This is a genomic window from Micromonospora sp. NPDC004540 (assembly GCF_040610095.1).
In the GTDB taxonomy this organism is placed as follows: Bacteria; Actinomycetota; Actinomycetes; order Mycobacteriales; family Micromonosporaceae; genus Micromonospora.
In genome coordinates this window covers 1-55649 of record NZ_JBEXLR010000004.1, presented here as the reverse complement: position 1 = coordinate 55649, position 55649 = coordinate 1, and the positions used below count along the sequence as shown (strand labels likewise).

Annotated in this window: 53 protein-coding genes, 3 pseudogenes and 1 riboswitch (1 of these 57 running past the window's edge); of the genes and pseudogenes, 35 read left to right on the top strand and 21 right to left on the bottom strand. The window is 71.1% G+C overall.

What is annotated here, in order from left to right:
• Nucleotides 1-95, top strand: partial view of an FAD-binding oxidoreductase gene (locus tag ABZV78_RS02525; RefSeq protein ID WP_355635006.1) — the end only. The gene continues 1066 nt to the left of window position 1, outside the view; only the last 95 of its 1161 coding nucleotides appear in the window; the start codon falls outside the window, past its left edge; its stop codon occupies nucleotides 93-95.
• Entirely contained in the window at nucleotides 92-346 is a 255-nt protein-coding gene (locus ABZV78_RS02520; protein ID WP_355635005.1) for a hypothetical protein, read from the top strand. The genes ABZV78_RS02525 and ABZV78_RS02520 overlap by 4 nt, the downstream gene beginning before the upstream one ends.
• A gap of 125 nt (nucleotides 347-471) precedes the next feature.
• Here ABZV78_RS02520 and ABZV78_RS02515 read toward each other — a convergent pair whose 3' ends face one another.
• Nucleotides 472-1410 (bottom strand): replication-relaxation family protein, encoded by a 939-nt coding sequence (locus ABZV78_RS02515; RefSeq protein WP_355635004.1) that lies wholly within the window; start codon nucleotides 1408-1410, stop codon nucleotides 472-474.
• Between the two features lie 440 nt (nucleotides 1411-1850).
• Nucleotides 1851-2720 (bottom strand): DUF2637 domain-containing protein, encoded by an 870-nt coding sequence (locus ABZV78_RS02510; protein WP_355635003.1) that lies wholly within the window; start codon nucleotides 2718-2720, stop codon nucleotides 1851-1853.
• Nucleotides 2721-3583: 863 nt separating this feature from the next.
• Between ABZV78_RS02510 and ABZV78_RS02505 the strand changes: the two genes are divergently transcribed.
• The 8 genes and pseudogenes from ABZV78_RS02505 to ABZV78_RS02470 form a co-directional block, all read left to right on the top strand.
• Nucleotides 3584-4828: a Clp protease N-terminal domain-containing protein gene (locus ABZV78_RS02505; RefSeq protein ID WP_355635002.1), complete on the top strand. Its 1245-nt coding sequence runs from the start codon at nucleotides 3584-3586 to the stop codon at nucleotides 4826-4828.
• Nucleotides 4829-4882: 54 nt separating this feature from the next.
• A complete protein-coding gene (locus tag ABZV78_RS02500) occupies nucleotides 4883-5266 on the top strand; it encodes a GIY-YIG nuclease family protein (protein WP_355635001.1) in 384 nt (127 codons plus the stop codon).
• Nucleotides 5267-5619: 353 nt separating this feature from the next.
• On the top strand, nucleotides 5620-7269 hold the full coding sequence (locus ABZV78_RS02495) for an AAA family ATPase (RefSeq protein WP_355635000.1): 1650 nt from the start codon (nucleotides 5620-5622) through the stop codon (nucleotides 7267-7269).
• A gap of 31 nt (nucleotides 7270-7300) precedes the next feature.
• Nucleotides 7301-7756 carry a hypothetical protein gene (locus ABZV78_RS02490; protein ID WP_355634999.1) on the top strand — a complete coding sequence of 152 codons (456 nt, stop codon included), beginning with the start codon at nucleotides 7301-7303 and terminating at the stop codon, nucleotides 7754-7756.
• Nucleotides 7753-7965 (top strand): DUF2997 domain-containing protein, encoded by a 213-nt coding sequence (locus ABZV78_RS02485; RefSeq protein WP_355634998.1) that lies wholly within the window; start codon nucleotides 7753-7755, stop codon nucleotides 7963-7965. The genes ABZV78_RS02490 and ABZV78_RS02485 overlap by 4 nt, the downstream gene beginning before the upstream one ends.
• Entirely contained in the window at nucleotides 7949-8776 is an 828-nt protein-coding gene (locus ABZV78_RS02480; protein ID WP_355634997.1) for a helix-hairpin-helix domain-containing protein, read from the top strand. Before ABZV78_RS02485 ends, ABZV78_RS02480 begins: the two co-directional genes overlap by 17 nt.
• On the top strand, nucleotides 8769-9431 hold the full coding sequence (locus ABZV78_RS02475; protein ID WP_355634996.1) for a 4Fe-4S single cluster domain-containing protein: 663 nt from the start codon (nucleotides 8769-8771) through the stop codon (nucleotides 9429-9431). The genes ABZV78_RS02480 and ABZV78_RS02475 overlap by 8 nt, the downstream gene beginning before the upstream one ends.
• A gap of 132 nt (nucleotides 9432-9563) precedes the next feature.
• Nucleotides 9564-9827, top strand: a pseudogene (locus ABZV78_RS02470) (phosphodiester glycosidase family protein); the annotation flags it as partial.
• 38 nt (nucleotides 9828-9865) lie between these two features.
• Here ABZV78_RS02470 and ABZV78_RS02465 read toward each other — a convergent pair.
• Entirely contained in the window at nucleotides 9866-10570 is a 705-nt protein-coding gene (locus tag ABZV78_RS02465) for a VOC family protein (RefSeq protein ID WP_355634995.1), read from the bottom strand.
• 187 nt (nucleotides 10571-10757) lie between these two features.
• Here ABZV78_RS02465 and ABZV78_RS02460 point away from each other — a divergent pair, with 187 nt between their 5' ends.
• The 4 genes and pseudogenes from ABZV78_RS02460 to ABZV78_RS02445 form a co-directional block, all read left to right on the top strand.
• The gene (locus ABZV78_RS02460) at nucleotides 10758-11186 is read left to right on the top strand and encodes a hypothetical protein (RefSeq protein WP_355634994.1); all 429 of its coding nucleotides are present in this window, start codon (nucleotides 10758-10760) and stop codon (nucleotides 11184-11186) included.
• A gap of 23 nt (nucleotides 11187-11209) precedes the next feature.
• Complete coding sequence (locus ABZV78_RS02455; protein ID WP_255352245.1) at nucleotides 11210-11407, top strand: helix-turn-helix transcriptional regulator; 198 nt, start codon at nucleotides 11210-11212, stop codon at nucleotides 11405-11407.
• Nucleotides 11404-12381: an NAD(P)-dependent alcohol dehydrogenase gene (locus ABZV78_RS02450; protein WP_355634993.1), complete on the top strand. Its 978-nt coding sequence runs from the start codon at nucleotides 11404-11406 to the stop codon at nucleotides 12379-12381. Before ABZV78_RS02455 ends, ABZV78_RS02450 begins: the two co-directional genes overlap by 4 nt.
• A gap of 50 nt (nucleotides 12382-12431) precedes the next feature.
• A pseudogene (locus tag ABZV78_RS02445) lies at nucleotides 12432-12593 on the top strand (Clp protease N-terminal domain-containing protein); the annotation flags it as partial.
• A 104-nt stretch (nucleotides 12594-12697) separates the two neighbouring features.
• Here ABZV78_RS02445 and ABZV78_RS02440 read toward each other — a convergent pair.
• Together ABZV78_RS02440 and ABZV78_RS02435 are read right to left on the bottom strand one after the other, a co-directional pair.
• Nucleotides 12698-13159, bottom strand: a complete 462-nt coding sequence (locus ABZV78_RS02440) for a hypothetical protein (RefSeq protein WP_355634992.1) — start codon at nucleotides 13157-13159, stop codon at nucleotides 12698-12700.
• Nucleotides 13160-13221: 62 nt separating this feature from the next.
• Entirely contained in the window at nucleotides 13222-15723 is a 2502-nt protein-coding gene (locus ABZV78_RS02435; RefSeq protein WP_355634991.1) for a PKD domain-containing protein, read from the bottom strand.
• Nucleotides 15724-16066: 343 nt separating this feature from the next.
• Between ABZV78_RS02435 and ABZV78_RS02430 the strand changes: the two genes are divergently transcribed.
• From ABZV78_RS02430 to ABZV78_RS02420, 3 genes are all read left to right on the top strand, one after another.
• Entirely contained in the window at nucleotides 16067-16720 is a 654-nt protein-coding gene (locus tag ABZV78_RS02430) for a hypothetical protein (RefSeq protein ID WP_355634990.1), read from the top strand.
• A gap of 296 nt (nucleotides 16721-17016) precedes the next feature.
• Complete coding sequence (locus ABZV78_RS02425) at nucleotides 17017-19344, top strand: acylase (RefSeq protein WP_355634989.1); 2328 nt, start codon at nucleotides 17017-17019, stop codon at nucleotides 19342-19344.
• Between the two features lie 116 nt (nucleotides 19345-19460).
• Nucleotides 19461-20009, top strand: a complete 549-nt coding sequence (locus ABZV78_RS02420; protein WP_355634988.1) for a hypothetical protein — start codon at nucleotides 19461-19463, stop codon at nucleotides 20007-20009.
• Nucleotides 20010-20322: 313 nt separating this feature from the next.
• On the opposite strand, the gene ABZV78_RS02415 is transcribed toward ABZV78_RS02420, so the two are convergent.
• The gene (locus ABZV78_RS02415) at nucleotides 20323-21096 is read right to left on the bottom strand and encodes a hypothetical protein (RefSeq protein WP_355634987.1); all 774 of its coding nucleotides are present in this window, start codon (nucleotides 21094-21096) and stop codon (nucleotides 20323-20325) included.
• 685 nt (nucleotides 21097-21781) lie between these two features.
• Nucleotides 21782-22114 (bottom strand): YciI family protein, encoded by a 333-nt coding sequence (locus ABZV78_RS02410; RefSeq protein WP_355634986.1) that lies wholly within the window; start codon nucleotides 22112-22114, stop codon nucleotides 21782-21784.
• Between the two features lie 207 nt (nucleotides 22115-22321).
• Here ABZV78_RS02410 and ABZV78_RS02405 point away from each other — a divergent pair, with 207 nt between their 5' ends.
• Together ABZV78_RS02405 and ABZV78_RS02400 are read left to right on the top strand one after the other, a co-directional pair.
• Nucleotides 22322-22882, top strand: coding sequence for a hypothetical protein (locus ABZV78_RS02405; RefSeq protein WP_355634985.1), 561 nt, complete (start codon nucleotides 22322-22324; stop codon nucleotides 22880-22882).
• A 221-nt stretch (nucleotides 22883-23103) separates the two neighbouring features.
• Nucleotides 23104-23967 (top strand): aldo/keto reductase family oxidoreductase, encoded by an 864-nt coding sequence (locus tag ABZV78_RS02400; RefSeq protein ID WP_355634984.1) that lies wholly within the window; start codon nucleotides 23104-23106, stop codon nucleotides 23965-23967.
• A gap of 26 nt (nucleotides 23968-23993) precedes the next feature.
• Here the strand turns inward: ABZV78_RS02400 and ABZV78_RS02395 are convergent, their stop codons facing one another.
• From ABZV78_RS02395 to ABZV78_RS02380, 4 genes are all read right to left on the bottom strand, one after another.
• On the bottom strand, nucleotides 23994-26468 hold the full coding sequence (locus tag ABZV78_RS02395) for an FtsX-like permease family protein (protein WP_355634983.1): 2475 nt from the start codon (nucleotides 26466-26468) through the stop codon (nucleotides 23994-23996).
• Nucleotides 26465-27190 carry an ABC transporter ATP-binding protein gene (locus ABZV78_RS02390; protein ID WP_355634982.1) on the bottom strand — a complete coding sequence of 242 codons (726 nt, stop codon included), beginning with the start codon at nucleotides 27188-27190 and terminating at the stop codon, nucleotides 26465-26467. Before ABZV78_RS02390 ends, ABZV78_RS02395 begins: the two co-directional genes overlap by 4 nt.
• Nucleotides 27187-27801, bottom strand: coding sequence for a PadR family transcriptional regulator (locus ABZV78_RS02385; protein WP_355634981.1), 615 nt, complete (start codon nucleotides 27799-27801; stop codon nucleotides 27187-27189). The genes ABZV78_RS02390 and ABZV78_RS02385 overlap by 4 nt, the downstream gene beginning before the upstream one ends.
• A gap of 135 nt (nucleotides 27802-27936) precedes the next feature.
• Nucleotides 27937-28863, bottom strand: a complete 927-nt coding sequence (locus tag ABZV78_RS02380; protein WP_355634980.1) for an NAD(P)-dependent oxidoreductase — start codon at nucleotides 28861-28863, stop codon at nucleotides 27937-27939.
• A gap of 343 nt (nucleotides 28864-29206) precedes the next feature.
• On the opposite strand from ABZV78_RS02380, the gene ABZV78_RS02375 reads away from it, so the two are divergent.
• Nucleotides 29207-30115 carry a DMT family transporter gene (locus ABZV78_RS02375; protein ID WP_355634979.1) on the top strand — a complete coding sequence of 303 codons (909 nt, stop codon included), beginning with the start codon at nucleotides 29207-29209 and terminating at the stop codon, nucleotides 30113-30115.
• 576 nt (nucleotides 30116-30691) lie between these two features.
• Here the strand turns inward: ABZV78_RS02375 and ABZV78_RS02370 are convergent.
• Nucleotides 30692-31240: pseudogene (locus tag ABZV78_RS02370) on the bottom strand (GNAT family protein); the annotation flags it as partial.
• A gap of 47 nt (nucleotides 31241-31287) precedes the next feature.
• Here ABZV78_RS02370 and ABZV78_RS02365 point away from each other — a divergent pair.
• Both ABZV78_RS02365 and ABZV78_RS02360 read left to right on the top strand, forming a co-directional pair.
• On the top strand, nucleotides 31288-31875 hold the full coding sequence (locus ABZV78_RS02365; protein ID WP_355634978.1) for a TetR/AcrR family transcriptional regulator: 588 nt from the start codon (nucleotides 31288-31290) through the stop codon (nucleotides 31873-31875).
• A 104-nt stretch (nucleotides 31876-31979) separates the two neighbouring features.
• A complete protein-coding gene (locus ABZV78_RS02360; RefSeq protein ID WP_355634977.1) occupies nucleotides 31980-32528 on the top strand; it encodes a hypothetical protein in 549 nt (182 codons plus the stop codon).
• Between the two features lie 95 nt (nucleotides 32529-32623).
• On the opposite strand, the gene ABZV78_RS02355 is transcribed toward ABZV78_RS02360, so the two are convergent.
• Nucleotides 32624-32989 carry a VOC family protein gene (locus ABZV78_RS02355; protein WP_355634976.1) on the bottom strand — a complete coding sequence of 122 codons (366 nt, stop codon included), beginning with the start codon at nucleotides 32987-32989 and terminating at the stop codon, nucleotides 32624-32626.
• Between the two features lie 171 nt (nucleotides 32990-33160).
• On the opposite strand from ABZV78_RS02355, the gene ABZV78_RS02350 reads away from it, so the two are divergent.
• From ABZV78_RS02350 to ABZV78_RS02340, 3 genes are all read left to right on the top strand, one after another.
• Nucleotides 33161-33841, top strand: coding sequence for a hypothetical protein (locus ABZV78_RS02350; RefSeq protein ID WP_355634975.1), 681 nt, complete (start codon nucleotides 33161-33163; stop codon nucleotides 33839-33841).
• Nucleotides 33842-33877: 36 nt separating this feature from the next.
• Nucleotides 33878-35200, top strand: coding sequence for an AAA family ATPase (locus tag ABZV78_RS02345; RefSeq protein WP_355634974.1), 1323 nt, complete (start codon nucleotides 33878-33880; stop codon nucleotides 35198-35200).
• Nucleotides 35201-35321: 121 nt separating this feature from the next.
• Nucleotides 35322-36185 (top strand): aldo/keto reductase family oxidoreductase, encoded by an 864-nt coding sequence (locus ABZV78_RS02340; protein ID WP_355634973.1) that lies wholly within the window; start codon nucleotides 35322-35324, stop codon nucleotides 36183-36185.
• Nucleotides 36186-36208: 23 nt separating this feature from the next.
• Here ABZV78_RS02340 and ABZV78_RS02335 read toward each other — a convergent pair whose 3' ends face one another.
• From ABZV78_RS02335 to ABZV78_RS02325, 3 genes are all read right to left on the bottom strand, one after another.
• Nucleotides 36209-37249: a C40 family peptidase gene (locus ABZV78_RS02335; protein ID WP_355634972.1), complete on the bottom strand. Its 1041-nt coding sequence runs from the start codon at nucleotides 37247-37249 to the stop codon at nucleotides 36209-36211.
• 103 nt (nucleotides 37250-37352) lie between these two features.
• Nucleotides 37353-37502: riboswitch (cyclic di-AMP (ydaO/yuaA leader) on the bottom strand.
• Between the two features lie 276 nt (nucleotides 37503-37778).
• Nucleotides 37779-39119 (bottom strand): radical SAM protein, encoded by a 1341-nt coding sequence (locus ABZV78_RS02330; RefSeq protein WP_355634971.1) that lies wholly within the window; start codon nucleotides 39117-39119, stop codon nucleotides 37779-37781.
• Nucleotides 39120-39392: 273 nt separating this feature from the next.
• Nucleotides 39393-39803: a hypothetical protein gene (locus ABZV78_RS02325; RefSeq protein WP_355634970.1), complete on the bottom strand. Its 411-nt coding sequence runs from the start codon at nucleotides 39801-39803 to the stop codon at nucleotides 39393-39395.
• A gap of 32 nt (nucleotides 39804-39835) precedes the next feature.
• On the opposite strand from ABZV78_RS02325, the gene ABZV78_RS02320 reads away from it, so the two are divergent.
• A complete protein-coding gene (locus ABZV78_RS02320) occupies nucleotides 39836-42613 on the top strand; it encodes an AAA family ATPase (RefSeq protein ID WP_355634969.1) in 2778 nt (925 codons plus the stop codon).
• An 18-nt stretch (nucleotides 42614-42631) separates the two neighbouring features.
• Here ABZV78_RS02320 and ABZV78_RS02315 read toward each other — a convergent pair whose 3' ends face one another.
• Nucleotides 42632-43225 (bottom strand): PadR family transcriptional regulator, encoded by a 594-nt coding sequence (locus tag ABZV78_RS02315; RefSeq protein ID WP_355634968.1) that lies wholly within the window; start codon nucleotides 43223-43225, stop codon nucleotides 42632-42634.
• Nucleotides 43226-43278: 53 nt separating this feature from the next.
• Between ABZV78_RS02315 and ABZV78_RS02310 the strand changes: the two genes are divergently transcribed.
• Entirely contained in the window at nucleotides 43279-43956 is a 678-nt protein-coding gene (locus ABZV78_RS02310) for a DUF998 domain-containing protein (protein ID WP_355634967.1), read from the top strand.
• A 123-nt stretch (nucleotides 43957-44079) separates the two neighbouring features.
• Here ABZV78_RS02310 and ABZV78_RS02305 read toward each other — a convergent pair whose 3' ends face one another.
• Nucleotides 44080-44844: an SDR family NAD(P)-dependent oxidoreductase gene (locus tag ABZV78_RS02305; RefSeq protein ID WP_355634966.1), complete on the bottom strand. Its 765-nt coding sequence runs from the start codon at nucleotides 44842-44844 to the stop codon at nucleotides 44080-44082.
• Nucleotides 44845-44943: 99 nt separating this feature from the next.
• On the opposite strand from ABZV78_RS02305, the gene ABZV78_RS02300 reads away from it, so the two are divergent.
• The gene (locus ABZV78_RS02300; RefSeq protein WP_355634965.1) at nucleotides 44944-45789 is read left to right on the top strand and encodes a helix-turn-helix transcriptional regulator; all 846 of its coding nucleotides are present in this window, start codon (nucleotides 44944-44946) and stop codon (nucleotides 45787-45789) included.
• 26 nt (nucleotides 45790-45815) lie between these two features.
• Here ABZV78_RS02300 and ABZV78_RS02295 read toward each other — a convergent pair whose 3' ends face one another.
• Nucleotides 45816-46322, bottom strand: coding sequence for a tetratricopeptide repeat protein (locus tag ABZV78_RS02295; protein WP_355634964.1), 507 nt, complete (start codon nucleotides 46320-46322; stop codon nucleotides 45816-45818).
• Nucleotides 46323-46435: 113 nt separating this feature from the next.
• On the opposite strand from ABZV78_RS02295, the gene ABZV78_RS02290 reads away from it, so the two are divergent.
• Nucleotides 46436-47404, top strand: coding sequence for a DUF5937 family protein (locus ABZV78_RS02290; protein WP_355634963.1), 969 nt, complete (start codon nucleotides 46436-46438; stop codon nucleotides 47402-47404).
• Between the two features lie 22 nt (nucleotides 47405-47426).
• Here the strand turns inward: ABZV78_RS02290 and ABZV78_RS02285 are convergent, their stop codons facing one another.
• Entirely contained in the window at nucleotides 47427-48437 is a 1011-nt protein-coding gene (locus ABZV78_RS02285) for a mechanosensitive ion channel domain-containing protein (protein ID WP_355634962.1), read from the bottom strand.
• Nucleotides 48438-48710: 273 nt separating this feature from the next.
• Here ABZV78_RS02285 and ABZV78_RS02280 point away from each other — a divergent pair, with 273 nt between their 5' ends.
• The 3 genes from ABZV78_RS02280 (at nucleotide 48711) to ABZV78_RS02270 (ending at nucleotide 50100) form a co-directional block, all read left to right on the top strand.
• On the top strand, nucleotides 48711-49421 hold the full coding sequence (locus ABZV78_RS02280; protein WP_355634961.1) for a hypothetical protein: 711 nt from the start codon (nucleotides 48711-48713) through the stop codon (nucleotides 49419-49421).
• 13 nt (nucleotides 49422-49434) lie between these two features.
• Nucleotides 49435-49695, top strand: a complete 261-nt coding sequence (locus ABZV78_RS02275) for a hypothetical protein (RefSeq protein WP_355634960.1) — start codon at nucleotides 49435-49437, stop codon at nucleotides 49693-49695.
• Between the two features lie 126 nt (nucleotides 49696-49821).
• On the top strand, nucleotides 49822-50100 hold the full coding sequence (locus tag ABZV78_RS02270; protein WP_355634959.1) for a hypothetical protein: 279 nt from the start codon (nucleotides 49822-49824) through the stop codon (nucleotides 50098-50100).
• Nucleotides 50101-50104: 4 nt separating this feature from the next.
• Here the strand turns inward: ABZV78_RS02270 and ABZV78_RS02265 are convergent, their stop codons facing one another.
• Nucleotides 50105-50425 (bottom strand): GYD domain-containing protein, encoded by a 321-nt coding sequence (locus ABZV78_RS02265; protein WP_355634958.1) that lies wholly within the window; start codon nucleotides 50423-50425, stop codon nucleotides 50105-50107.
• 320 nt (nucleotides 50426-50745) lie between these two features.
• Here ABZV78_RS02265 and ABZV78_RS02260 point away from each other — a divergent pair, with 320 nt between their 5' ends.
• The 3 genes from ABZV78_RS02260 (at nucleotide 50746) to ABZV78_RS02250 (ending at nucleotide 55538) form a co-directional block, all read left to right on the top strand.
• A complete protein-coding gene (locus tag ABZV78_RS02260; protein ID WP_355634957.1) occupies nucleotides 50746-50937 on the top strand; it encodes a hypothetical protein in 192 nt (63 codons plus the stop codon).
• A gap of 62 nt (nucleotides 50938-50999) precedes the next feature.
• Nucleotides 51000-54458, top strand: a complete 3459-nt coding sequence (locus tag ABZV78_RS02255) for an AAA family ATPase (RefSeq protein WP_355634956.1) — start codon at nucleotides 51000-51002, stop codon at nucleotides 54456-54458.
• Between the two features lie 81 nt (nucleotides 54459-54539).
• Nucleotides 54540-55538 carry a hypothetical protein gene (locus tag ABZV78_RS02250; RefSeq protein ID WP_355634955.1) on the top strand — a complete coding sequence of 333 codons (999 nt, stop codon included), beginning with the start codon at nucleotides 54540-54542 and terminating at the stop codon, nucleotides 55536-55538.
• Nucleotides 55539-55649 lie beyond the last annotated feature (111 nt).

The following is a 55649-nucleotide window of genomic DNA, read 5'->3' as shown; positions in this document are numbered from 1 at the left end:
CGCCGGCGATGCTGGCGGGCTCGAGGTTGCGGCTGCTCACCGTCGGGGTGCCGGGCGCGCGGATCCACCTGCCGGATCGGATTCCGTGGCGGTGACCGTCTACCGCAGCCGGCACGCCCTGCGGGGCCAGCTCACCCCGGATCGGATCGCCGGTCTGTCGTTGCCGTTGACCCGACGAGGGCGGCGCGGTTACCAGGTCGACGAAGTCGATGCCCTGCTGCACCGCCTTGCCTTCGAGCTGCAGCGGCGTACTCGCGAGCGGGACGAGGTGCGGGCGGAGAACCAGCGGATCAAGGGTGCGCTACGGGCGTGGCAGTCGGAGCAGCGGACGTATCCAGCTCCGTGATCTCACGGCTGGCTCGCCGCTTGGTCACAGGTGCCAGCCCGGCTTCCGGTCCTCCCGCACCCGCCGGCACGGAATTGACGGTGTGAGCAGCCCGGGCAACCGGGCTGCTCACACCGTCAATGCCATCAGGATGCTCGCTCGTGCGGGCCGGGCCCGGTGCGGGTGGGGAACTCCTGGTCGTGGTGGGTGTCGATGTAGGGCAGGTCGATGAGGCGGCGACGGCCGGCGCCGACACCGATCGGGTGCCACACCTGCTCGGCGGGGCTCGCGCCGGTGGCGACGCGTAGGTCGGCGGTGGTGGTGGCGATGACCGCTCGTGGCGTGGTGCCGGCGAGGCGTTGGTGCAGGTTCGCCTCACGTCGCGCCGATGGTAGGTGGAACAGAACCGGCCATGCCCAGGTGCTCATCGCATACAAGCGTTCGTACTTGGTGATCTTCTCGGTGAGGATGTCGAGGCGTTCACGGCCGGTGTCGTATTCGAGGAAGAACGGCACCGAACGGTCCTGCTCGGTCCACACCCCGGCGCCGTCCGGGCGGGGTAGGCCGCTCGGACCGTGGACCATGAGCTGCGGGTCCCCGCCTTTGCGGTACAACACGCCCGGGTCGTGGAAGGCGGACGCGGGCTGCCAGCGGTCCAGACGGCTGTCGGGGTGGGTGCGGGCGTGGCAGGCGAGGTCGATGAAGACCTGGTTGCCGCCGAGCAGATGGGGCAGGTCCGGGCGCGACGTGAGGGATTGCTTGCGGCGGCGGGCCTGGTCCCGGCGTGGCGGCCCGAGGCCGCGTTGGGCGCGGACGTGGCTGTAGCCGAGCTGGTCCAGGACGTAGTGGTACGGGTAGGAGCCGCCGTCGGGTTTGTTGGGTCGGAACCGGTCCACCGCGCGAAGGACGATGAGGCGGCGCAGCCGGCGTTGAGCAAAATCGAGGGACGGGAACAGGGCGGCGGCGATCTGGTCGGTGGTCAGCAGTCCGTGGTCGTAGAGCCAGCCGAGGAGGCGGTCGTCGCGGCCGGTGATGCTGGCCTGCAGGCGCAGCAGCGGATCCGGTGCCAGTAGCGGTTTACGCATGGGCGGCCCCTGGGGGGACACCCCACACATGAGGGTGTGTCTGGAACCGATCGGCGTCGCTGACAGCGGGCCTGACCTGGGCTGTCAGCGAGGAAGCGGGGTCGGCTTGGGGGTCAGTATCAAGGCGGACGGTGAGACGGGGATCGACACCGCCACCGGCATGGCCGGTCACGCCGCGTGGAACCCGGGTTGAGAGGGCGGGGGATGCGGATCGGGGTTGGCGCGGGTGGCGGTCGTTGACCTGGATCAGCATGTTCGTTGCTCCTTTGCGGGTCGGGATTCGATGGATGGGGCAGCAGGTGCACCGGCTGCTGCGCCGCGGCGGGCGGGACGGTGGTCGCTGCGACAGGCCGGGTCAGGTTCTGTCAGGTGGCCGGCTTCCTGACAGGTGGTCTGACCGGGGCGGTTCGGTCTGACAGGAGTCACGGGTTGTCGGTCTGTCACGCGGCCTCCGGGTGGGACAGGTTCGGCGAGGCCGGGGCCGGTGGGGTGGCGGCCTCGGCGCGGAGGACGCGCACGAGTGCGGAGGCGGTGGCGTTGGACAGGTGGTGCCCGTCCGCGCGGAGTTGCCGGGCGAGTTCCTTGCGGGAAAGCGGTGTCCCGTGGGTGGCGAGCGTGTAGGCGGCGGTCCGGGCGGCCGGGACCAGCGCGGTGATCTCCGGGTCCTGGTCCCGGACCGGCGGGCGGCCGCGGCGGCGGTCCGGGACCGCCCGGTCCTGGTCCGCTGTAGCCGGGACCGCGGCGGTGCGGTCCCGGACCGTGGCAGTGCTCGTGGGGACCGGCAACGACGGTCCCGGGGCCGGTTTGCGAGTGTCCGGGACCGCGGAGTCCACGACCAGCAGTGGTCCCGGCCGGCCCTGCGTGGGTCGGGCGGTGTGGTCGGGTGGGGCGGGGTCGGCGCGGCCGAGGGCGATCTTCACCATGGTCAGGAAGCCGAGCGCCGGCAGCGCGGCGGCGACCCAGCCGATCACCGACGCTTCGGCCTCCACGACCTGGGCCGCGAGGGACAGGAACACCGCCACGGTCAGCACGGTCGCCGGGAAGGCGACGCTCTTGCCCCAGCGCCGGTTGCGGCGCAGTTCCAAGCCGGCGGCGATGGAGGCCAGTTCCAGGACGACAGCGTCGGCCCAGGCGAGCCAGCCCGGCTGGCCGTGCGCCGCAGCGACGTCATGGACGTGGCGGAACGAGGCTGCGCCGGCCGCGCCGCCGATCAACAGCATGATCAGCACCTGGATCCGGTTCTCCAGCCGCTCCCGCCTCGACCGCACCTCCTTGGCCGGGTCCGGTGGTCGCTGCTTACGTGGTGCCAACGGCCCACCACCTGTCCACACGCCGTCCGGGTAGAGCCTCGAATGGCGTCACCCTGGTCCGGTGGACCGGTGAGGCAACCGCCAGCCCATTCGGATTGACGAGGATCGAGATCATGTTCGTGCTCCAGCTTCACGTGTAGGTATTCAAGAGCGATGAGGCAGGGCCACCGGTTGCGCTTGCGTGAACCGGGCAGGTTCTCGTGCGGGCGGACGCTTGCCGGGGAGTGCCCGGCGCGGTGGAAGCCTTTGGGCGTGCGGGCGCCAACCAGCACTTCTCTGTGATCGAGCCAGCAAACCGGGCAGGCACCCGGGCGGCGGGTGTCGCTACAACCCGTACTGCAGGCCACGGTCAACGGGCAGGGCAGGAGGGCGACGGCAGATTGCGTCACCAGGGTCACGGCTTACGTCACCGGCAGCGCTCGACGAGCGCCACAGTGGTGTGGCTCAACTCGCCGACGAGTGATCCTTCATGCGGGACCTCCCATCTCTCCATGTCCTCGGCAACACCAGCGCGAACAACAGCAGGCACCCGTGCTGAGAGCGCCCGCGCTTGTCTTTCTGACCGAACACCGCAAGCCGGCGGTGCGGGAATGTAAATCGAGTACGCCCCGGGAACGCCCGCCGAGTCAACCCCGATTCCGTGCGGGCTCAATCACCGAACCATGACGCCAGTCCGGTGCAGTGCAATCCGTCAGCGGCGCGTGCCACCAGACTGGCGACAGACGTCCTGGTCCTGGTCCTCAAGCCCCGCTCAAGCCGGCAGATGCCGAAGCCTCGCCGTCCCACCGGAGCGGCGGATCAGCGATGTCCGCACGGTGGAAGGGCTTGCCCTGGTCAGCGATCATGCCGGGGAGGAGGGCGCCATGATCGAGGCGGGTGTCGGGTTCAGCGGCGCGTTGGCGGACGCGTACCGGCGGGCGGTACGGCACGGCCTGCCGCTGGTGGGCACCGATCTGGTGCTCTGGTCGACGCTCGGTCGGGTCCACCTGTTCGGGCCTGTGACACCGGACCCTCGCCACCCGGCCCTGCGGGCGTTGCGCCGGGGCCGCAGCGAGCTGACTGATCCTGAGCCGCCGCAGCGGAGCAGGCTCGCGCCCGGCTTCGACGACGACATCGCCCGGCTGGCCGAGGCGGAGTTGCGGGAGGCGACGTACAGCGGCGCGGACCGGGCCCGCGCCCGCGCCTTGAACAGCGGCCGGCGGCCGCCGCTGCCCGCCTTCACCCCGGCGGTGCGGCACGCGGTCTACGAGGCGCTGCACGAGGGCGGCCGGGCAGGCCTGCGCCACATCGGCCCAGCCCACCTCACCTTGGGGCTGCTCAGCGTGCCCGATGCGGCGGCCGTCCGGGTCCTGACCCTGGTGGCGGGAAGCCCGGCCGGGCCGGGCACCACGCTGTACGAGGAGGTGCGCCGCGCGGCCCACCGGCTGCCGGTCACCCCGCGCAGCAGCGCTGCCGATGACCTGGCCTTCCTCCGGATGGTGCAGCCCCACCGGGCTCCCGGAGCCGCGGAGCCGTTGCGACTGGCCCTCATCCGGCTGGTCACCGGGGTAGCCCTGCGCCGCCCGTACCGCCGGCACGGCGCCCGGTACGGCCATCCCATGCTCCTGCTCGTCGAGCAGCGGGCGAGACAGCTGGCGGTACGCGCGGGCGCCGACGTGGTGACCGGCGCACACGTACTGGTGGCGGTGCTGGCCATGCACGACGAGCTGGTGCGCGACGGGCGCCCGGTCCGCCCGGACATCCACCGGTGGAACCAGGCCGGCGAGATCCTCGACCGGCACGGCGCCACGGCCGTGCCCGCCGTTCGCGCCCTGGCCGGCCTGCCGCCGTCGGACGACGAGTGGCGGCTCGACGGCCTGCCCGACAAGGGCTGGCACCAGCCCAAGGCGCTGCTCGCCGCGCCCGCGCACGGCCGCAGCGAGCTGAGCGGGCTGCGCGGTGCCAGCCTCGGCGCCTACCGGCGCGGCGACCCGTACGCCGGCACCACCCACCTGCTCGTCGAGCTGCTGGCCGACCCCGCCGGCCCGGCAACTCGGCTGCTGCGTCTCCTCGACGTCGACCCGTCGACTGTCCGTGCCGACGCCCAGGGCTGCCTGACCGGGGATTAACACTCCGGATCATGTGGGATCGCGGGGGAGCGCTGACGCCGGTACCGTCCGGGGATGATTGACGCTGAAGATCTCCTGGCCGGCTTCACGCCTCCCCAGCCGTACACGACGGAAGCCGCGGCCGGCGCTCCCACGTCGCCCGGCGTGCACGTGGTCCTCGACCGCGGCATGGTCGTCTACGTCGGCTGGACCGGGAACCTGCGCAACCGCCTTCGGCAGCACCTGACCGGCAACCGGGAGTTGTCGGTGCTGCACCAGCAGGTCGGACAGCTTCTTGACACCCCAACCGAAGCGGCGGCCAGGCAGGACATCGCCGACTGGCTGGGTCGGTGCGAGGTCCGCTGGCAGGAGACCGACAACCCAGAGGCCACGAAGCAAGCCCTCGTGCTGGCCCTCAAGCCCCGCTTCAATCGCCAGGTGCCGAACCCCCGCCGATGAAGCAGTCCAGAGGGCCTTACCGCTTAGAACCAGTGCCAGACTCTGTCCCAAGCAACGAAGGCCCGGCCTGAGCGAGACATGCAAAGGCGCCGAGGATATCCCCGGCCCTTCGCAGCGATGGCCGTACAGGATTCTTGCCTGCCGAGGACTGTCCTTCTGGTTTAATTGCGCCGCCCACCTGAACCGCCAGCGTTTCCGGTCAGTGCGAGAGAGGCTGATGTCGGATTCGGTGATCCTGCGGCGCAGCTCGCTGGGCAACAAGATCAGCAAAACGGGGGATGCGTTCCGACCCCAGACCATGCAGGCTGCTACGGTCTGCCAGCTCGCGGCGCTCGTTGGGGGAGGAGATCGAGGTGGCGAGGCCCTTTCGCGAGGCGCTGTCCCAGTTGCTCAAAGCTCGATTTCCAATCCTCTATATCGAGTCATATGAAGAGCATCGGGTTGTAGCGGAGGTCACCGCCGTCGCCCGCGATGCAGCACTGGTGCGCACCCCCAGAGGCGTCTGGACGTGGTCGGCGACCGAAGGGCTGATCCAGCCGGACGGTACGGCGAGGAAGGGCACCACCAGCCCAGCGGACGCCCTGAGCGCGGCGATGCGTACCGATGAGCCCGGCGTCCTCATCTTCAAGGACCTGCACGCGGCGTACGGCGGTGGTGACCGGCCGCGGGATCCCGAGGTGGTCCGGAGGTTGCGCGATGTGGCCGCGGCTTTCAAGTCCGGCATGGTCGCCCGAACTCTCGTGCTTGTCTCTCCCGTGCTGCAACTGCCGGTTGAACTCGAGAAGGACGTCACGATCGTCGATTTCCCCCTCCCCACCGAGGTCGAGATCCGTGCGGTGCTTGAGGGGATGATCGCGGCGAATTCCACCAGCGGACGGATTCGCATAGCTGTAGACGAGGTGGGTCGGGAGAAGCTGGCGAAGGCTGCCCTCGGACTCACCCTTCAGGAGGCGGAGAACGCGTTCGCCCGGGCCATGGTGAACGACGGGGTCCTCGACCTGGACGACATCGCCCTGGTGCACGAGGAGAAGCGGCAGATCGTACGCAAGGCCGGCCTGCTGGAGTTTGTCGACGTCGAAGTCGGCCTCAACGACATTGGTGGCCTGGAAAACCTGAAGCGATGGCTGCGGAAGCGGGATGGTTCCTGGTTGGCGGAAGCGGCGGAGTACGGCCTTCCCGCACCCCGCGGCGTGCTGATCACCGGCGTGCCCGGCTGCGGCAAGTCACTGACCGCCAAGGCGGTGGCCGCCGCATGGGGTCTTCCCCTGCTGCGGCTCGACATCGGCCGGGTGTTTTCCGGGCTTGTCGGATCGAGCGAGCAGAACCTCCGCAACGCGATTCGTACGGCCGAGGCCAGCGCGCCCTGCCTGTTGTGGGTGGATGAAATCGAGAAAGGCTTCGCCGGCGGTGGATCGGCAGGTGACTCCGGCACCTCCTCGCGGGTATTCGGGACCTTTCTGACCTGGATGCAGGAGAAGACAGAGCCAGTCTTCGTCGTCGCCACCGCCAACAACATCGAAAACCTGCCGCCTGAGCTACTGCGCAAGGGGCGCTTCGACGAGATCTTCTTCGTGGATCTCCCGACGCGCGCCGAACGAGAGTCGATCTGGGCCGTCCACATCAACAAGCGGCTGACCCGCCCCGCGGTCGCTGGCGAGCTCGCCGTCGGTGGAGGGCTCCTGAAGGAGCTGTCCGAGCTCAGCCAGGGGTACTCGGGCGCCGAGATCGAGCAGGCTGTTGTCGCCGGCCTCTTCGATGCGTTCTCCGAACGGCGCGCCCTGCGCAAGGACGATCTGACCCGGGCGGTGGTCAACATGGTGCCGCTCAGTGTCACGCAGGCCGAGCGGATCAGTGCCGTTCGGGCCTGGGCTGAGATGCGCGCGGTCGCGGCCACGGCCGCCGAGGACTGGGACCCGGCCGGCGGGATGTCCGCCGCCTCGCCCAGTATCCGCCCCCGCGATCTGCCACCCGGTCACGGTGGGGGCCGGAAGATCGAGTTCTGATGCGAACGACAACATCGAGGGGAGGTGCCACGTGAGCGTGTCACTGGTTCTCGTGCCGCTGGCCGTGGCTGCCGTGGCTGCCGCGCATGGCGCGACGGCTGGCCGAGACAGCGCAGGTCGCATCGTATGCCAGGTGCAGACCCGCATGCGGGACGAGACGCTACTGGCCGCGGCGCTGCGCGAGAGCAATGCGGTGGTCACGGCCGACGGCAAGGACATCGTGGCGGCCTGGGACCGGGTACGGGCGAACTTCCGGCGCGGGCAGGACGGCGTCTGGTCGGCGCACCTCACGGGCGACATCGACGAGCAGCGGGCCGTGGACATCATCCGTGCCGTTGACGCCGGCTACGGCCGGCAGGTCCAGCGCGCCGTACTTGAGCGGCTGCGGGAACGGGCTCCGGCCGCCGGACTTCGCCTGGAGTCGGAGTCTGTCGCGGAGGATGCGAGCGTACGGCTGGTCTTCGCGGTCGAGGGGCGGTCATCGTGACGGAGCAGAAGCGGATCGTGCTGACGGTGACCAGTGAGGGGCTGGTGAGCGCCGAGACCCAAGGCCTGATTGGCGACGCCTGCCTCGACTACATCGCCATCCTCGAAGATCTGCTCGATGCCCGCACCGTCGAGAGCGCGTACACGGCCGACTACAGCAAGCGCAACGTCACCAGCAATCAGGAAGAACGCAATGTCGAACACGCATAACGGTGGATGGGTCCCGGCGCCGGGCGCCGCGAATCAGGTGCCCACGAATCCCGCGGCGAGCCGTGACTGGCGGATCCGGCAGAGTTTGTGGCTACTGCTTCCGATTCTGGGATGTAGCTGCCTCGGCGGAGCTGGCCTCATCTACGTCGGGCTGCGCGCCCGTCGCGCGGCCTGGTGGATCCCGGGCATCGTTTACATGCTGGTTGGCTGGGCCGCGTTCGCCGTGACCGGCGAATCCGACCAGCAGAGTGCGCTGAGCAGCGTGGCAACCGCCGTTGTCCTGGCCAGCTGGATTGCCAACATCCTGCACGCCTGCCTGATCAACCCGGCCTGGCTGCGCTGGCGGGCCAGCCACACTCCCTGGTACGCCCAGCCCACGGCGCCGCCTCCCACCTGGCCCGGCAACCCCTACCCTCCCACCACCGCGCCGCCCACCATTGCCGACCTGACGACAAGCGCGCAGGCGTACTACGGTGCGGGTCCAGCCGCGACATCCGTACCCCAGCAGCCGGCACCGCCCGTGACCCCACCGGCTCCCCCGTCGCCGCCGGCCACGGCCCCGCGGCCCCTGGACGTCAACGCGGCAACGTTCGAGGAACTCGCCGCCCTGCCCGGCTTCGGGACGGAGCGCGCGAGCCGGGTGCTGGCGGAACGGCACCACCGACGCGGGTTCGGCAGTATCGAGGACTTTGCGATGGTCGCGAACCTCGCGCCGCACGAGTTCGCTCACCTCAGGAACCTGCTGACTTGCACGCCGCCGCCACAGCCGCCGGCGGGCTATTCGCCGCACGGCCGAGTACTCGATGTCTGATGCCCGTCACCTCCCGCGCACCGTCACCGACCCGGCGCTGGTGTCGATCGCCAGATTCGTCTCATCGACCCGCGCCGAGGGGCCGGGCGAACGCACCGCGATCTGGGTGCAGGGCTGTTCGATTCGCTGCCACGGCTGCTTCAACCCGCACATGTGGAGCTTCCGGGGCGGGGAGACGGTCGCACCGGATGGCTTGATCGCCAGGATCCTCGATGCCAACACCGAGGGCCTCACGCTGCTCGGTGGCGAGCCCTTCGACCAGGCCGCCCCGCTATCAACGGTCGCAGTGGGGGTACGCCGGGCCGGCCGGTCGGTCATGACCTTCACCGGCTACACCATGAAGCAACTAAATGATGCTGTGGACGGGGGCCGCGAGGATGTAGCCAGCCTGCTGGCCCAGACAGATCTGCTCGTCGCGGGTCCGTTCCTCGCCGATCACATCGATACGGTCCGGCCCTGGGTCGGCTCGACAAACCAGGAGTTCGTCCTGCTGACCGATCAGTTCCCGGATCTTCTCGTCGACTTCGACTCCACCCCGGACCGCCTTGAGATCACTGTCGATGCCTCTGGTCAGATCGGCGTCAACGGGTGGGCGCAGCTGGAGGCGCTGCACGAGCTGCTGGAGTCCACGGGCCGACCCGTGCGCGGAGGTTGACGCCGCCAGGTGCCGAAGCCTCGCCACAGGTAGACCCTCCTTACAGCACATTTCGCCAAAGTGTCAGGCTGCGTCGGGTACGTCGTCCCACGGCGCCGACAGGGTTTCGGTCATGACTGTTTCCACTCAGGCCTGTCCCGCCTCCGCCGGGCTGCGGCCCTCGCCGCGGCGGCCCTCGGCGTCGCCCCGGGGGCCCAGGCCGAGGCCGCCGCCAGCACGCTCTCGCTCGGCGACGCCAACCTGACGGTGGTACGCATCAGCCGCGCCCTAGCCGACGGCGTCACCCTGACCCGGATCGAGCGGGGCAGCGAGCCGGCGCCGGCCGACCAGATCAACACCACCCGGGTTCCATGGGTGGTCAACGTGCTCACCATCGACCCGAGCAAGGCCCGCGGAGTGGATGTTCCAGTGGGACCGGCGACGGGGAGCTCCGGTCAGTGCCTTCGTACGCAGAACTCGTTGCCGTCCGGATCGGCCAGCACGACGGTGCCGTCGTCACCGACCTCGAGCCGAGTGGCCCCGAGAGACAGCAGCCGTTCGAGCTCCGCCTGCTGGTAGCCACCGGCCAGGGCGAGGTCGAAACGCTGCCGGTTCCGCCCCTGCTTCGGGGCCACGGGCGGGCCGCCCCACGCGACCTTCGTGCCGCCGTGCGGTGACTGGATCGCGGTCTCCTCGTTCTGGTCCCACACCAGCGGCCAGCCCAGCGCCTCGCTCCAGAAGAGGCCAACGTCCCGGGTGCCTTCGCAGGTGAGCTCCCCGAGGAAGCCGCACCCGGCGAGGTAGTTGTTGTCCGGCTCGATCACGTCGAACTCGTAGCCCTCGGGGTCGGCCAGGACGACATGCCCCTCCTCGGGGCGCTGCCCAACGTCGAGGTGACTTCCGCCGAGCCTCAGCGCCGTCGCCACCGTCTGCTGCTGGTCGTCAAGGCTGGCGCTGGTCAGATGGAGGTGCATGCGGTTCGGCCGCACCATCTCGGCGCCGCTGGGGGCGAACCGGAGACTGAGCTGGGTTTCGTGTCCCGGCAGGAGCACACCACCGGCGTCCTCGACGATCTCCCGGCCGAGCATGCCGGCCCAGAACTGCGCCACCCGATCCGTATCGCGCGCATCGAACGTCACCGAGAGAAGTCGCGAGCTCATCGCCCCACGCTAGGCGTGGGCCAGCAGGGCGACAAAACCAATTTGGCCGGCACCGGACCTCGGCAGGCGCGACCGCGCCGGCCCTGTCACCGGCTCCCGCCGCCACGCGATGTAAAAGTTTCTAGACACGGTGTCAAAAACGCCATACTCTAGGCGTGTCAAGGATTCTTTACATCGGGAGCCGGTCATGACGCATGAGGAGAAACGCGCCTGGACCATGCTGGTGGTCAGCGTCGTGGGGTACGCGGTCTACGCGGCGGTCGTCCTGAGCAGGATCGACGGTGGGCCGCTATCCGCCACCCCCTACGCCGGCGTTCTCCTGTGGACGGTCGGCGGCGCCATCCTCGCGAACATCGTGGCCGAAGTCGCGATGGGCGTGGTGAACCCGCGGGCGTCCCGCGTCAAGGACGTTCGCGACCGGGAGATCGGGCGGCTCGGCGACCATGTTGGCCAAGCGTTCGTGGTCATCGGCGCGGTGTCGGCGATGCTCATGGCGTTGGCCGAGTGGGACTGGTTCTGGATCGCGAACGTCATCTACCTGTGCTTCGTCCTGTCGGCAGTGGTCGGCTCCCTGACGAAGGTGATCGTCTACCGCACGGGTGTCCCGCAGTGGTGAAGCCGACCCAGGTCACGAACAACATCCGCGCACTGCGCTTCGCGCATGACGAGATGACCCAGGCCGAACTCGCCGAGCGGATCGGCGTGACCCGGCAGACCGTCATCGCCATCGAGCAGGGCCGCTACTCGCCCTCCCTGGAGATGGCGTTCCGGATCGCTCGCGTGTTCGGCGTACGGCTCGACGACGTGTTCCAGTACCCAGAGGAGGCGGCACCATGAAGGCCATCGTCCAGGACACCTACGGCCCGGCGGACGTGCTCCAGCTCCGCGCCATCGACCGGCCGGCCATCGGCGACGAGGATGTCCTCGTCCAGGTCCGCGCGGCCGGGGTCGACCCCGGAGTCTGGATCTTCATGGCCGGCCGCCCCTACCTGGCGCGGCTGGCGAGCGGGTTGCGCCGGCCCCGGGTGCCGGTGCGCGGCCGGGACCTGGCCGGGGTGGTGGCCGCGGTCGGCGCCCGGGTAACCCGGTTCCGGCCGGGCGACGAGGTGTACGGCACCAGCCTGCGCGGCTCGTACGCCGAGTTCGCGAGCGCACCGCAGCGGCGACTGGCCCGCAAGCCGGCCAACGTGTCGTTCACCCAGGCAGCCGCGCTGCCGGTCTCCGGGATGACGGCGCTACGCGCCGTACGCGACAGCGGCGAGGTCCGCCCGGGGCACCGGGTGCTGGTGATCGGCGCATCGGGCGGTGTCGGGTCCCTGGCCGTACAGATCGCCAAGGCGTACGGCGCGACGGTTACCGCAGTCTGCGCGCCGGCCAAGGCCGATTTCGTCCGTTCGCTCGGCGCCGAGGACGTCCTCGACTACACGAGCGAGGAGGTCGACCGCGACGGTCCGGTGTACGACGTGGTCATCGACACCGGCGGTGACCGGCCGTTGTCACTGCTGCGGCGTGCGCTCACCCCGCACGGGACGCTGGCGCTGGTCGGCGGCGCGTACGCCAAGGGCCCGGTGCTCAGCGGCTACGACCGGCAGATGTTCCGCGCGCCGCTGCTGTCCCTGTTCATCGGCCAGCGGCTCAGCAGCGTGAGCGCCGTGGAGCGGGCCGAGGACCTGGACGAGCTACGAGATCTCATCGAGTCCGGCGCGCTGACCCCGGTGGTCGACCGCACCTACCCCCTTGCCGAGGCATCGGACGCGATCCGGCACCTTCGGGACGGGCACCCCGCAGGAAAGGTGGTCCTCACCATCTGAGCTGCTTGTCATAGCGGCGGGCCAGCCTCGCCGCCTTCCGGCGCGGCGACCCGTACGCCGGCACCACCCACCTGCTCGTCGAGCTGCTGGCCGACCCCGCCGGCCCGGCAGGCCGGCTGCTGCGTCTGATTGATGTCGACCCTGAGGCCGCACGTGTCGTCGCCCAGCGCTGTTTGCCCGAGGTCGCCGGACCGGGCGCCACACGAAACTGAGCCGGTGGACCGCCGCCTTCGACGCGTTCTGGCCGGGTGGCCCTTGAACGGCGCGAACGCGAGGCCCGAGTGTCGGTGGCCAGATGTTGCGGCCGCCCCGGTTGTCAGTCGGCAGCCCAGAATCGGACCAGGAACCACTCGGCGTCCATGATCGGGATCGGATGGCCTGGTTGTGTTTCGATCCGGCGCAACTGGGCCCGCCCGGTGACACTGACCTGGGCGTGGTAGCGGCCCGGCGGCCCGAGCGTCAGGATCGGGCTGGCCTGGAACTCCAACATGCCGGACACGTGCACGGTGCCCTCGCTCAGAGCCAGGGTCACCTGCTGCTGAGCATCCGCGTCCTGCCGGTCGTCGGGTGGGGCCGCGGCCCAGGCCTCAAGCACGACCCGGGCGCAGTGGTAGGAATCCGAGGCGCTCATGAGGTACAGGATGTCGTCGCCGGCGGAGCAGAGCGGCACCTCGCCGGAGAAGGGGTCATCCAGGAAATCAGCGGCCGCACCGGCAACAATGATGATGCCGTGCTCGGGCGGTAGCAGCGCCTCGACGCTGTCCAGCGGTCCTATCATCGCCCCTCACAGTGGTTTGGGGGGCCGGACGAACGCCGGCCCCCCAAACCATAGACGTCCTGTCAGTCGTGGATCTGGATCGCGCCCGTTGCCATGGCCGTCAAGCTGGACTCATCAAGGTCGAGGCTGCTCGGCCTGTTGTCGTAGATGATCTGGTTGTTGGGGATGGTGTTGTCGCCGAGCCTCCAGACGACCAAGCGCAGACCGTCGGGGTCGTCGTCGCCGTAGAGGAGGAACCCGAAGCCGGCCTGACCGCCGACGGTCCCGACGCCCTTGACCGCTACCTTCCCGGTTGGCGAGACGACGAGCCATTCGAACCCGGTGGACTGCAGCCTCATCTCACCGCCTTCGAGGTCGGCGGCGAGCCTGCCGTTGCCAGGCACTGGGCCGCTCTCACCCGGCTGGTACTTGACGGATGCCTGAATGATCAGTTTGCCGGTGTGCTCGGGGCCCGCCGGGAACGCGCCGGCGGGTGAGGAGATGACGCCGCCGTCGGTGAGGAACCCGCCCTCCGGGTCGTACACGACGACCATGACGTTCGCGGTGCCGGTGCCCCCGTCGTCGTCCGTCACCGCCACCTCGATGGTGTACATGCCGGCGCTGGTAAAGGTGTGCGTCTGGGTACAGACACGGCCGGTGGGGACGGACCGGGTGGTGGTGGAGTCGTCCCACGACACATCGCAGGTGTGGGTGTCGTTGGCGGCGTCCGTGAAGGGCGCGGTGACCTCGACCGGAGTGCCCACGCGGAACACCTGCCATGGCGCCGGGCGGCTGATGCTCACCTGCGGTGGAATGTTGTGGACGGTGACCTCGGTGGAACGCGACACCGGCGGGTGGACGCCGTCGTCGACGGTCAAGGTGGCGTGGTACACCCCGTCGTCGCTGCACGTGATCTTCGGTTGCAGGTTGTGCGGGTTGTCGAAGGAGCAGGTGGCGCCTGGATCGTTGCCGTCCGTCCCCGCGACGGTCCAGGTGATGTCGGTCTCCGCGGACTCGGTCCTCATCGTGGCGTACAGCTGGATGGGCTGGCCCTCGGAGCCCTCGACCTTGGAGGCAACGCTGACGATCGGCCCGTCGGCGGCTCCGGCGTCGCCCCGGGGCACGATCTGTACCCAGAACCAGTCGTTCTCCCGGTAGAGGATCCGGTCATCCCGGTAGAAATTCGGGACCTGGGCGCCGGCGGAGCGGTTCTGGGTCCTGAGCACGGCGCGCACCGAGAAGTCCACGGGCATACTGCGGAAGCGGCGGGCGGCGGCGCCTTGCAGGGTGCTGGCGAAGGGATACTCGTCGCAGTCCTGCTCGTCGGTGGGTCGATCCTCGAGCGGGATACCGGTGTCCGTGTAAGGCCATTCCCCCTGGCATGCCCGGTCTTTCTCCGCGCTGTTCTCGTTCCACTCCGAGCCCTGGTACGGCACTCGTTGCAGGTAGTTGGTTTCCGTGGCGGCGTCGTAGTTGCCGGGAATGTTCTTGTATCCGTCGAGCTTGTGCGGTCTGGTCTCGTTCGGGTTCGCGAACGCGTCCTGGATGTGCTGGGCAACCTCCTTGACCGGGCTGTCGGAGCCGTCGGCGTTGAGCACGGGGTAGATCAGGTGCGGCAGGACGTCGTGGAAGATGCACGCCGCCGTCCGGGTGCCGAAATAGTCGGCAGAGTCGCAGCGGACGAAGTAGTCCAGCGGCTCGTTCGTAGCGTCGTCGCGGACATAGTTGGGTAGCAGCGTCTTGAACTGGTACTCGATGGCGAACGGGTGGAAACGCATCTTGTCGGGCTGGTCCGGGTCGGGGGCGGACGAGAGCACGAACGGCGACCACGTTTTCGTACCCGCGTGGACCAGCCACTCGCCGAGGGTTCGCCGATGGTCGCCGCTCTCGCTGCAGCCGGTCGTGTCGTGATAGCAGTCGATGCCAAAGGACAGGCTGTCCGCGGCCGTCAAGGAGCCGAAGAACACCACGCTCATCGGCCGGAGGAAGAAGTGGAGGTCACGCACGCCGTCGTCACGGCCGTAGCCGACGACCACGAAGGTCATCGACATGAACCCGGGCCGTTTCGGGTCGATAGCCGTCGCGGTGAGGCGGTAGGTCCCGCACCACTGCATGCGGTTTTTGATGTAGCCAACCCGATCGTTTGCCGCGGCGGCGCTGGTCTGGCACTCCTCGGCGAAGTCGTTGTCCGGCACCGCGGGCGGCTGCATCACTTCCCGCAGGACTCCCACGTCACCTTCGTCGCCGCTCTGGGCTCCGAATGAGGAGGCGCCGCGTTGAGACTCTCGGACTGCCTGTGCCACGTCGAAGCCGATGTCCTGATTGGATGCCAGGGCGCGCTTGCGGGCGAGGTCCCGCAGTTGCGCCTCCGATGCCTCAGGTGGCGTGGCCGGCAACTCCTCGGCCGGCCTCTCCGTGAGGCCGGTGATCATGCTGGAACCCAGTTGCGTCGCGGTAGTGGTGATGGTGGGCGTCGCCGGATCCGGCTCAGGCTCCGTTGCCCGAGCGGCAGCTGGTGGCAGGAGCACCACCGAGGCCACCGTCGCCACCAGAGTGGCTGTCCACCATCGTCGCATCCCCGTCATGTGCTCTCCCCGTCTGCCGACACGGACGATCCACGCCCACTGGTCCTGGCGGGCGCCTAGCCTCGGGGAACACAAAGGAGCGACCGCGCACGATACGAGCGGCCGACCTCAAATCCCCGTTGGACGTGCTGACCCGCAGGAGCACGTCTTGCCGAGGATCATCGACGATCGCCAATTGATAAGCAAGAGGGAGCGGAGAGTATTGATGCGCCGTCAGTCCGACACCGCACCAGTAGCCCGTCGTCCACGCTCCAGCACTGAGCTCCTGAACGGCTGGCGAGTGCACTGTTGGCCGGCACCCGCTGGGACACCGGAGCGGACGCCGCAACCGTATGCTGCGGCAGTGGACGCGCAGGCTCCCACCATTGGTTTCTCCCGGGCAGTGTTGGCCGGGCTCGTGCTCGCTGCCCTGACGCTGACCGCCTGTGGGTCGCCGCCTCCGACGCCCGGCACCGGGCCCACCGCCATCGCGGACCCAACATCGCAGGATCTTTCCCGCACCCCGGCTCAGCCCGATCCGTCCGCCTCCGTCATTCGCTGCGAATGGCTCGGCCCCGCCGGCCAGTACGACCCCACCTACTGCCAGCGAGCGGTGGATGACGAACGGATTCGCAGCAAGCTCACCGTCGAGCAGCGAGCTGAGGCGGAGGCGGCGGCCGAGGCTGTCGGCCGGGCGATCGACCGGATGACGTTCGACTGCGCCGCGCCGGTCACCCAGGAATGCCTGGCGGAGCAGGCCCGCCGGCGGATGTTTCCGCCCACCGACAGCCCGGAGCAGGCCACCGACCGGGTCCGACGAGCGATCACCGCCGCCGGCTACACCGACATCGTCGTAAGGCAAGCCGGGTCGATGGATCCGGCACCGCGGGACACCATCGTGTACGCCGTACGAGCCGGCGGCGGTTGCGTGGTGGGCCACCTTGAGGCAGGCGGCCGGGGCGGCGGGCAACGACGCGTGCTCGGCACTCTGCAGAACGGTCAGTGCCTCGGCGAGTAGCGTCGCCGCGTCGACCGGGCCGGGCGACAGCGCCAGCGCCGAGTCCGGCATCGTCCTCGCCTTCGACACCGAGGTGCACTGCCCAGGCGCCGGCAAGCCGACCCCGGAGCAGCAGGCGACCGTACCGGGCTGACCACCAGGCACGGAACATGCCGGTGGGCCGAGACGGCCCTGCTCGTCAGCGGTGATCGACAGGTGACTTGAGCAACTTTCGCTACTAGCGTCGGTCGGACCTGGACAGTCACTACTCGGGGAGGACGTCCGATGCTCCGTCCACACCACCACCAGAGCGCCCGATGAGGGCACGCCCGTTCGCGGCGGCAGCGACCGCCATCGGACTGGTCGCCGCCGGCCTCACCATCAACGGCGGCACCGCCGCCGCCCACGGCAACGGCTACTCCGCCCTGATCCAGCGCGCGTCCTACGGCGTACCGCACATCACCGCACCGAACTTCGCCAGCCTCGGCTACGGCGTCGGCTACGCCCAGGCCGAGGACAACATCTGCCTGATCGCCGAGCAGATGGTCACCGTCCGCGCCGAGCGATCCCGCTGGTTCGGCGCGACCACCAGCAACGTCACCAGCGACCTGTTCCAGCAGAAGGCCATAGACGCCCGCGCCGCCGAGCGCTGGCTGACCGGCCCGCGCGACGGCATCCACGCACCCTCCAACGAGGTACGCGACCAGATCCGCGGCTTCGTCGCCGGCTACAACGCCTACCTCCGCGACGCCAAGAACAAGATCACCGACCCGGCCTGCAAAGGGAAGGACTGGGTACGCCCGATCACCGAGCTGGACATGTGGCGGGCGAACTGGACGCGGATGATCCGGGCCAGCTCCGGCGCGCTCGCCGACGGCATCGTCGCCGCCGCGCCGCCCGGTGCCGGCGGAACCGCGAGCGCCCCGCAGGCCGAAGCCGTCGTCACCGCCCGTGACGGCGCGCCGGCCGGAGTGGGCAGCAACGCGTACGGCCTGGGCCGCGACGCCACCGCCAGTGGCGCCGGCATGCTGCTCGCGAACCCGCACTTCCCCTGGGACGGCGGCGAGCGCTTCTACCGGATGCACCTCAAGGTGCCCGGCCGGTACGACGTCGAGGGCGCGGCCCTGGTCGGCGACCCGCTCGTCGAGATCGGCCACAACGGCCGGATCGCCTGGTCGCACACCGTCTCCACCGCCCGCCGCTTCGTCTGGCACCGGCTCACCCTGGTGCCCGGCGACCCGACCAGCTACCTCTACGACGGCAAGCCCCGGAAGATGACCTCCCGCACCGTCACCGTCCAGACGCCGGGCGGCCCGGTCACCCGTACCTTCTACGACACCCACTACGGCCCGGTCGTCGTGGTGCCGGGAACCTTCGACTGGACGGCGCAGGCCGCGTACGCGATCACCGACGTCAACGCCGCCAACAACCGCGCGCTCGACGGCTGGCTCGCCATGGGCCAGGCGAAGTCGGTGGGTGAGCTGCGGAAGGTGCTCGACCGGCGGCAGTTCCTACCCTGGGTCAACGTCATCGCCGCCGACCGCGACGGACACGCCCTCTACGCCGACCACTCCGTCGTGCCCCGGGTCACCGGCTCTCTCGCGGCCGCCTGCATCCCGGCCCCCTTCCAAGCCCTGTACGCCGGCAGCGGCCAGGCCGTCCTCGACGGCTCCCGCTCCGCCTGTGAGCTGGGCCGGGACCCGGATGCCGCGGTGCCAGGCATCCTCGGCCCGGGCAACCTGCCTGCGCTGGTCCGCAGCGACTACGTGACCAACTCCAACGACAGCCACTGGCTGGCCAACCCGGCCCACCCGATGGAGGGGTATCCGCGCATCATCGGCGACGAGCGGACGCCGCGGAGCCTCCGTACCCGGCTCGGCGTGCACCAGGTGCAGCAGCGGATCGCCGGCACCGACGGGCTCTCCGGCAAGGGCCTCACCACCGGCAAGCTGTGGGACGTCACGTTCGGCAACCGGGCGTACGGGGGTGAGTTGGTCCGCGACGACCTGGTCCGGATCTGCGAGGCGCAGCCGACCGCCACCGCCTCCGACGGCACCACCGTCGACCTGACCGACGCCTGCGCCGCCCTGCGCGGCTGGGACCTGAAGGTCAACCTCGACAGCCGGGGCGCTCACCTGTTCACCGAGTTCGCCCTGGCCGGCGGCCTGCGCTTCGCGGACGCGTTCGACCCGGCGGCCCCGCTCACCACGCCGAGCCGGCTCGCCGTCGACGACTTGAGGGTACGCACCGCCCTCGCCAACGCCGTCCGCAAGCTGGCCGGCATCCCGCTCGACGCGCGCCTCAGCGACATCCAAACCGAGCCGCGCGGCGCCGAGCGCATCCCGATCCACGGCGGACGCGCGGAAGCCGGCGTCTTCAACATGATCATCGGGGTGCTGCAGCCCGGCGTCGGCTACTCGAAGGTGCTGCACGGCTCGTCGTTCGTGATGGCCGTCGAGCTGGGCCGCAACGGGCCGTCGGGCCGGCAGATCCTGACCTACTCGCAGTCGGCCAACCCGAACTCGCCCTGGTACGCCGACCAGACCGGGCTGTACTCGGGCAAGGGCTGGGACACCATCAAGTTCACCGAGAAGCAGCTGCGCGCCGACCCGAACCTGGTCACGTACCGGGTGGGGGAGCGGTAGGGCGGGAGGACCCGCTTCACCAGCGAGGGCGCGGCGGCCGGCCGGCAAGCCGGCCGCCGCGCCCAGCTCGGCTGCGATCGTCCCAGCGGCCGCGGTGCGAGCGTATGGTCGGTGCCGTGGTAGGGGCGGGGCATCGATACCGCTACGTCGGCCCGGCAGACGTGCGGGCCTCGGTCGCGGACGCCCCCGAGGGCTGGCCGATCCGATCGCCGGCCGAGCTCGGCGCCTACCTGGCGGCCGCCGATCTACGCGACCGTGAGGAGCCGTTCACGTACGTCATCGACCCCGCCGGGAGCTTGCGGCTCGCGCCGAGACACAGCGAGCACGTCGCCTGCGCCGGCGGTGGGGAGGTCCTCGGCGCGGGGGAGATCGCCTTCGCGGGCGAGCGTGGCGGCTGGATCGTCACCGAGGTGAGCAACCACTCCACCGGCTACTGCCCCGATCCCACCTCATGGGTGGCGGTGGCGGGCGCCCTCGACCGGGCGGGTATCGACCGTCCGGAAGACTTCACCGTGGCCGTCGTCTTCCGACGCTGCCTCGACTTCGGCGAGCGCAACCTCGTCCGCGACGGCGACTACATCTGCGCGCTCTGCGGTGCCGAGCTGCCGGAGGATGTGGAACCCCGGCTGACGGCCCAGCCGTCGACCGACCAGCGTCCGTGCTGACGACAGGAGCCGGCTGATCGAGAAGCGCTCCTTAGGTGCCCCTTCGAGGCCTGTTCGACCGCAACGCCGGTGAGACTAGAACCCCCGAGGATTACGCCGAGACAGGACGTATCCGCGATAAGAGCAGAGTTCCTGCCATGCCTCTTCATCCACCGCCCTGAAGTTTCTGCCTCTGGCCTGGCAGATCCTCCGCCACCCGTTGCTGCTCGCCAGGTCCTCCGCATCTATAGAGCCGCTGTTGATCGCGCGAACGATCTCGCCGTCGGACGCCAAGCTCAAATCCACTGATCTGTCCCTTCTGCCCTCTACTTGCTTAGCCCTGTCTCCACGTGCTCGATGCATGGTTCAGGAGGGTTGTGGCCAGCAGCTCCCGAGATGCATCTACGGACTTCTTCAGCGGGCCGCAGACGCCGTGGTCGGATGCCTCCCAGACATTCCTCATCAGCCTGCGGACCTTTGGAATCGCGTACAGGTGCTCAAACCAGGCGTCGGCGACCCTGTTCGCGCCCGTCGTGGAGTAACGCTGCTCGCGTTTGTGCCAACCAAGTCGATAGGCACTGCCCTGAGAAAAGGAGGACACGCTCACTAACTCATCTTCCATGTCAGCGATCTCCCTTCCGTCGTCAACGCTTCCGCGAATGAATGAGTGTTGGCTGAGGCTCCTGTTCTCCCACATAGATCGCTCGGGGCCGATTGACGCTGCAGCGGTCTGCAAACTCACGCCGGGGAGAATGCCTCGCCATCCGAGCCACGGATCATATGTGGGCTGCTGAAATCCTGCGAAGCGATGAAACGGGTCGTCCTGGTGAAAGTCAGTCACGATGCAGTTGGTGCGGACGCCGAACAGGAGGAGCGCCGGTGTATCGAAGACGTAGAAGACCGATCCCTGCTTCCGCCGCCGCTCGGCCGCGTCCCGAGCAGACGCTTGGTCTGAGAACATTGCGGCGTCACCCTGGTAGCTGCGGATCCACGTTGAGTGCCATCCGTTCCGGCCCTCAAGGAGAAGAGTGACTCGCTTGGGCACAATGCCTACGAGTACGTCATTCTCCTCGCCATCCTTCGGCCACAGGTATGGGCTGATCCTCACCCGCATTCTCCTCGACGGTGGATCTTGGTGTCGGCGTGGACGCGGACGTTACACCGCGATGAAGGCCTTCGTATCCTGCAAATGATCGAGATCCTCCGGCCGGATGGGCCAGCGCGAGGTCCGATGGCAGGAGGCCGACAAGCCCGAAGGTGCAAGGAACCCTGGTCCTGGCCCTCAGCCCGCTTCAACCGGCAGGTGTCGTAGCCGCGCTGACGAAGCAGCGGAGCGAGGGCCCCGGGTGATGCCGCCGAGGCGGAGGGTGCGCTAGTCAAGACAGGCCATGCCCTCGGCCAGCAAGTCCGCCCGTCTTGCAGGCGACCGCCGCGTGCGGGACGTGTCCCATGCGGCGTAAGAACCCCTGGATTCCTAAGAAACACTAGGGAGTCGGGATAGGCTGATCTTGCCGACGGGTTCCTGTCAGGTCGGGTTACCGCAGCTCGGCCACCTGACAGAGCAGACCGGCGCGGCGCGTTTGGGGCCTCGAGTCGCCGACACCCCCAACCGAGCCCCCAATGCCACACCCAGCCGAACCCTCAAACGCGCCGACAACCTGCGCCGACGCGCCCGACCCTCGGCGGCGGTCCAGGTGTGCACCTGGACCAGGTTGCCCCTCGCGGTCCCACAGGCAGGCCGAGTGCACACTGCACCCCGTCGACCGGCGGCCGCGGCCACCACCACCTCGGCCTTACGGTACCTCCCGCAACGGCCACACCTCGACGACTCCCTGCGCGACTGCGCATGGCGTCCTCGACGCGATCTGGGTGGCTTCCTCCAGCGTCTCGGCCTCGATGATCGCGAATCCGGCCACCGGCAGGGCGGAGGACAGGAACGAGCCGCTCTGCACGGTGATTCCGGCGCCGTTGATGTTTCGCACCTGTACGGGGGAGTCGGCAATACCCATCACGGTCCCGGCCTCGCGAAGACCCATGTCATGGGCGTGCGCCTCGTCGAGTACCGCGGCGTCGGTACTGTCGTAGCCTTCCTGGTCCCCGTATCCGATCGTCACGAATCTCGCCACCACAGGCTCCCTTCTGGTTGCCACGGAAATCGTCACTCCCTTCAGTGCCCATCGTGGCCACGGCGAACCAGGACCGCGGCCTCGCCCGCCACCACCACACCTGAAATCCCTTACGTACCAGGCTCTTTAGATCCACAGACCCGGTGATGGGGCGGCGGGCGAACGATCATGGCACGTACGGTGTGGGCCGACTCGAAGGAGATTCGGATGGCCGTCCGACCGGGGCGCAAGCCCAACAAGGTGCGCTTCTTCGTCATGTTCGCCGGACTGATCGTCGTCGGCCTCGGCCTGGTCTACGGGCTTCATTTTGTGGCGAACCCGTGGGCCCTGGCGCTGCCGGGCAGGCCGGCGCTGACGGGCTACTGGCAGGGCGTGGTGGCGTACGGCCCCGGCGATGACCGGCGGGTCGTGCTGCACCTGACCGACGACGAGCCCAGCGCGACCGACCGCTGCGGCGACTGCCCCGATCTCCGGGGTGGCATCAAGGTCTGCCAGGCGGGGCGGGCCGAGACCTACGAGATCTGGGGGGACCCGCTCAACTACCGCGGCACCCGCTTCTCGCTGCACACCCGCTCCGAGGACGACGGGCCGGGCCAGCGCCTGAACGAACTCGACGGCGACTGGGGCGGCGACCTGCTCCGGATCCGGACGTCGTTCACCACGCTCGCCGCTGATGGCACGGTCGCCGCCGGATCCGGTTCACCGACGGCTTCGTTCGACATGACCCGGGCCGACGAGGCCGACTTCGACGACCCTTCGTGCCGGTGACGGCGAGTCCACAGCGCCGCCTGCTCCAGTGAGCTGCGTCGGTCCGCAACCGGAGGCAGCACATGGCGGGAATCTTGTCCCCCGGCACCCGGAGCATGATCTTGCCGGGCGGCGGCTGCCAACGGTCCGCGCGCGACGGGACGTTTCCCCGGCCGGCGCGAGGGTTTGCCGGCTCCGTCGGCGGGAAGCTTGCGGATTTGCACAAAGAGAGAGGAATTCCCGTGGCACTGACCAGCCTGCCCGGCGGCACGTTCCGCATGGGGGATCTGACGGCCACCCGGATGGGGTACGGCGCGATGCAGCTTGCCGGCCCGCACGTCTTCGGCCCACCGGCCGACCGCGACGCGGCCATCGCCGTGCTGCGCGAGGTCGTCGACCTGGGCATCAACCACATCGACACGTCCGACTACTACGGCCCGTATGTCACCAACGAGATCATCCGGGAGGCCCTGCACCCGTACCCCGACGACCTGCACATCGTCACGAAGGTCGGGGCGCTGCGCGACGCCGAGGGCAACTGGCCGCCGGCCCTCGCCCCGGATCAGCTCCGCCAAGCCGTACACGACAACCTGCGCCGCCTCGGCCTCGACGTGATCGACGTGGTCAACCTGCGCGTCGGCGGGTTCGACCGGCCCGCCCCCGGCTCGATCGAGGAGCCGTTCACGGTCCTCGCTGAGCTGCAACAGCAGGGGCTGATCCGGCACCTCGGGCTCAGCACCGTCAATGCCGAGCAGGTCGCCGAGGCGCAGTCCATCGCGCCGGTGGTGTGCGTGCAGAACTTCTACAACATCGCCAACCGCGACGACGACCCGCTCGTCGACTCCCTCGCGGCGCAGGGCATCGCCTACGTGCCCTACTTCCCGCTCGGCGGCTTCACTCAGCTGCAGTCCGAGGAACTGAACGCCGTCGCGGCCCGCCTGGAGGCCACCCCGCTGGCGGTCGCGCTGGCGTGGCTGCTGCACCGGTCCCCGAACATCCCGCTCATCCCCGGCACCTCATCCGTCGCGCACCTGCGTGAGAACGTCGCCGCCGCCGCGCTGACCCTTTCCGACGACGCGCTGACCGAGCTGAACATCATCGCTTGACGGGGCCAGCACCCGGATCCGGGCAGCTAGTCGAGCCTGCGGCGGCCCAGCCATCGTGGTTCGCGGCCGGCGAGCACCCAGCCTGCGACCGCGGCGAGCACCGGCAGCCCGAGAATCGTCGCCGCCAGGTGCGCGATCGGCACGTCAGTGAGCGCGTCGAGGTCTCGGTGCAGCACGCTGGCCAACCCGACATACGCGCCGACGATGCCGAGGAGGGCACCGAGCAGCGCGAGCGCCCCGGCGGTCGTGGCCGTCAGCGTGCGCCGTACCCGCCTGGGAGCGCCGGTCGCGGTCAGGGTGCGTAGGTCGCCGGCCGCTTCGCCGCGGATGAGGCCGACGGTCATGGCCAGGATGCCGAGGGCGAGTAGCGCCCCGGCGGCGACCGCCCCGGTCCGCAGCGACCCGAGCGAGGCCCGCTCGTGGCGGGACTCGATGGTGAAGCCGGCGCTGGCGGCAAGGTTCTGTGCCGTGGTCAGCTCCTGCTCGGTGAGCGGGTGGTCCGCCTCGACGAGCCAGCCGACCCGCGCCGGCTGCCAGCCGTGGCGGGACATCATGCTCGCGGTGACCATCGAGTTCGGCATCGAGGAGTAACGGGCGCCCGGGAGCGCCTGGGTCTTCGGGTACACGCGCCGTTCGGGGATGTTCACCAGCTCGAGTGCGCCGGTGCGGACGGTGAGCACCTCGGTGTCGGCCGCCACCGCCGCACTGTCCAGCCGGTAGAGCCGGAGCAGTTCCGGGGTGGCGACGTAGAGGGGATACGTCGTCATCTGCTGGCCGTCGGCAACCGGCGTGCCGATCTCGACGGCGGGATGGCCGGGCTGGCCTCCGGGCTCGCCCGGATCGGTGTAGGAGGCGACCACCGCCATGTCGAGCGGGGTCACCGTGGGCGTGCCGAGGTTGCCGGCCATCGTGTCGACCTGGGCCTGCAGGCTGGCCAGCTGCTCCGGGGTGCGTACCGGGATCACCGGGCTGGGCCGGCCGATGCGGACCAGGAGCTGGCCCTCGGCCAGATTGCCCAGACCCGCAGCCTGCTTGGCCTGGTATTCGGCGGCGGCGGAGCCGGCGACCACCGCCACCGAGATCCCCAGCGCCAGACCGATCGCGGCGAGCGCAGCGCCGGCCCGGGCCTGGTAGCGGACCAGGTCGGTCAACGCCAGCCGGACGGCCACCGGCATCCCGCCGCGCGCCGCGGCCAGCAACCGGATCGCTGTCGGCCCGACGAAGAGCACACCGACGGCCGTGGCGATGGTGCCGGCGGAGATCAGCACCGGTTTGGTCCCGCCGGACAGCAGCAGGCAGGTGACACCGGCGGCGAGCAGGACCACGGCGACCACCGCGGTGCGCCGGGCCGGTCGGGGCCGTGGCGGCCGCGCCGACAACGCGCTCATGATCGGGGTACGCGCGATGGCCCGCGCCGGCCACCACGCGGCGGCGGTGGCGGTCGCCACGGCCAGCACCATCCCCGCGCCGATCGTCGCCCAGGGCAGGTCGAACCGGTCGATGCGGTGCCCGGCGGCGGTCTCCACCCGCTCGGCGACGAGCAGCCAGGCGGCGACCCCGACGGCGGTGCCGAGCACCGCCGCGACCGCGCCGACGACGGTGCCGTTGGCCAGCATCACCAGCCGCAGGTGCCGTCGGGTGGCGCCCATCGCGGCGAGCATGCCGAGTTGCCGCAGCCGGCGCTGCGCCACCACGATGAACCCGGCCGCGGCGACGAGCGACACCAGCAGCAGGCCGACGGTGGCCAGCGCCAGGGTGGAGGCGGCGATCACGGTACGGCTCGTGCCGGGCCGCGACTCGCGCACGAGGGGACCGTCGAGGGTCGCGCGGAACGCCTCCAGGTCAGCCCGGCCCCCGGTGACGAGGACGGTGACGGTCTTCGGTGGGTCGGCGTGCGCCGCGTCCACCAGGGCGAACTCGTCGGTCAGATCCCTGGGGTTCTCCACCATCCCGACGACCAGCCGGTTATGGCCGTCGAGGTTGATTCGCTTGCCGAGCCCGGTCCGCAGGGTGCGCGCCACCGCGTCGGTGAGCGCGACCTCGCCGGTGCCGGCCGGGTACCGCCCCTGCCGCACCGCCAGCATCGGTGCGCCGTACGCACCCGCGGGGTCCTGAGCCCGGACGTCGATCGGGTCGAACAGGCCCGGCACCTCCACGTAGCGGTGACCGATCGCCTCGATCGTGCCGAACCACCGCCGTGCGGCGGCGAGCCGGGAGTCCAGGGCGGCCGGGTCGCCGCCGTCGAGCTGCAGGAGGTGGTCGGCACGGCCGAACGTGGCGTCGCTGGAGGAGGCCATGTTGTAGGTCGCCGAGACGGCGAACGTGGCACCGATGACGGCGACCGTGAGCAGCGCGAGGGTGAGCACCTGTTGGCGCCACTCGCGGCGGAACAGCCGTACCGCCCACCGGATCACGGCCCGGCGGGCCGGCAGGCCGCCGCCCGGGGCGCGGCGGGGCGCCGGCCGGTCGGTGGCCGGCGGGGTGGCCGTGGTCGCCGTCACGGGGCCACGTCCCCGGCGAGCAGGGTGTCCGGGCCGACCGCCGGCGCGGTCTGGTCGACGACCCGGCCGTCCCGGAGGAACACCACGCGGTCGGCCCAGGACGCGAGTTGCGCGTCGTGGGTCACCATCACCCCGGCGATCCCGCGCTTGCAGGCCGCGCGCAGCATCCGCATGACCGCCTCGCCGTTGGTCGAGTCCAGCGCGCCGGTGGGCTCGTCGGCGAGCAGCAGGCGACGGTCGCCGACCACCGCGCGGGCGATCGCGACCCGCTGGCGTTCGCCGCCGGACAGGTCGTCGGGGAAGTGGGCGGCCCGCTCGGCCAGCCCCAGCTCCTCGAGTACGCACAGGCCGGCGGCGCGGGCGGCCCGCGCGCCGACGCCGTCGAGTTCCAGCGGCAGCGCCACGTTCTCGACGGCGGAGAGCCCGGCGAGCAGATTCAGGTCCTGGAAGACGAAGCCGATGGACCGGCGGCGCAGCCTCGCCCGCGCGTCGGCGGACATGGTCGACACGTCGTCACCACAGACCAGCACCGCACCGTCGGTCGGCTCCTCGAGGCTTCCGGCGATCGTCAGTAGGGTGCTCTTCCCGGAGCCGCTCGGCCCCATGATCGCCACCAGCTCACCGGCGTCGACGGTGAGGTTCACCTGCCGCAACGCGGGTACGGCGGCGTGGCCCGTGCCGTACACCTTGGACACCTGGCGCATGCTCAGCACGGCGCTCATCGGCGGGCCTCCTCGCGTGCCGGCGCGGATTCCGCCGGTCCGTCGATTGCGGGATCGGCTGGCTTGGCCCGGTCGCTCGCCGCCGCGCCGGTGGTGGGTGTGGCCGGTAGGCGGCGTAGCCGGGCGTCGGCCGCGTCGAGCCAGCGGACGACCGACTCGAGCCGGAACAGCTCCGCGTCGACGACGAGGCCGAGCGCGATGTCCTCGGGGTCCGCCTCGACCTTGAGGTGGGTGTACCGCTGCATCTCCTCGACCAGGCGCCGGCGGTGCACCTGGAGGATCTCCCGTACGTCGACGCCGGGCATGCGTACCGCCACCTGCACCTTGATGACGAGTTCGTCGCGTGGTGGCGCCGTGGCGTCGGGTGGGGTCCGCAACCACGTGTTCAGTTCCTTCTCGCCGCCGGCGGTGATCCGGAACCGTCGCTGCGCGCCGTCGCGCTCGTCCGACTCCACGAGCCCTTCGCGCTCGAGGCGTTGCAGCGTCGTGTAGACCTGGCCGACGTTGAGCGGCCAGACCTCACCCGTGCGGGCCTCGAACTCCTGCCGGAGTTGCAGGCCGTACTTCGATCCCTCGGTCAGCAGTGCGAGCAACGCATGTCGAATGCTCATGGTCCACCACCCAGCGTGAGTATACCGGGTATGATACTCAGTATTATCGCGCCGTCCAGCCACTTCTGACAGGAGCTGTCAGGTCACTGACGAGTTGGCGGTCCACATGCACTGACGACCCCTCGCGGCGGGCGTTCAGCGGCTCGCTCTCGCGATCAGCGGGATGCCCTCACGGTAGGTCGGCACCGCCGGAGCCCAGCCCAGCTCGCGCTTGGCCTTGGCGTTGGAGACGCGCATCGAGCTGCTCATCATCGCGTGGGCGTACGGGATGGGTCGCAGCATCCAGAGCGGGATCCGCCACGGCCGGCGCGCCCCGAACTCGGCAGCGAGGGTGTCCAGGTAGTCACCCCAGCGCACCGGCTCGTCGTCGACGATGTTGTACGCCTGCCCGGACCGCCCCTTCTCCAGCGCGGCCACGGTCGCCGCGGCGGCGTCCTCCAGGTAGATGAAGTTGGCGAAGCCGCCCCCGGAGGGCACCGGCAGCCGGCGCTTGCGCACCAGGTTGACGATCATGCTGGTCATGCGGTCCTGCCCGTAGAAGAACCCGTAGCGCAGCGCGACGCCCTCCATCTCGTCGGCCGAGAACACCTGCTCCTCGGTGGAGCGAATCGCCGCCACCGCCTCGCCGAGCTTGCCGCCTACCGGCTCGGCGAACGGGTCGTCCTCGGTGATCTCGCGCGGGCCGTGGTCGTGGTAGCCGTAGCCGAGCACGATCGACTGGGTGAGGAAGCGGTGGGCGCCGACCGCCCGGGCCGCCGCGAGCAGGTTGCCCGTTCCGGTGGTACGCAGGGCGTTCGTGCCCTGAAGCGCCTCGCCCATCTTCGTGGTGCCCAGCGCCGTCAACTCGTGGACGACCGCGTCGGCCCGTACGTCCCGTACGGCGGCGAGCAGGTTCTCGCGGTCCAGCACGTCGGCGACCACGGCCTCGGCGCCGGCGTTGCGCAGCCGCTCGGCGTTGGACCGGCTGCGGCTGATGCCGACCACCTGGTGGCCGGCGGCGATGAGTTGGCGGGTGAGGGGCGTACCGATCGCGCCCGAGGCGCCGGCGAGCAGGACTCTCATGGCTTCGGTCCCTTCCTGTAGGTCTCGCCCCTGTGGACGGAGTACCGGTCGGGTGTGTGATGACCGTGCGGTGTGTCGTCCCGCACAGCCGTCGTCGTCCCTGGTGGCCCCGACCCACGAGATGCGTCGGCTCGGTGCCCGGCGAAAACGGGTTCGCGGCGGTGCATAGGATCGGGTCATGGGCCGGACCTTCGACATCATCTCCCCGCCGCGCTCCTGAGCGGGGCGCCTCTGCTCATCGTGTCCGGCCGGTGTCGGCTGGACGCGCGGTTCACCCAGCGCTGAGTCCGGCACGCCCCGCTTCCGCGACCCCAATTCCTTTCGTCGCAGGAGCGATTTCCTCATGCTTGTCTCCGAACAACCGGTGGCTGCCGCCCGACGCTCCGCCACCGGCCTGTGGTCGCTTGTCTCCGCCGGCGTGCTGTGGGGCACCGGTGGCCCCACCGGCAGCCTCCTCGCCCACGAGACGGGGCTGTCACCGCTGGCGGTGGCGTCCTACCGGCTCGCCGTCGCCGGCATGCTCGTCATCAGCTGGCTCTGCCTGGCGCGAAAACCGCTGCCCCGCGGCCGGGAAGCCTGGACTCGGATGGCCGTGAACGCACTGCTCGCCGCGGTTTTCCAGGCCTGCTTCTTCGCCGCGGTGTCACTGACCAACGTCAGCCTCGCCACCCTGCTCACCATCGGCGCCTCGCCGGTCTTGGTCCTGTCCGCTGAACGGGTCGCCGGGCGGCGGGCCAGCGCGTCGATGCTCGCCGCGGTGGTGCTGGCCGTGGCCGGTCTGGCCCTGCTCGTCGGCACGCCGGCCGGCGGCATCACCACCACCGGGGCGCTCACCGGGGGCGGACTCGCGTTGCTGTCGGCCGCCGGCTTCGCCGCGATGACACTGATCGGCTCCCGGCCCGTCGCCGGTCTCGACGATCTCACCGCGACCGGCGTGAGCTTCGCCATCGGCGGGGCCGTGCTCGCCGCCGCGGCCACGTTGACGTCCGGCATGAGCTTCGTTCCGACCCTGACGTCCGTGGGGCTGCTGCTCCTCCTGGGCGCCGTGCCCACCGCGATGGCGTACGCCCTGTACTTCCGCGGCCTGCGCACCACCCCGGCCAGTACGGCGGCGCTGATCGCGCTGCTGGAACCACTCGTCGCCACACTCCTGGCCACCCTGTTCCTCGGCGATCGCCTGAGCGCGGCCGGGCTCGTCGGCGCTGGGCTGATCACCACAGCCATGGTGCTGAACACCCGCGGGCAGCGGTGACAGAGGGGCCCGGGCAGGACCAACAGGACCTGCCCGGGCCCCGGGTGTCACGACGCCGGCGCTTCCGCCAGAAGCGGGGACCGTCGTGGCCGTGTTCGGTCCCGTTCAGGCACCTGCCGTGGCCTGCCCGAGGGTCGGCTCGTCGTCCCAGGCCAGCGAGCTCAATCTCCAGCCCGACGGGGTCTTGACGAACTGGGTCGTCTTCACGCCCCGGCCCTCGAACCACTCGCCGTTGAGGTAGCCCGACTTGCGGTACTCGCTGAACCGGTGGGCGATCGAGCCGTAGATCTCGGTGGTCTCCGAGGTCTCCCATTCCCGGAACTCGGTCAGCGTCCCGTCGGTGAGGATCTTCTCGCGAGGTTCGACGAACTGGCGCAGGTCGTAGATAACCGGGGTCGCGCCGACGGTACTGATGATCATCCCTTCGGGGATGAACACCTCTTCGATCGCCTCGATGTTCGGCTTGGTGCCGCCCGGGTTGGCGAAGGCGCCCAGGAAGGTGGCCATCAGGCCGTCGAGTTCGGCCTTCACCTCCGCGGACATGCTGCCCCTGGTCGCAGGGCCGGGTTGGCCGGCGCGGCGGGCCCGCCACTCGTCGGCCAGCACGGCCCAGATCTCGAGATCGAGCCGTCCGCCTTCGCCGTCCGGGTAGACCTGGCGCAGCGTTCCGTCGCGGCTCATTCCCAGCCGCTGGGCGACCGCGATGCTGCGCGCGTTGCGCGATTTGGTGCGCCACTCGACGCGGGCGATGCCGCGTTCCTCGACGGCCCAGTCGATGATCCGCTCCGTGGCGCGGGTGATCAGGCCGTGGCCCTGTGCGTCGGGCTCCAGCCAACAGCCCGCTTCGCAGACGCCCAGCGCGCTGTCGAAGGAGACGAACATGACGCCGCCGACCAGGCGGCCGTCCCACCAGATGCCCCAGATGCCACCGCTGTCCTGAGCCCGCTTGTCCGCGTAACGCCGCAGTACCGCGCGAGCCCCGTCGAGGTCGCGGGCGACGAACGCGGGCGAGACCCACGGCAGGATGTGCTCGCGCGCCCGGTCCAGGTGGAAGAGGAACTCCTCGGCGTGCCAGGGCTCCAGCGGGCGCAGCACGGCCGAGTCGGTGAGGGGCAACGCGAACATCACAACCTCCGTACATAACAAACGTTTGGCATGTACGCTAACAGGCCATGACCCCCGCACGCACCGACCATGACTCCCGCCGCCAGGACGTCTCGGAAGCGGTCTGGCAGGTCCTGGCCGAGCACGGCTTCGGCGGACTCACCATGCGCGCCGTCGCGGCGGCCCTGGGCTCCTCGACCGGACTGGTCACCCACTACTTCGCGGGCAAGCGCGAGCTGATCGCCCACGCCCTCGACATCCTCGAGGTACGCACCGCGCAGCGCCCCCGGCAGGCCGCTCCCGCACCCGGACTGGCGGCGTTGCGCACGCAGATGCTCAACATCCTCCCGCTGACCCCCGACGCGGTGGCGATGAACCGGATCTGGGTCGGATCCTGGGACGTCGCCCTGTCCGACCCCGACCTGTTCGCCGCCCAGACCCTTCGCTACGAACGCGTCCGGGCAGGGCTGAGCGCCTCCATTGAGGAGGCTCAACGGCTGGGCGAGCTTCCCGACGGTGACTCGGGCCGGCTCGCGACGACCGTGCTGGCGTTCACTCACGGCCTGGTGGTTCAGGCGCTGTTCGACCCCGACCGGCTGCCGGCCGCGACGCAGACCCGACTCGTCGACGACTTCCTCGCCGCGTTCACCCGCTGAACCTCGACGCCCCAACACCGAAAAGTTGACGCGGAACGGGGCCAGGCCGCCGGAACGGTGCGGTTTGTCCACTGCGGCCGTCGCGCGGGGGTAGGGTCGGTGCCGTGGTAGGGGCGGGGCGTCGGTACCGCTATGTCGGCCCGGCGGACGTGCGGGCGTCGGTCGCTGACGCTCCCGAGGGCTGGCCCGTCCGATCGCCGGCCGAGCTCGACACCTACCTGGCGGCCGCAGACCCGCGCGACCGTGACGAGCCGTTCACGTACGTCATCGACACTTCCGGTACGTTGCGGCTCGCGCAGAGACGCAGCGAGCACGTCGCCTGCGCCGGCGGTGAGGAGGTCCTCGGCGCCGGGGAGATCGCCTTCGCCGGCGAGCGCGACGGTTGGGTCGTGACCGAGGTGAGCAACCAGTCCACCGGCTACTGCCCCGATCCCACCTCATGGGTGGCGGTGGCGGGCGCCCTCGACCGGGCGGGTATCGGCCGCCCGGAAGGCTTCACCGTGGCCGTCGTCTTCCGGCGCTGCCTCGACTGCGGCGAGCGCAACCTCGTCCGCGACGACGACTACATCTGCGCGCTCTGTGGTGCTGAGCTGCCGGAGGATGTGGAACCTCGACTGACGGCCCAGCCGCCGACCGATCAAGCTGTGCGCTGACGGCCGAACCGGCTGATTGTCCCCTCCGGCAGGTCGGCACTGATGCCGCCACGGAAGCGTGCAGCCATGGGGGTGCGGCGGTGCCGGCCGCGCCCTCAGCGGGCCGTCCAGGTCTGCACCTCGACCAGATTGCCCTCCGGGTCGCACAGGTAGGCCGAGCGCACACCCCACCCAGGCCGGTCCGCGGCCGCGGCCACCACCAGCTCGGCCGGTAGGGCGGCGACGGTGGCATCCACGTCGGGCACGGGGACCACCACCAGCACCCCGCCGTCACCCCGGCCCACCGGCAGCACCGCCTCCGCCGCGCGGCGGCCGAGGACCGCGAGGACGGTCTCGCCGTCCTGGTCGAAGCTGGCGTACTCGAAGTCCGGGACAACCGTCTCCGGCTCGCCGAGCAGGCCGGTGTAGAAGCGCAGGGTGGCCGGAAAGTCGTCGGCAACGACGCGGGCGTGCACACTCACGCACCGGACCCTAGTCCTGCGGGCGCTGGCGCAAACTGACCATCCCCAGGGGGGATACCGCCACATGCCGGGTCCGGTACAGCGGGTGGGCCGGCCGCGCGGATAGCTTCCGGGCATGCGGTCCGCGGCCTCGCCGAGGGCACGCGGCCGGCCAGGAACGAGGAGGATGCCGTGACCCAGCCGATGCCAGGAGAATCTGGGCCGATCACCATCCACGTCGACCGGTGGCGCGCGGCGCTTCCACCCGATGCCTGGCCGGACGGGTTCCCGGTGACCGGGCAGGTGTGGCGGCGGGACGTCTTCGCCGTCGCCGAAGCCTGGCGCGTTGGAGAGGCGAGCCCCCGGCAGCTGCTGAGCGCGGTGCTGGTGTGGGGTTACGGCCCGATTGGCTACGGTCCGTGGCGCACCGCGCGGTCACTTGAGGGCGATCCGGACGGCAAGCGCCTGGCGTACGCGCTCGAGGATCTGCGCGCGCCCGCGCCGGACGAGGACGCGCTGCGGATCGCCTACCAGCGTCTGCGTGACCCGAAGGAGTCGCGCCTACCCCGGCTCGGCCCGGCGTTCTTCACCAAGCTGCTCTACTTCGCCGGCTACCGGCGCGGCGTCGGCGGTCGGCAACCGCTCATCCTCGACAGCGTCGTGGCGCGCCGGCTACCCGCCGATGCCGGCGTGCGTCGCCAGTCCGGGTGGGTGTCGGAGGAGTGGCTCGCCTACCTGGGCTGGGCGGTGGAGCAGGCGGACCGCCGGGGCATCGAGCCCGACGAGGTGGAGATGGCGCTGTTCCACGACCGCTGGCCGTTGCCCGGCGGGGACGGACAGACAGCCCGAACCTCTCCGGCACGAGCGGGGTAACGTCCTGCCGACAGGTTCCGGAAAGGGGTGACGCACGTGCTGGCTGGGCTGGAGCTGCCGCCCGCCGTCCAGGCGGAACGCGTCATCACCGCCGTGCTGGCCGACCTGCGCTCCGGCCACCATCGGGGCGTGGTGGTCGACTCCCCGCCGGGCGCCGGCAAGTCCACCCTCGTGGTCCGCGCCGCCGTCGAGCTGGCCGCCGCCGGCGAGCCGCTGATCATCGTGGCGCAGACCAACGAGCAGGTCGACGACCTCATCGACCGCCTCGCCCGGAAGGCAACGGAGCTGCGTATCGGCCGGCTCTCCGCGACGGACTACAAGCCGTCCGAGCGGGTCGAGGGCCACGACAACGTCCGAGTCGCGGCCAAGGTCGCCGACCTCGGCGGTCCGGCGGTCGTCATCGGTACGGCCGCCAAATGGGCCACGGTCACCGAGGGCTGCTGGCCGTGGGCGATCGTGGATGAGGCGTACCAGATGCGGTCGGACGCGCTGCTGCGCGTGGCGGGGCGGTTCGAGCGGGCGCTGTTCGTGGGCGACCCGGGGCAGCTCGACCCGTTCTCGACCGTGGAGACCGCGCGGTGGACCGGGTTGACCTGGGATCCGATGCAGTCGGCGGTGGCCACCCTGCTGCGGCACAACCCGGAGCTGCCGGTGCACCGGCTGCCGGTGTCGTGGCGGCTGCCCGCCACGGCTGCGCCGGTGGTGGCCGCCGCGTTCTACCCGTTCACCGGGTTCCGCGCCGGCACCGGGCCGGCCGAGCGGGCGTTGACGTTCACCGAGCCGGGCGCTGGCGACCGCTTCGACGCGACCGTCGAGGTGGCGGCCGTCGCGGGCTGGGCGCTGTACGAGCTGCCAGCCCGGCACACCCTGCGTACCGATGGGGAGGCCGCGGCGGCCTGCGCCGCCCTCGCCCTGCGGGTCCTGGAGCGGAAGCCGGTCGGGTTCGACGAGCAGGCGCCCGGCGGCGCGCCGGTGACCGCGGACCGGATCGCCATCGGGGCCGCGCACCGCGACCAGGTGGCGGCCATCCGGTCGCACCTGGGCGCGGCCGGCGCGGGCATCACCGTCGACACCGCCAACCGGCTCCAGGGCCGGGAGTACGACGTGACGATCGTGCTGCACCCGCTCTCCGGCCGGCGGGACGCGACCGCGTTCCACCTGGAGTCGGGGCGGCTCTGCGTGCTGGCGTCCCGACACCGGCACGCGTGCGTGGTGGTGGCGCGGGCCGGGATCGCCGACCTGCTCGACGCGCACCCGTCGACCGAGCGGGTGCACCTGGACGTTCCGGTGAAGTTCCCGGACGGCTGGGAGGCCAACCAGACGATGCTCAGCCACCTGGCCGCACACACCGCCTCCTGACTCCGGATCGCGTCTCACCCTCTCCGATGGCGGAGTGCGGAGTCCGCACCGTCTGACGCCGGTTTGGTGGTTGTGTCGGCGGGAAGCCTGCGGATTTGCCACAACAAGGAGAGGAATCCCCATGACATCGACCGGACTTCCCGGTGGGACGTTCAGCTTGGGGGATCTGACGGTCACCCGGATGGGGTACGGCGCGATGCAGCTGGCCGGCCCGCACGTCTTCGGCCCACCGGCAGACCGCGCCGCCGCGGTGGCCGTGCTGCGCGAGGCCGTCGACCTGGGGATCAACCACATCGACACGTCCGACTACTACGGCCCGTACGTCACCAACGAGATCATCCGGGAGGCCCTGCACCCCTATCCGGACGACCTGCACATCGTGACCAAGGTCGGGGCGTTGCGCGACGCCGAGGGCAACTGGCCGCAGGCGCTCGCCCCGGAGCAGCTACGCCAGGCCGTGCACGACAACCTCCGCCGCCTCGGCCTCGACGTGCTTGACGTGGTCAACCTGCGCGTCGGCGGGTTCGATCGGCCCACCCCCGGCTCGATCGAAGAGCCGTTCACGGTCCTCGCTCAGCTGCAGCAGCAGGGACTGATCAAGCATCTCGGGCTCAGCACCGTCAATGTCGAGCAGGTCGCCGAGGCGCAGTCCATCGCGCCGGTCGTGTGCGTGCAGAACCTCTACAACATCGCCAACCGGAACGACGACGACCTCATCGACTCCCTCGCCGCGCAGGGCATCGCCTACGTGCCCTACTTCCCGCTCGGCGGCTTCTCCCCGCTGCAGTCCGAGGAGCTCAACGCCGTCGCCGCCCGCCTGGAGGCCACTCCGATGGCGGTCGCGCTGGCGTGGCTGCTGCAGCGCTCCCCGAACATGCTGCTCATCCCCGGCACCTCATCCGTCGCACACCTGCGCGAGAACGTCTCCGCTGCCGCACTGACCCTTCCCGACGACGCCTTGACCGAACTGAATGGGATCGCGTGATGAGCGCCAGCTGAACCGGGCGGTCAGCCGGGGCGGCGAGCACCGCTGTAGGGCATGTTCGCCATCTGGGCCATCCGGACCACGTCCCCGGTGTGCGGGGCGTGGACGATCAGCCCGTTGCCGACGTAGATGCCCATGTGATGGTGATCGGCGTAGAAGAAGACAAGGTCACCCGTGCGAAGGTTGGCCTTGCTCACCGCCACGCCTTCGGTCCATTGAGCACCGGTGTAATGGGTCAGCTGCACCCCGGCGGAAGCCCACGCGTACTGGGTCAGGCCGGAGCAGTCGAACGAGTCCGGACCGTCGGCCGCCCACACGTACGGCTTGCCGATCTGCTTGCACGCCGTCTTCGCCGCGACGCCGCCGCTGCCCGTGATGGGGACGGCGGGACACTTCCCACCGATGAACAGCGAACTGCTCGACGTGATGGGTGAGGTGCTGGTGGCCGTGGCGGCCGACTGCGCGGCAGTTGCGGCTCTGGCCGCCGCGGCGTCCGCGGCCGCCTTCGCCGCTGCGGCCTTCTCCGTGGCGGCGATCTGCCGGTGTAGCGCATCCAGGCGCTTGATCTCGGCGTCGATGGCCTTCTTGCGGGCCGCCAACTGGGCCTGCTGGCGCTGCTGTACCGCGATCAGCGCGTCGACCTTCTCCTTGTCGGCATCGTAACTCGCCTGCTGGGCCGACAGCCGGTTGATCTGTCGCTGCTCAGAATTCGTCACCTGATTCACGAGCGCGAGCTGATCGCCCAACGCGGTCGGCGCGGAGCCACGGGACAGCAGGGCGTTGAATGTGGAGAGCGACCTTTCCTGCTTGTAATACCCCGTCACGATCTCCTGGACGCGGGTCCTACTGGCCTCCACCGTCTTGCCAAGTGGCTCTATCCGCCGGTTCAGTTCGGCCGATCTCCGCTGGTTCGCGGCCAGGTCCGACCGGACCTTGTTGTACTGCTCGATGACGGGTTCGAGCTTTTCCCACGCCGCGTCGATCTGCCGCTGGACGTCGGCGGCCGACGGTGCCGCGTGGGCGGCATGAGCCGCTGGCCCGACGACCACCATCACCGCCGCCATGGCGGCGAGGATGCTGGTGAGCAGACGTGCTCCGGTAGGCCGCGTACGCACGGGTGGCAACAGGTTCGGCTCCCTCCACTCGAGGCCCACGCACGCCACGGCGCGTGCCGACCTCGACCGCCTACCGGGTTAGCTGACGGATTCGGGCGTGGAAGGCGCCCTACCGCTGATGCGGATTCACCCCGAAACTGCGGTGGTTCCCCGGCTCGCCTTGCGACGTCAGTGACGTCCAGCGACTCGGCGGTGGCCGTCCCGGGGCACTCCAGGTGGAGACCGACATCCGGAACGCTGACCAACATTAGTGAGGGCGGCCCACGGAAATCAACGAGTCGGTGAGGACAATTCTCTGCGCTGTCGGGCGGGTACATTGAGTGCCGGAATTATGTGTGCGATAAGGTTCCGCTAATCAAATTCTTAATCGCCGCTAATATCGTTCGGCTTCAGCGACGTAAATAAGAAAGGGTGCCCACGCGGCGTGAAGTGCCCCACCGGCGACACACCAGCTCGTTGCCGTCGTGGTAGGCCCTGATCATTCCTGGTGGGCTTGGCTTACCGGCTCCGGTGTCAGGTCGGCGGGCAGGCTGTCCATGAACGAGCTGACCGAGAAGACCGCTCGGCCGGGGCCGGCCGGGCCGTACCCGGGCGGGCTGGACAGGCCGTTGGCCTCCATGGTCGCGCGGTAGGCCTCCAGTAGCCGGATGTGGTACTCGAGCGGCGCGCCCTGTGGGTTGGTTCTGCCCAGCGGGGTGGTCGGCTCGGGGCACCAGGTGGTGAACCGCGGGGTGATGCCCCGGGACATGAAATACTGCAGGCCCTCGGCGGTGGAGTCGATCGCCTCGTCCACGCTGGTGAAGCCGTACGGTGCGGCCATCTCGACGCCCGCGACGAAGTTCGGGATGACGTTGCGCGGCCCGAAGACCTCGGCGGAGTCGAGGATGCGTCGGTGCCACTCCTCCCGACCCACATACCGCTCCTTGCCGGGGCAGTAGAGCTCGAACAGCCGCTTGTCCCACACCTCGTAGTTGGGGTGGTAGATCCGGATGCCGTAGTCGTGGAACCGCTGCACGTCGGCCCGGGGCAACGCCTGGGCGACCACCTTGCCGATCCACCGGCCCGGGAACCGCTCCTCGATCGCCTGGGCGTACCGGCCGTAGAAGTCGGCCTCGGCCAGCCCGTCGACCTTGGACGTGATGCTGCCGCCGGTCAGGGTGTAGGCCCGCGACGCGCCGGTGGTGTCGTGCCGGTCAATGATCTCCAGCGCCTCCAGCACCTCGTCGACGGGCTTGACCCCGGTGTACGGGCGGCCGGCCTGCTTGTGCTGACGCCAGTTGTGGTTGATGTCGCAGTACTGGCACTCCTCCTTGGCGCCGAAGTACTGGCAGACCCGGAACACGGTCAGGTAGATGAGGTAGCCCCACTGGATCGTCGGCGCGACCTCCATCACCGACTTTCCGTTGGCGAGCGTGTGCCGGTAGTAGTCCGGCATCGGGGGCAGCCCGACGTCGGCGATCGGCCGGCCGTCCAGGAACAGCCGCAGGCTGCCGTCGCCGTCGTCCTTGACCCGGTACGGCGAGTCGGGGTTGGTGCGGACCGAGACGACCGTGCGGCGCAGCCCGTACGGGCCGCCGGTGAGCACGATCTCCTCCGGCGGCCGGCGCAGTGCGGCGCTGCCCAGTTCCGGCAAGGTCCGGTGGTCGAAGGAGAAGATGAAGTACGACTTGGGCTTGACGGCACCACTCTCGTTGTCGGTCAACGCCGAGTCGTCAAAGGCCAGGCCGCCACGCAGCAGGTCCTCCTTGATGACCGCCTCTTTCGGCACCTGGGGGAAGCGCCCCATCAGGTCCTCGATGAGATCGGTGCGCGACCGCATGCGCCCTCCCGTTTGGTTGTGCACGAAGGCCCTCGAGATACGCGAGGGCTGAGCTGAGTCGCGGAACGTCAGCCTGCTGCCTCCAACGTAGCCAGCCTTCGCGGGCCGGGGGGATCGGTCGGCGCAAGGTTGTTCGCTACGTCACGTCCACCTGTGCTGCCCGTGCTGGTCGCGCCGGCGGCGACCCGAACGGCGTCGAGGGTGGAGGTGAACTCCCAGGCGGGTTGTGGCCGGCGCTCGACCACAACCCGCCAGGAATCGATCGCAACGGGTTCAGCCGGCCTTGCGGAGACCGGCGAACTGCAGGCCGGTGAAGCCGGCGACCGCGGCCGCCTGTGCGATGACCAGTGCGGTGCCGAGGCCGGTCAACGGGAACCAACCGGCGATGAGCAGTTCGACGCTCGCGACCACCCAGGCGATGTTGACTGCCATCACCACCCCCACCGCAGCCCTGTTCACCGTCGGTCGCGAGGCGAGGAGGAACAGGGCCGCCGCCCAGGCGACCAGGAAGACACCGATCGGGTAGAGGAGGGCGGCGGGGAGGCCGAACAGCTCACCGAAGATCGCCGCGACGACGAGGTAGACGACTCCGTTGGCGCCCGAGCCCATCGCATCCTGCTTCAGGGCGAAGCGGAGCAGCTTGGCGTCGGCGGTGGGGTGGATGGTGCTGGCGACGGTGGCCATCGCGGCGGTCCCTTCGTAGTACTGATGTCCGTGTGATCACGAAGCTACGGAGGTCCGCGCGAAGCCGAATCAGTCATCGTGACGGTAGCTTGCTGGCTGTGTTGCACGGACGAGCTGGGGAGCAGGCGACGATTGAGCGGCTCCTGGCGGAGGCCGGGACCGGCCGGAGCGGAGCCCTGGTCCTCCGGGGCCCGGCGGGGATCGGCAAGTCCGCGCTCCTGGACCATGCCGCCCGGCGGGCAGCGGGCATGCGGGTGCTACGCGGCGCCGGTGTGGAGCGCGAGGCCACGTTGCCCTTCGCCGCGCTCCACCTGCTCCTGCGCACTGGTCTTGACCGGGTCCACACGCTGCCCGACGCGCAGGCCACCGCGCTCAGCGGTGCCCTGGGGTTGGGCGACGTCGCTCCGGAGAGCCGATTCCTGGTCGGGCTGGCGACGCTGAGCCTTCTCGCCGAGTTGGCCGGGGATGGCGGGCTCCTCTGCCTCGTCGACGACGCGCACTGGTTCGATCAGGCGTCCGTTGACGCATTGGTGTTCGCCGCCCGTCGCCTCGAGGCCGAGGGCGTCGTCATGATCTTCGCCGCCCGCGCGGGTTTCGATCCCGTAGGGCTTCCCGAACTGCGGCTGGGCGGGCTGGACAGTGCGGCAGCCGCCGCCCTGCTGCCCGCCGACCTTCCGCCGCAGGTGCGAGAACGCCTCATCGCGGAATCGGACGGTAACCCGCTGGCGCTCATCGAACTGCCCGCCGCACTCACCGCGGAGCAGCGGGCGGGACGACTGCCACCGGTGGGGGCGATGCCCGTCGCCGATCGCGTCCAGGAGGCCTTCCAGGCGCAGATAGCGGCCCTTTCCGAGTCCGCGCGAACCGCGCTGTTGATCACCGCGGCGGACGGCTCCGGTGAGCTGGAGACGCTGGTGGCCGCCGGCGCCTCCCTCGACGGGCTGGGCGCGGCCGAGCGGAACCGGCTGATCGAGATCAACGGCAGCGTGGTCGGCTTCCGTCACCCCCTGATCCGGGCTGCCGCCTACCAGAGCGCGCCAGCCACCCGACGTCTTGCCGTACACCTGGCCCTTGCCGATGCCCTCGCCCGCTCACCGGCCGTCGACGCGGCCGACCGGCGGGCGTGGCACCTGGCCGCCGCCGCGCTCGGTCCTGACGAGGACATCGCCCAGGAGTTGGAGGGTGCGGCGGAACGGGCACGGACCCGCGGTGGTCACGCCGCGATGGCGGCCGCGTACGAGCGGGCCGCCGAGCTCACCGCTGATCCGGTACGACGATCCGGACGACTGGCCGCTGCCGCGCTGGCAGCGAGTGGCGCGGGACTGATGGTTCGGGCGGCCGCGCTCGCCGACCGCGCCGCGCCCGATGTGGACGACCCGGACCTGGTCACCGCGCTCATCCAGGTACGCGCCCACCGCGAGTTCGAGTTGGGTGCGCCGCTCGAGGCGGGCCGGATCATCATGGACGGGGTGCCTCGCGTGGCAGCCCGGTCCTCCGAGCGGGCCACCTGGCTGCTGGTGGAGGCCATCCGCTGCGCCTGGTTCGCCGGAGACACGCGGCTGGCGGAGGAGGCCGCCGCCCGACTCCGTACGCTCCCCGAGAGCGATTCGCCGCTGGCCGTCGGGGCACTCGGGCTGGCCCGCCTGATGGGCGGTGACATCGGCGGTGGGATCACGCTCATGGCTGGGGCGGTGGACGGACACGAGCGCGCCGGCCTGGGCGTACCCGGGCTCACCCTCACTGCCGAGCTGTGTCTGGTGCTGGGCCGGGCCGCCCTCGGCGAGCAGATCACCGGCGGCGTCGTGGCGGACTGCCGGAAGAGCGGGATGATCGGCTGGCTGGCGTACGCGTTCCAGGAGCATGGGTTCGCGCAGGGGCAGCTCTGCCGGTACGGCGAGGCCACGGCGGCCCTGAGTGCGGGGTTGCGGCTGGCGACGGAGCTGGGTCACGAGCACCGGGTCACCCACCTCACGTGCTCGCTCGCCTGGGTGCTCGCACACCTTGGCGATGTGCACGGCTGCCGCGCCAAGGCCGAAGAAGGCGTGGCGCGAGCTGACAGGCAGGGAATGGTCGTTGCCGCGGCAATCGGGCGCTGGGCACTTGGCCTGCTTGAACTCGGTCTGGGCCGGCCGGACGCCGCCCTTCGGCAGCTGCAGCTCATCCCGGTGACCGGCATCGCCGTCCTCGCCGCCCCGGACCAGGTCGAGGCCGCCGTCCGCAGCGGCCGGCCGGTGCAGGCAAGGGAGCCGCTCGCCCGCTACGTGGCCTGGGCGCGGTACGTCCGTCAGCCGTCGTCGGACGCCATCGCCCTGCGCTGCCGCGCTCTCGTCGAGGAGGACGAAGCGCACTTCGCGCAGGCCGTAGCCCTCCATGAGGAGGACGGCCAGCCCTACGAGCTGGCGAGGACGCGGCTCGCCTACGGCGAGTGGCTGCGACGGGCGCGGCGGCGGGCGGACGCCCGGCTTCAGCTACGCGGCGCGCTGGAGATCTTCGATCGACTCGGTTCGGAGCTGTGGGCCGAACGCGCTCGCGCTGAGCTGCGTGCGACCGGGGATGTGCCGGCGGCGCCGCGCCAGGCCGACGACCCGCTCAGCGTGCTCACACCCCAGGAACGCCAGGTCGTCCGGCTCGCGGCCGGTGGCGCCTCGAACCGCGACATCGCCGCGCAGCTCTTTCTCAGCCCGCGGACCGTCGGCTACCACCTCTACAAGGCGTTCCCCAAGCTCGGTGTCACCTCTCGAGCCCAGCTGAGAGCGATCGCCGGCTCGGGCAACGGCTGGGCGGCATCAGGCTCACCGAACGGCGGCTGAACGCGCGCCAGCCCTCGCTCAGCCCGGCCGGACCGGCGCACCGTCGACGAACGGCCAGGTTATCCGTCCGGCTCGCAGTTCCTCGACCAGAGTGCGGACGTACGCCAACTCCGCGGCGACGACCTCGCGTTGGTATTCCGCCTCGATCGCGAACAGTCGGGGCAGGAACCGGGCGACCTCGGTGACCTCCTCGTTGAGCGCGGCCAGCCGCTCCTCCAGCCGAGCGACGCGGTTGCTCAACGCGGCCAGGGCGTCGGCTGGGGCGAGGTTCGGCAGGAAGGACAGGGCGGCCGGGAACTCCGGGTACTCCGGGGCCGGGGTGGAGAGCATGGCGCGCAGCCACTCGTCCAGGGTGCCTCGTCCGGCGTCGGTGATGCGGTAGGTCGTGCGTTCCGGCCGGTTCTCGGCGCGTTCGGTGGACTCCACCGCCACCAGGCCGTCCCGGACCAGCCGCTGAATCGTCTGGTAGACGCTGTTGCGCTGGCTGACGTTGACCACGTCGTCCTTGCGTCGTTCCTTGATCAGTTGCTGCATCCGGTATGCGTGCATCGGTTCTTCGGTGAGCATCGACAGCACGGCCAGCGCGAGCACGGAGCGACGTGGTGAGGTCACCGGCCGAGCTTAACCGTTGACACTTCGATAGTCATAAAATGTATAGTCAGGCTATGACTACCACGCTGCTCCCCGGCCTCCACGCCTCCCGCTCCACCCGACGGCTCGCCCTCGGGGCTGTCGTCGGGCCGGTGCTGTTCTCCCTCGCCTGGCTCGTCCTCGGCACCCTGAGCCCCGGCTACACCTTCTTCGGTCACCGGTTCACCGACTACTCGCCGATCAGCCAGCCGATCAGCGGCCTCGGCCTGGGCACGACCGCCCCCTACATGAACACCGCCTTCGTCGCCACCGGTCTGCTCCTGGTCGCCGGCGTGATCGGCGTGTTCCGCACGATCCCGCCCACTCGGCCAGCCCTGCGGCGCTGGTCGGTCGCGCTGCTCGCCTGCACCGGGCTCGGTCAGGTCGTGTGCGGGATCTTCAACCTCGAAGCCGCGATGCTGCACTCGCTCGGCTTCGCCCTGGCTGCCGCCACCCCGATCGCCGCCTTCACCGTCGCCGGGTACTACCTCCGCGGCGTCCTCGGGTGGCGGCGATTCGGCACCCGGCTGCTGCTCGGCAGCCCGTTGACCCTCGTGCTCCTGGTCGCCTTCTTCGCGACGTTCCAGCCAACCGCCGACGGCGCCGAGCACGGCATCGCGGGACTCGTGCAGCGGCTTCTCGTGCTGGAGGTGCACACCTGGTTCGTGGCCATGGGCTGGCTGGCGTACCGGCGCGATCCGATCGGTGAATGAGACCTCGCCGACCAGAACCGGCTGTACTCACGAAAGGCCGTGGCCGGCGGGAATCGACCCGGCGGCCACGACCGCGACCGTCAGCTTTCTCGACGGCGGTGAGATGCACCGACGCCCTCGCCGCTACTTCCCGTGGGGATCGGCGGCGTTGACGGTGGCGACGACCTGGTCGTAGTCGCCGCGCGCCTCGCCGTACCGGAGGAACTTGACCCGCTCGACCTGGATTTCCCGGGCGTCGGGCTGCGACTCGATCAGCGCGACGACCTCCGCCACGAACTCGTCGAGCGGCATGGCGAACTCGCTGGTCTCCTGCCCGGGCAGCAGCGCGGTACGCACCGACGGCGGTTCCAGCTCCACGACCTTCACGGTCGTGTCGGCGAGCTGCAGCCGCAGCGACTCGCTGAGCATGTGGATGGCGGCCTTCGACGCGTTGTAGCTCGGGGTGACCTTGAGCGGCGTGAACGCCAGGCCCGAGGAGACCGTCATGATCGTGGCGTCCGGCCGCGCCCGCAGGTGCTCGATGAACGCGGCGATGAGGCGGATCGGGCCGAGCAGGTTGGTCGTCACGGTCGCCTCGGCGGTGGCGAGGAACGACTCGGGCCGGTGCCAGTCCTCGATGCGCATGATGCCGGCCATGGTGACCAGGACGTTGAGGTCGGGGTGCCGGGCCAGCACCTCCTTCGCGGCCGTGGCGATGCTCGTGGGATCCGTGGTGTCGATCTCCACGGTGTCGATGCCGGGGTGCTCCGCGGCGATCGTGTCGAGCAGGTCGGTGCGCCGGCCGCCGACGACGACGGTGTTTCCCTTGGCCCGCAGTTCGAGCGCGAGGGCGAGGCCGATGCCGCTGGTGGCGCCGGGGATGAAGATGGTGTTTCCGGAGATGTTCATGCCCCGAGCCTGGCCGTCCCGGCGGGGCGGATGAAGAGAGCGGTTGTCGGGGGATCGGCAATCCCTGGTTGGCCCGCGCCAGGTGCGGATACTGGGATCATGGACCGCGCAGCCCTGGCCGACTTCCTCCGCCGCCGCCGGGAGGCGTTGCAGCCCGGGGACGTCGGGCTGGCCCCCGGCGCCCGCCGCCGCGCGCCGGGGCTGCGGCGCGAGGAGGTGGCCGCCCTCGCCACCATGTCGACCGACTACTACACCCGCCTGGAACAGCAGCGGGGCCCGCAGCCGAGCCCGCAACTGCTCGCCTCCCTCGCCCGGGCGCTGCGGCTGACCCGCGACGAGCGCGACTACCTGTTCCGGGTGGCCGGGCACAACGCCCCGGCCTCGGTCTCCGTGGCGACCCACGTCGCGCCGGCGCTGCTGCGGGTGCTGGACCGGTTGGCGGACACCCCCGCGCTCATCCTGTCCAACCTCGGCGAGGTCCTCGTGCAGAACCGCATGGCTGACGCCCTGTTCGGGGACCGGTCGGGCCATACGGGGCTGGCCCGCAGCGAGATCTACCGGTGGTTCACCGACCCGGCGGAGCGGGCCCGCTACCCCGAGGACGACCGCGACCGGCAGAGCCGGGCGCAGGTCGCCAACCTGCGCGCCGCGTACGGGTCGATGGGGCCGCAGTCGCGGGCCGGTGAGCTGGTGCGAGCGCTGCAGAAGATCAGCCCGGAGTTCGCCGAGCTGTGGGAGCGGCACGAGGTCGCCCAGCGCTTCGCGGACCACAAGACGCTGATTCACCCCGAGCTGGGCCCGATCGAGCTGGACTGCCAGGTGCTGTTCACCGAGGACCAGTCCCAGGCTCTGCTCGTGCTCACCGCGCCGCCGCGCAGCGAGGGCCACGAGAAGCTGCGGCTGCTCGCCGTGCTGGGGCACGAGCGCTTCCCGGCGAGCACCTAGACGAGTGGTTTCGGACCGGTCCGTGGTCAGTTGGGCTCGATCAGGAGCCGGGCGTAGTTGGCCATCGACCGCTGGTAGCGCGGCAGGTGCTTGGCGAGTGCCCCGACGGCGATCGAGACCGCCTCCCGCTCCCGGCCGACGCTGGTCAACGCCAGCGCGAGCGTCGCGCTGACCGCGTCGTCGAGCTCGTCGGAGCCACGCCGGCGCTCCTCGGTCAGGAGCCGGACGCTCTCCTCGGGCTGCCCGGTGTTCCGCAGCGAGCTGGACATCTGGATCACGGAGCGCCGGCGGCGGATGCCGTCGATGCCCAGCTCCAGTGCCCTTCGGTAGAGCGGCACCGCCTTGTCCGAATGACCGGTCGAGTCCCAGGCGCAGGCCCGCTCGAACGCCGCCACCGGATGAGCCGGCCCCAACTCGTCGGCGAGGACGTCGACCCGCTCGCGGAACTCCTCCTCGTCCCAGCCGTCGGGTGCGGCGTTGAAGGCCGCCCACAGGTCCGCACTGCGCTGCTCCCACTCGGCGCTCGGGTTCATCGTCGTTCTCCTCGTGATCGTCGGTTCGGACGGGGGACACTCTGCGAGCGCTGGTACCGTCGCCGCGAGTGATTCGGCGAAGGCCGAATCTCCTCTCCCGGAAGGTGGTGCGGATGGCGGTCACGCTGCGGTTCGGTGCCGCCGACCTGCTGCGCTGCCGCTTCGCCATCTCGCCCATGCTCGAGACGCTGTCCGCGGTGCGCCTGCTCTCCCCGCGCGAAGGCGTCGGCCCCCACCGCCGCTGGCTCGACACCCTCGACACGCGGGGACTCGACCTGCGACCGATCGCCCTGCTCCAGCCGCGTCGCGGCTACACCCCCGACTTCCTCTCGCCGCCCCCGGTCAGCCCACACGCCCGGTTCCAGGACGAGCTCGCGGCCGTGGCGGCCACTGACCATGATCGGGTACGCGCGGAGGTGCGACGGTCACTGGCGGACACTCCGGGGGCGGCCGAGTCGGCGACCGGACGCCTCCTGCTGGGCGACCCTGCCGTTGCTCTCCAGATGCTGGTCTCACTCGTGAAGCAGGCATGGGAGGTCCTGGTCGAACCGGTCTGGCCGCACGTACGCGGGCTGCTCGATGCCGATGTGGGCTTCCAGACCCGACGCCTCGCCGAGGGCGGCCTGGACCGGTTGTTCGGCGAGCTGCATCCACGACTGCGCTGGAACAACGGCGTGCTGACCCGCGAGTACGGCGACGACGAGCATCGCGATCTGCGCGGCGAGGGGCTCGCCCTGGTGCCCAGCGCCTTCAAGTGGGATCAGGTCGTGGTCATCGTGGACCCGCCGTGGCAGCCCACCGTGATCTATCCGGCGCGCGGGCTCGGCACGCTCTGGCAGCCACTTTCCACCGATCGGCATGCGGCTCTGGGGCGGCTGATCGGCAGAACCCGGGCGGCGCTGCTGCTCAGCCTCGACGAGCCGGCCAGCACGACGACGCTGGCCCACCGCCACGCGCTGGCAGCCGGGACGGTGTCCGAGCATTTGTCGGTGCTGCGCGACGCCGGCTTCGTCGCCGGAGAACGACACCGGCACGAGATCCGCTATCGACGCACACCCCTCGGCGAAGCCGCGCTCCGTTAGCGCGGTCTCCACCAACTTCCACCTAGGGCTGGTACTCGGCGCGGGTGCGGGGCAGCCACTGCGGGTGCTGCTCGCGGATGTACTTCAGCAGGCCCTCGCGCAGGTCGCAGCGGAGGTCCCAGCTGCTCGGCCCGTCCGCGGCGGAGACGCGTACCTGGAGTTCCAGGGTCTGCGGGGTGACGTCGACGACCTGGAGGACCCAGAGCCCGCGGTCCCACAGCGGTGACGCCTCGACCAGCCGGTGCGCCTCGCGCCGCAGTTGCTCCACGTCCGCGGTGTAGTCGACGTGCACCCGCAGCTCACCGACGACCCGGGACTCGTGGCGCGTCCAGTTCTGGAAGGGGCGGTCGGTGAAGTGGGTGGTCGGCAGAATCAGCCGGCGCTCGTCCCACATCCGGATCACGACGCTGGTCAGCTTCACCTCCTCGACGCGACCCCACGCGCCGTCGACCACCACCACGTCGTCGACGTGGATGGCGTCGGTGAAGGCGATCTGCAGGCCCGCGAAGGCGTTGGACAGCGACGTGCGGGCGGCCACGCCGATGAGCACGCCGATCACGCCCGCGGAGGTCACCAGGGACACCCCGACGACCCGTACCTGCTGGTAGCTCATCAACGCGACGGCGACCGCGGCCAGGGTCACGGTCACGGCGGTCGCGCCCCGGACCAACCGGATCTGGGTACGCGCCCGCCGGTGCTGCCGGTTCGCCGTCGGTTCGTGGGACAGGCGCCCCAACACCAGACCCTCGATGACCTGCAGGAATCTGATCAGCAGCCACGCGAAGACCGCGGCGAACGCCAACAGCAGCCCGTGCCGGAACGCCGACAACCACTCGTAGGCCCGGCCGGGCACCGAGACGAGTAACGCCCCGATCACCAGGACGGCCACCGCGGGCCGGCGGCAGGCCTCGTACAGCGGTTTGATGATCCACCCGTAGCGGGTCCGGCATGCCCGCCGGAACAACGGCCCGGCGAGCCAGGCCACGAGCAACGCGGCGACCACCCAGGCCACGACGGTCAGCAGCGCACGCATGCGTCCCCCGAACCTGCCCTGACAACCGACATCACGCCACGACCCCGGTCGTGCCGGGACAGCGGACCGGCCGGGCGACCCGGATACCCGGGAGGGGCCGAGTGAAACAACCCGGCGTGCCGGCGTGAATGACGCACGGGAGCGGCACAGGAATGCCGATTCACGCCGCCGGGGATTCCAAGCCTTCCTGTCGGCCTCCCGTCACGGGGAGTGTTCACCCGATCTCGATCGGTCGATAGCGTCGGTGCACTGGCCGTCGACGAAAGGCCGACGATGAACGACAACCCGCACCCGTTCTCGCGCCGGCGGCTGCTCGCCGGCGCGGCGGCGGCCTCGGCGGTCACCGTGACCGGCGTGGCCGCCGCCCCGACCGCCGCCGCCGCGGCCACCCCCGTCCGCGCCACCACGCCGCTGGTCACCCGGGACCGGATCGCCACCGCGGCGCTGCGTGCTCCCGACGGCGCCGCCATGGCGGTCCCCTTCCAGGCCGACTTCCACGCCCGGCTGGCCGCCTGGCTGGCGTTCTGGTCGGCGAACTCACCCCGCGCCTGGAGCGCCCCGGTCCAGGTGGTCGGGCGGGTCGCCCCGGCCGGCGACGCCCTCACCCTGCACGCGATCCGCTACCGGCGTGACGACGACCTGCGCGCCGGCTTCGCGGCGGGGCGGCGGGACGCAAGCCACGCGGCGACGCTGGCCAGCCTGCACCACCACTTCCCGAGCGTGCGCGTCCTGCCGGGCGGGGCGGTCCGGGTGGGCGACGGGCCGGCCGGGTTCACCGGCGCGCCGGGGCAGGTCGCCTTCGCGGTCGCCGCCTGCCGGGAGCTGTGGGGCGACGGTGGCGCCACAGCCGCCCGCTGGGCGGAGCACGCCGGCCGGGCGCTCGCCCTGGCCGGGCAGCCGGCCGACGGCGCCTCGCACGCCGGCTGGGCGGCCTTCACCCGGATCAGCCTGCGCCGCGGGCTGGGCACCGAATCGTACGAGTGACCGGAGGTAGTACATGTCCCGCAACGAGTTCCGGTTCGTGGTCGACGGCGTCGACCTGACCCCCGAGCAGCAGACCCTCATCGCCGGCGAGATCCAGAAGGCCGGCCTGGCCGCCCTCGGCACGGCCAACGCCCGGCTGACCAGCCCGCTCACCCTCGGCCACGGCAACCTCAAGCTGCGCCCCGAGTGGTACGGCCTCTGGGTGCTGGACGGCCCGTTCGCCGAGGACCTCGGTCAGAAGATCAACGACATCGGCTTCTGGATGCAGCGGTGACCGACGTCGTCGGACGGACCGACCCGCCGGAGCGGATGTGTCCGAGCACGCCGGCGGCCAACGCCACCGTGTTCCTCGGCATGATCACTCCGGCGGGCGGGGCGGGTCGCCTACGTCACGCCGGCGGTGCCGGCCGAGGTGGCGCTCGCCGCGGCCCGTGACTCCGACGCCCCGGTCGAGTCCCGCTTCCGGCTGGCCGGTCCCTGCGTGACCTCGTCCTGCGGCTTCTGGACCGGCGAGCACTGCGGCCTGGGCGCCCGGATGGCCGCCTCGTACGCGGAGACGGCCGAACTGGGCCAGGAGCAGCTGCCGAAGTGCGCGATCCGGCGTACCTGCCGGTGGTTCGCCGAGCAGGGGCCGGCGGCCTGCCCGGCCTGCTCGCACGTGGTCACCGACGCGCGCTGACGGCTCAGACGCCCGGGGCGGTGTAGTCGGTCGGCGTCCGGGTCGCCTCGTCGACCTCGACCGGGGTCAGCAGCGGGGTGACCCGGGTCCGCAGCCCGCGGGCCGCGCCGATGCGGATCGCCAGCGCGGCGGCGGTGCGGTGGTCGGGCAGGTCGCACACCACGTAGGTGTCGTCATCGGCGAAGGCGAAGTGCATCGACAGCAACTGCCCGCCGGCCTCCTCGACCAGCTTCCGGACCACCTCGGCGCGCTTGGTGCCGCCGTCGCGCGTCAGCCCGTCGATCCCCTCCACCGTGTAGACAGATCGCAGCAGGTAAGCGGGCATGTCAACTGCCGCCCTGCCGCTGCACCCGCTGGGCCCCCTGGACCTTCGCGCGACCGTGGTCCCGTTCCGAGCCCGCGGCGCCGGTGGCGGTGTGCAACTGATGTCGCTTCCCCGGCCGTTCCATCTCCGCGCCCTGGCGGCCCGGCGCGCCGCTGCCCGGGTTCCGGTTCGCCCGCGCCGACTCGCCGCCCGGATCGTGCTTGTTCCGCTTGTGGCTACCCATGGGCCGCGCTTACCCACTGCCTCCACCGCTAGTCCTGGCCCTTGACCTGACCTGCGCACACTGGGGGAGCAGGCAACTCAGCCCCGGGGAGGCCGACATGCGCTGGCTCGCCATCCTCATCGTCGTACTGCTGGTCCTGGTGGCCCTGGCGCTCTGGCGCCGTCGGCGAGCCGCGACCGACGGGGACCGCCAGGTCCGAGACCTGGCGGCGTCGGCCGAGGCCCGCCGCCGGCTGGACGACCACCGGAACCCGACGGACGGCAGCAACATCCGCGGCAGCGGCGGCTGAAGTCTCCGACCCGGGTGCGGGTTTCCCCCGTTGTCGGACCGGTCGACTACCGTCGGGAGGTCATGGAGCCGCGGTTCGGCGAGACGATCATCGGGCGGGAGCATCCCGCGGCCCTGCTGCGCGCCGAAGTTGACCGGCTGACCACCAGCCACGGCGGCCTGGTCCTGGTCACCGGCGAGCCGGGCATCGGCAAGACCACGCTGGTGAGCGCCGCCGCCGACGAGGCCCGGCGGCGCGGTGCGCTGGTGCTCGGCGCCGCCTGCTGGGACTCCGACAGCGCCCCCGGCTACTGGCCCTGGGTGCAGGTGCTGCGTCGCCTGGGCCGCAGCCCCGACGACTGGGCCCGGGCGCAGGACGCCGCCGGGCCCGGGCTCGCGGCGCTGCTCGGCGAGCGCACCGGCGCCGACCCGGCCGGCGAGGAGCCGGCCGACGACGGCGGCCAGGCCGAGTTCGCCCTGCACGACGCGGTGACCACCGCGCTGGTGGCCGTCGCCCAGCACCGGCCGGTGGTGGTCGTCCTGGACGACCTGCACTGGGCCGATCCGGCCTCGATGCGGCTGCTCCAGTTCGCCACCCAGCACACCTGGTTCGAACGGCTGCTGCTGGTCGGCACCTACCGCGACGCCGAGGTCGAGTCCGGCGAGCACCGGCTCCGGCCGCTGCTGCTGCCGCTGACCGCCAAGGCCACCACCGTCACCCTCACCGGCCTGGCCCGTGATGAGGTGGCCGCGTTGATCCGCCGCACCGCCGGGCGCGAACCGGGCGACGACCTCGTCGACGAGGTGCACCGGCGCACCGGCGGCAACCCGTTCTTCGTCGAGCAGACCGCCCGGCTGTGGCACACCGACGGCCTGGCCACGACCATCGCCCCCGGCGTACGGGAGGCGGTGCGCCGCCGGCTCGACCAGTTGCCCGCCCCGGTGGTCGAGGCGCTCACGGTGGCCGCCGTGCTCGGCCGCGACTTCCACCGGCAGGTTCTGGCAGCCTGCCTGCCCGGCCCGGCCGCGCAGGTGGACCGGCTGCTCGACCGCGCGGCCACTGCCCGGCTCGTGCTGGCGCGGGGCGGCGGCCGGTTCGCCTTCGCCCACGACCTGGTCCGGGAGACCCTCTACGACGGGTTGGCCGACGCCGAGCGGCGCGCCCGGCACGCCGGCGTGGTCCGCGCCGTCGACCGGTCGGCGCCGCTCGCCGAGCGGCTCATCCCGGCCGACCTGGCCCGCCACGCCTGGCTCGCCGGCACCGACCTCGACCCGGCGCGCGCCGTCGAGCTGCTGGTCGCCGCCGCCCGCGATGCCGGCGGCCGACTGGCCGTGGAGGAGTCGGCGCAGCATTTCCGCCGGGCGCTGCAGGTCGCCGACGAGCCGGCCCGCCGGGTCAAGGTGCTGCTGGAGCTGGCCCAGCTGCTGCGCCACGTGGGCACGCAGGAGGAGGCCGAGCGGCTGCTCGCCGACGCCGCGGCGCTGGCCCGACCGCTCGACGAGCCGGCCCTGCTGGCCCGCGTCGCGCTCACCGCACACCGGCAGGAGGCGGCCGCCCGCCGCCGCACCGACTCCGACGCGCTGGTGCGCGAGGCGTACCGGCGGTTGATCGGTGAGCCCGAGCCGGGCCGGCGGACGAGCGCCCTGGTCACCGACCTGATCACCGCCACCGAGACGCTCGCCCGGCACGGCCGCGACGACGAGGCGCTCACGTTCAGCCTGTGGGCCCGGCACGACACCACCTGGGGGCTCGGCACCGCCGAGGACCGGGCTGTCGTTACCGCCGAGATCCGGGAGGTGGCCCGCCGCACCGGCGACCGGGAGACCGAGCTGTGGGCGACCTCGCTGCGCTGGGTCGCGCTGCTGGAACTCGGCGACCCGCGCTACCACGAGGAGCTCACCGCGTTCGTCACCGGCTGCCGGAAGGGCGAGGTCGCCCGGCAGCGGATGGCGGCGGCCATCGACAGCGGCATCATCGCCGGCTTCCGCGGCGACTTCACCGCCGCCGAGACGCACTTCGCCGAGATGGACGGGTACGGCGAGTGGGAGCACTCCGACCACGCCTTCATGGGCCAGCACCTGCGCTGGTGTCTGCTGGTGCTGTGGGGCCGCCCCGCCGAGGCGGAGGCGCTGCTCGACCGGCCGGAGGCGGCCGGCCACCCGCAGCTGGAGCTGCTGCGGGCGATCACCGCCGCCGAGCGGGGCGACACGGCGACCGTGCAGCGGCTCACCGCCGGGATCGAGGCGGCCGGCACCACCTACCCCCGGCCGGTCTCGCCGTTGTGGCTGCGGCTGCGGGCACAGGCGGCAGCCGCCGGCGCCGATCCCCACCGCTGCGCCGAGGCGCGGGCGGCGCTGGAGCCGCACCGGGGCCGGTGGATGGCCGCCCTCTTCGGCTGCGACATCAGCGGCCCGGTCGACCTCTGGCTGGCCGCCGTCGACGCCGCCGAACAGCGCTGGGACGACGCGGTCACCGGCTACGAGGCCGCCCGCGACGCCGCCGACCGGATGGGCGCCCGGCCGTGGTCGCTGCTCAGCCGGGCCGGGCTGGTAGCCGTCCTCACCGCCCGGGGGCGGGCCGGCGACGCGGCCACGGCGGCCCGGTTGCGGGCCGACACGGCGGCCGAGGCGCGGGAGCTCGGCATGACCCAGGTGCTGCACCGGCTGGGCGAGGTGGATGCTCCCGTTCCCGTCACCGCCGGTCCCGTGGCCCGACGACCAGACGCGGGTCGCGCCGGAGCGGCGACGGCACCGGCAGGGGTGGGTCACGCCGGCGCGACGCCGACAGCGGCCGGAGCGGGTCACGTCGGCGCGGCGGTGGCCGGGGCGGGTCACGCCAGTGCGGCGGTGGCCGGGGCGGGTCACGCCGGTGCGGTACCGGCGCAGGCCGGAGCGGGTCACCCGGCCGGCGGCCCGGCCGGTTCCGGCCTCGCCGGCGACGACCGGACCGGCGAGGCGGAGGCCACGACCGGGCCCGAGTTCCGGCGGGACGGGGCTGTGTGGCGGCTCGCGTACGGCGGCACGGTGGTGCACCTGCCCGATGCCAAGGGCCTGCACGACCTGCGCCTGCTGCTGGGCCGGCCCGGCGTCGACGTGCCCGCGGTCGAGCTGCTCGATCCCGCCGCCGGGCCGGAGCTGGTCGCCGCCCGGCGGCTCGGTGGTGACCCGGTTCTCGACGACGAGGCCAAGGCCCGCTACCGGCGGCACCTGCAACGGCTCGACGACGAGATCGACCAGGCCGCCGCTCGCGGCGACGACCGGAAGGTGGCCGCCCTGGACGCCGAGCGCACCGCGTTGCTGGCCGAGTTGCGCGCCGCGGCCGGGTTGGCCGGGCGCACCCGCCGGCTCGGCGACGAGGCCGAGCGGGCCCGCAAGGCGGTGACGGCCCGGATCCGTGACACGCTGCGCCGGCTGGACGATCGGCATCCGGCGCTCGCCGAGCATCTGCGTGCCACCGTCTCCACCGGCAGCTCCTGCCGCTACCTGCCCACCGAGCCCGTGCCCTGGCGCCTCTCCGAGCCCGGTGAGGCAGCTGGCCGCTGAGCCCACGGCCCGGGATCGATGATGATCAGCTCCCGGATCGGCCGACCACCACGACCGGTCCGAGCGGCATATGCTCCCTCGGTGTTCCGGAACCTCTTCAGCCGTGGTCAGCGGCCGGTCGAGCCGGCCGTCGACCTGGACCGAGCCCTCGACGACCTGGAGCTGCGTGCCGCGCGGGACAAGGCGTCCGCCGACTGGCGTGCCGCCCGCGACGTGATCGAGGCCGCCGGCTCCGACTGGGAGCGCCGCGCCCGCCGGGTCTCCGTCCTCAGCGACGCCGCCGCCGACGACACGTGGCTGGACGCCTGGCTGGTGTCCGCTCCCGACGATCCGACCGCCGCCGTCCTCCTCGCCGCGACGCTCGCGGAACGAGCGGGCCGGGCGCGGGGTTCAGCCCCGGCCAGCCAGACGACCCAGGAGCAGTTCCAGGGGTTCGCCGAGCTGTCGGGCCAGGCCGCGGTCGCCGGGCGCCGGGCCATCGCCCTCGCGCCCCACGATCCCGTGCCGTGGATCGACGTGCTGTGGGCGATGTTCTCCGACGGCGGCTCGCGGCAGGCGGAGTTCCACCAGGCGTTCACCGAGGCGCGGCGCCGCGACCCGTTCAACCTGGGGGTCCACCTGGCGGCGGTGAGCTTCCTCTGCGAGAAGTGGTACGGCTCGCACGAGGAGATGTTCGGCCTGGCCCGGGCCACCGCGGCCGCCGCACCGCCCGGGACGGCGGTCACCCTGCTTCCCCTGTTCGCGCACTTCGAGTACGCGATGCGCGAGTTCAACTGGGGCAGCCCCACGCCGGAAGGGGTGCTGGCCTGCCGTCGGTACTTCCAGCGCCCTGAGGTGCGGCAGGAGTACGACGCCTGCGCGGCGAAGTGGCGAGCGGCCGGCCCGCCCCGGCACGGCGACGCGATGGTGTGCCGCAACTGGCTCGCCCTCGCCTACTCGCTGTCCGACCGCCGGGACGAGGCGAAGGCGATGTTCGACGAGATCGGCCCGTACGCCACGAGCCCCGTGTGGGCGTACTTCTTCGGCGGGGTCAAGCACGGCTTCGTGCACAACTGGCGGTGGGCGAACGGCGTCCGGTAGGGCGGGACGACGAGGCCGGTGGCCGTCCGGGTCAGTCTCAGCGGTCATTTCTGTATCTTTCTGTAGTCAAAAACCAGGGCGGAGCGTGCACGCAGCCAGGGATGCTGTGCC

Bases quoted from the DNA above. Each gene is read 5' to 3' on its own strand.
- ABZV78_RS02460 (WP_355634994.1), top strand. From the start codon at position 10,758: ATGACGCATGAGGAGAAACGCGCCTGGACCATGCTGGTGGTCAGCGTC.
- ABZV78_RS02425 (WP_355634989.1), top strand. From the start codon at position 17,017: ATGAGGGCACGCCCGTTCGCGGCGGCAGCGACCGCCATCGGACTGGTC.
- ABZV78_RS02475 (WP_355634996.1), top strand. From the start codon at position 8,769: ATGTCTGATGCCCGTCACCTCCCGCGCACCGTCACCGACCCGGCGCTG.
- ABZV78_RS02365 (WP_355634978.1), top strand. From the start codon at position 31,288: ATGACCCCCGCACGCACCGACCATGACTCCCGCCGCCAGGACGTCTCG.
- ABZV78_RS02465 (WP_355634995.1), bottom strand. From the start codon at position 10,570: ATGAGCTCGCGACTTCTCTCGGTGACGTTCGATGCGCGCGATACGGAT.
- ABZV78_RS02405 (WP_355634985.1), top strand. From the start codon at position 22,322: ATGGCCGTCCGACCGGGGCGCAAGCCCAACAAGGTGCGCTTCTTCGTC.
- ABZV78_RS02390 (WP_355634982.1), bottom strand. From the start codon at position 27,190: ATGAGCGCCGTGCTGAGCATGCGCCAGGTGTCCAAGGTGTACGGCACG.
- ABZV78_RS02300 (WP_355634965.1), top strand. From the start codon at position 44,944: ATGGACCGCGCAGCCCTGGCCGACTTCCTCCGCCGCCGCCGGGAGGCG.
- ABZV78_RS02335 (WP_355634972.1), bottom strand. From the start codon at position 37,249: ATGGCGGCGGTGATGGTGGTCGTCGGGCCAGCGGCTCATGCCGCCCAC.
- ABZV78_RS02285 (WP_355634962.1), bottom strand. From the start codon at position 48,437: ATGCGTGCGCTGCTGACCGTCGTGGCCTGGGTGGTCGCCGCGTTGCTC.
- ABZV78_RS02305 (WP_355634966.1), bottom strand. From the start codon at position 44,844: ATGAACATCTCCGGAAACACCATCTTCATCCCCGGCGCCACCAGCGGC.
- ABZV78_RS02340 (WP_355634973.1), top strand. From the start codon at position 35,322: ATGACATCGACCGGACTTCCCGGTGGGACGTTCAGCTTGGGGGATCTG.
- ABZV78_RS02295 (WP_355634964.1), bottom strand. From the start codon at position 46,322: ATGAACCCGAGCGCCGAGTGGGAGCAGCGCAGTGCGGACCTGTGGGCG.
- ABZV78_RS02290 (WP_355634963.1), top strand. From the start codon at position 46,436: ATGGCGGTCACGCTGCGGTTCGGTGCCGCCGACCTGCTGCGCTGCCGC.
- ABZV78_RS02385 (WP_355634981.1), bottom strand. From the start codon at position 27,801: ATGAGCATTCGACATGCGTTGCTCGCACTGCTGACCGAGGGATCGAAG.
- ABZV78_RS02380 (WP_355634980.1), bottom strand. From the start codon at position 28,863: ATGAGAGTCCTGCTCGCCGGCGCCTCGGGCGCGATCGGTACGCCCCTC.
- ABZV78_RS02310 (WP_355634967.1), top strand. From the start codon at position 43,279: ATGACTACCACGCTGCTCCCCGGCCTCCACGCCTCCCGCTCCACCCGA.
- ABZV78_RS02500 (WP_355635001.1), top strand. From the start codon at position 4,883: ATGATTGACGCTGAAGATCTCCTGGCCGGCTTCACGCCTCCCCAGCCG.
- ABZV78_RS02375 (WP_355634979.1), top strand. From the start codon at position 29,207: ATGCTTGTCTCCGAACAACCGGTGGCTGCCGCCCGACGCTCCGCCACC.
- ABZV78_RS02280 (WP_355634961.1), top strand. From the start codon at position 48,711: ATGAACGACAACCCGCACCCGTTCTCGCGCCGGCGGCTGCTCGCCGGC.
- ABZV78_RS02440 (WP_355634992.1), bottom strand. From the start codon at position 13,159: ATGATAGGACCGCTGGACAGCGTCGAGGCGCTGCTACCGCCCGAGCAC.
- ABZV78_RS02435 (WP_355634991.1), bottom strand. From the start codon at position 15,723: ATGACGGGGATGCGACGATGGTGGACAGCCACTCTGGTGGCGACGGTG.
- ABZV78_RS02515 (WP_355635004.1), bottom strand. From the start codon at position 1,410: ATGCGTAAACCGCTACTGGCACCGGATCCGCTGCTGCGCCTGCAGGCC.
- ABZV78_RS02450 (WP_355634993.1), top strand. From the start codon at position 11,404: ATGAAGGCCATCGTCCAGGACACCTACGGCCCGGCGGACGTGCTCCAG.
- ABZV78_RS02275 (WP_355634960.1), top strand. From the start codon at position 49,435: ATGTCCCGCAACGAGTTCCGGTTCGTGGTCGACGGCGTCGACCTGACC.
- ABZV78_RS02255 (WP_355634956.1), top strand. From the start codon at position 51,000: ATGGAGCCGCGGTTCGGCGAGACGATCATCGGGCGGGAGCATCCCGCG.
- ABZV78_RS02330 (WP_355634971.1), bottom strand. From the start codon at position 39,119: ATGCGGTCGCGCACCGATCTCATCGAGGACCTGATGGGGCGCTTCCCC.
- ABZV78_RS02260 (WP_355634957.1), top strand. From the start codon at position 50,746: ATGCGCTGGCTCGCCATCCTCATCGTCGTACTGCTGGTCCTGGTGGCC.
- ABZV78_RS02480 (WP_355634997.1), top strand. From the start codon at position 7,949: ATGTCGAACACGCATAACGGTGGATGGGTCCCGGCGCCGGGCGCCGCG.
- ABZV78_RS02505 (WP_355635002.1), top strand. From the start codon at position 3,584: ATGATCGAGGCGGGTGTCGGGTTCAGCGGCGCGTTGGCGGACGCGTAC.
- ABZV78_RS02265 (WP_355634958.1), bottom strand. From the start codon at position 50,425: ATGCCCGCTTACCTGCTGCGATCTGTCTACACGGTGGAGGGGATCGAC.
- ABZV78_RS02325 (WP_355634970.1), bottom strand. From the start codon at position 39,803: ATGGCCACCGTCGCCAGCACCATCCACCCCACCGCCGACGCCAAGCTG.